This window comes from Streptomyces sp. cg35, assembly GCF_050410835.1.
Taxonomy (GTDB): Bacteria; Actinomycetota; Actinomycetes; order Streptomycetales; family Streptomycetaceae; genus Streptomyces.
The window spans coordinates 2,259,677-2,314,880 of the sequence record NZ_CP191268.1 but is presented as its reverse complement, the minus strand read 5'-3'; the positions used below and the strand labels follow the sequence as shown (position 1 = coordinate 2,314,880).

Annotated in this window: 56 protein-coding genes (2 of these 56 cut by a window edge); 36 read left to right on the top strand and 20 right to left on the bottom strand. The window is 70.9% G+C overall.

The features are described from left to right. On the bottom strand, positions 1-1,358 hold the 5' portion of the coding sequence (locus ACQUQD_RS10680; RefSeq protein WP_428951810.1) for an ATP-binding protein. It extends 976 nt beyond the left edge of the window; the window shows 1,358 of its 2,334 coding nt (coding positions 1-1,358); it begins with the start codon at positions 1,356-1,358; the stop codon falls past the left edge of the window. 246 nt (positions 1,359-1,604) lie between these two features. Here ACQUQD_RS10680 and ACQUQD_RS10675 point away from each other — a divergent pair, with 246 nt between their 5' ends. Both ACQUQD_RS10675 and ACQUQD_RS10670 read left to right on the top strand, forming a co-directional pair. Further along, on the top strand, positions 1,605-2,576 hold the full coding sequence (locus tag ACQUQD_RS10675) for an alpha/beta hydrolase (protein ID WP_428951809.1): 972 nt from the start codon (positions 1,605-1,607) through the stop codon (positions 2,574-2,576). Between the two features lie 28 nt (positions 2,577-2,604). After that, positions 2,605-3,324 (top strand): alpha/beta fold hydrolase, encoded by a 720-nt coding sequence (locus ACQUQD_RS10670; protein ID WP_428951808.1) that lies wholly within the window; start codon positions 2,605-2,607, stop codon positions 3,322-3,324. A gap of 73 nt (positions 3,325-3,397) precedes the next feature. Here the strand turns inward: ACQUQD_RS10670 and ACQUQD_RS10665 are convergent, their stop codons facing one another. Beyond that, complete coding sequence (locus ACQUQD_RS10665; RefSeq protein WP_428951807.1) at positions 3,398-4,171, bottom strand: VOC family protein; 774 nt, start codon at positions 4,169-4,171, stop codon at positions 3,398-3,400. A gap of 274 nt (positions 4,172-4,445) precedes the next feature. On the opposite strand from ACQUQD_RS10665, the gene ACQUQD_RS10660 reads away from it, so the two are divergent. Continuing rightward, the gene (locus ACQUQD_RS10660) at positions 4,446-5,303 is read left to right on the top strand and encodes a sulfurtransferase (RefSeq protein WP_428951806.1); all 858 of its coding nucleotides are present in this window, start codon (positions 4,446-4,448) and stop codon (positions 5,301-5,303) included. A gap of 69 nt (positions 5,304-5,372) precedes the next feature. On the opposite strand, the gene sepH is transcribed toward ACQUQD_RS10660, so the two are convergent. Continuing rightward, positions 5,373-6,452: a septation protein SepH gene (gene sepH, locus ACQUQD_RS10655; protein WP_428951805.1), complete on the bottom strand. Its 1,080-nt coding sequence runs from the start codon at positions 6,450-6,452 to the stop codon at positions 5,373-5,375. A 521-nt stretch (positions 6,453-6,973) separates the two neighbouring features. Here sepH and ACQUQD_RS10650 point away from each other — a divergent pair. Next, positions 6,974-8,224 (top strand): hypothetical protein, encoded by a 1,251-nt coding sequence (locus tag ACQUQD_RS10650; RefSeq protein ID WP_428951804.1) that lies wholly within the window; start codon positions 6,974-6,976, stop codon positions 8,222-8,224. 7 nt (positions 8,225-8,231) lie between these two features. On the opposite strand, the gene ACQUQD_RS10645 is transcribed toward ACQUQD_RS10650, so the two are convergent. Continuing rightward, positions 8,232-9,563, bottom strand: coding sequence for a D-arabinono-1,4-lactone oxidase (locus ACQUQD_RS10645; RefSeq protein ID WP_428951803.1), 1,332 nt, complete (start codon positions 9,561-9,563; stop codon positions 8,232-8,234). Continuing rightward, complete coding sequence (locus tag ACQUQD_RS10640; protein WP_428951802.1) at positions 9,511-10,767, bottom strand: MFS transporter; 1,257 nt, start codon at positions 10,765-10,767, stop codon at positions 9,511-9,513. Before ACQUQD_RS10640 ends, ACQUQD_RS10645 begins: the two co-directional genes overlap by 53 nt. Before the next feature lie 160 nt (positions 10,768-10,927). Here ACQUQD_RS10640 and ACQUQD_RS10635 point away from each other — a divergent pair, with 160 nt between their 5' ends. Then, on the top strand, positions 10,928-12,067 hold the full coding sequence (locus ACQUQD_RS10635) for a ferrochelatase (RefSeq protein ID WP_428951801.1): 1,140 nt from the start codon (positions 10,928-10,930) through the stop codon (positions 12,065-12,067). A 10-nt stretch (positions 12,068-12,077) separates the two neighbouring features. Further along, a complete protein-coding gene (locus ACQUQD_RS10630; protein ID WP_428951800.1) occupies positions 12,078-12,875 on the top strand; it encodes an inositol monophosphatase family protein in 798 nt (265 codons plus the stop codon). A 78-nt stretch (positions 12,876-12,953) separates the two neighbouring features. On the opposite strand, the gene ACQUQD_RS10625 is transcribed toward ACQUQD_RS10630, so the two are convergent. Then, on the bottom strand, positions 12,954-13,127 hold the full coding sequence (locus ACQUQD_RS10625; protein WP_428951799.1) for a hypothetical protein: 174 nt from the start codon (positions 13,125-13,127) through the stop codon (positions 12,954-12,956). A 324-nt stretch (positions 13,128-13,451) separates the two neighbouring features. Here ACQUQD_RS10625 and ACQUQD_RS10620 point away from each other — a divergent pair, with 324 nt between their 5' ends. From ACQUQD_RS10620 to ACQUQD_RS10605, 4 genes are all read left to right on the top strand, one after another. Next, on the top strand, positions 13,452-14,105 hold the full coding sequence (locus tag ACQUQD_RS10620; protein ID WP_018535991.1) for a response regulator transcription factor: 654 nt from the start codon (positions 13,452-13,454) through the stop codon (positions 14,103-14,105). 7 nt (positions 14,106-14,112) lie between these two features. After that, positions 14,113-15,354, top strand: coding sequence for a sensor histidine kinase (locus ACQUQD_RS10615; RefSeq protein ID WP_428951798.1), 1,242 nt, complete (start codon positions 14,113-14,115; stop codon positions 15,352-15,354). 427 nt (positions 15,355-15,781) lie between these two features. Continuing rightward, positions 15,782-16,078, top strand: coding sequence for a DUF4193 domain-containing protein (locus ACQUQD_RS10610; protein WP_018535993.1), 297 nt, complete (start codon positions 15,782-15,784; stop codon positions 16,076-16,078). Positions 16,079-16,091: 13 nt separating this feature from the next. Then, complete coding sequence (locus ACQUQD_RS10605; RefSeq protein WP_428951797.1) at positions 16,092-17,042, top strand: hypothetical protein; 951 nt, start codon at positions 16,092-16,094, stop codon at positions 17,040-17,042. 1 nt (position 17,043) lies between these two features. Here ACQUQD_RS10605 and ACQUQD_RS10600 read toward each other — a convergent pair whose 3' ends face one another. Continuing rightward, positions 17,044-17,490, bottom strand: a complete 447-nt coding sequence (locus ACQUQD_RS10600; RefSeq protein ID WP_428951796.1) for a DUF3093 domain-containing protein — start codon at positions 17,488-17,490, stop codon at positions 17,044-17,046. 58 nt (positions 17,491-17,548) lie between these two features. Here ACQUQD_RS10600 and ACQUQD_RS10595 point away from each other — a divergent pair, with 58 nt between their 5' ends. The 9 genes from ACQUQD_RS10595 (at position 17,549) to ACQUQD_RS10555 (ending at position 26,320) form a co-directional block, all read left to right on the top strand. Continuing rightward, positions 17,549-18,133, top strand: coding sequence for a PaaI family thioesterase (locus ACQUQD_RS10595; RefSeq protein ID WP_428951795.1), 585 nt, complete (start codon positions 17,549-17,551; stop codon positions 18,131-18,133). Next, entirely contained in the window at positions 18,130-18,663 is a 534-nt protein-coding gene (dut, locus tag ACQUQD_RS10590; protein ID WP_428951794.1) for a dUTP diphosphatase, read from the top strand. Before ACQUQD_RS10595 ends, dut begins: the two co-directional genes overlap by 4 nt. A 1-nt stretch (position 18,664) precedes the next feature. Beyond that, positions 18,665-19,432, top strand: a complete 768-nt coding sequence (locus ACQUQD_RS10585) for a DUF3710 domain-containing protein (protein WP_428951793.1) — start codon at positions 18,665-18,667, stop codon at positions 19,430-19,432. A 183-nt stretch (positions 19,433-19,615) separates the two neighbouring features. After that, positions 19,616-20,836 carry an alginate lyase family protein gene (locus tag ACQUQD_RS10580; protein WP_428951792.1) on the top strand — a complete coding sequence of 407 codons (1,221 nt, stop codon included), beginning with the start codon at positions 19,616-19,618 and terminating at the stop codon, positions 20,834-20,836. A 90-nt stretch (positions 20,837-20,926) separates the two neighbouring features. After that, a complete protein-coding gene (locus ACQUQD_RS10575; protein ID WP_428951791.1) occupies positions 20,927-21,652 on the top strand; it encodes an ABC transporter ATP-binding protein in 726 nt (241 codons plus the stop codon). Between the two features lie 153 nt (positions 21,653-21,805). Further along, positions 21,806-24,397 carry a DUF4118 domain-containing protein gene (locus ACQUQD_RS10570; RefSeq protein WP_428951790.1) on the top strand — a complete coding sequence of 864 codons (2,592 nt, stop codon included), beginning with the start codon at positions 21,806-21,808 and terminating at the stop codon, positions 24,395-24,397. Beyond that, positions 24,394-25,077: a response regulator gene (locus tag ACQUQD_RS10565; protein WP_428951789.1), complete on the top strand. Its 684-nt coding sequence runs from the start codon at positions 24,394-24,396 to the stop codon at positions 25,075-25,077. The genes ACQUQD_RS10570 and ACQUQD_RS10565 overlap by 4 nt, the downstream gene beginning before the upstream one ends. A 64-nt stretch (positions 25,078-25,141) precedes the next feature. Then, positions 25,142-25,552: an OB-fold nucleic acid binding domain-containing protein gene (locus tag ACQUQD_RS10560; protein ID WP_428951788.1), complete on the top strand. Its 411-nt coding sequence runs from the start codon at positions 25,142-25,144 to the stop codon at positions 25,550-25,552. 3 nt (positions 25,553-25,555) lie between these two features. Beyond that, positions 25,556-26,320, top strand: a complete 765-nt coding sequence (locus ACQUQD_RS10555; protein ID WP_428951787.1) for a DUF3159 domain-containing protein — start codon at positions 25,556-25,558, stop codon at positions 26,318-26,320. Between the two features lie 130 nt (positions 26,321-26,450). Here the strand turns inward: ACQUQD_RS10555 and ACQUQD_RS10550 are convergent, their stop codons facing one another. Together ACQUQD_RS10550 and ACQUQD_RS10545 are read right to left on the bottom strand one after the other, a co-directional pair. Next, the gene (locus tag ACQUQD_RS10550) at positions 26,451-27,122 is read right to left on the bottom strand and encodes a potassium channel family protein (RefSeq protein WP_164558793.1); all 672 of its coding nucleotides are present in this window, start codon (positions 27,120-27,122) and stop codon (positions 26,451-26,453) included. Continuing rightward, positions 27,122-27,790, bottom strand: a complete 669-nt coding sequence (locus ACQUQD_RS10545; protein WP_428951786.1) for a potassium channel family protein — start codon at positions 27,788-27,790, stop codon at positions 27,122-27,124. Before ACQUQD_RS10545 ends, ACQUQD_RS10550 begins: the two co-directional genes overlap by 1 nt. A 260-nt stretch (positions 27,791-28,050) precedes the next feature. Here ACQUQD_RS10545 and ACQUQD_RS10540 point away from each other — a divergent pair, with 260 nt between their 5' ends. The 9 genes from ACQUQD_RS10540 (at position 28,051) to ACQUQD_RS10500 (ending at position 37,246) form a co-directional block, all read left to right on the top strand. Continuing rightward, on the top strand, positions 28,051-28,776 hold the full coding sequence (locus ACQUQD_RS10540) for a lytic transglycosylase domain-containing protein (RefSeq protein ID WP_428951785.1): 726 nt from the start codon (positions 28,051-28,053) through the stop codon (positions 28,774-28,776). 58 nt (positions 28,777-28,834) lie between these two features. Further along, positions 28,835-30,880 carry an APC family permease gene (locus tag ACQUQD_RS10535; RefSeq protein ID WP_428951784.1) on the top strand — a complete coding sequence of 682 codons (2,046 nt, stop codon included), beginning with the start codon at positions 28,835-28,837 and terminating at the stop codon, positions 30,878-30,880. Positions 30,881-31,007: 127 nt separating this feature from the next. Beyond that, positions 31,008-32,336 (top strand): class I SAM-dependent RNA methyltransferase, encoded by a 1,329-nt coding sequence (locus tag ACQUQD_RS10530; RefSeq protein WP_428951783.1) that lies wholly within the window; start codon positions 31,008-31,010, stop codon positions 32,334-32,336. Between the two features lie 86 nt (positions 32,337-32,422). Beyond that, positions 32,423-32,656: a hypothetical protein gene (locus ACQUQD_RS10525; protein WP_428951782.1), complete on the top strand. Its 234-nt coding sequence runs from the start codon at positions 32,423-32,425 to the stop codon at positions 32,654-32,656. Positions 32,657-32,706: 50 nt separating this feature from the next. Continuing rightward, positions 32,707-33,483, top strand: coding sequence for a helix-turn-helix transcriptional regulator (locus tag ACQUQD_RS10520; RefSeq protein WP_428951781.1), 777 nt, complete (start codon positions 32,707-32,709; stop codon positions 33,481-33,483). A 235-nt stretch (positions 33,484-33,718) separates the two neighbouring features. Then, on the top strand, positions 33,719-34,033 hold the full coding sequence (locus tag ACQUQD_RS10515; protein ID WP_428951780.1) for a hypothetical protein: 315 nt from the start codon (positions 33,719-33,721) through the stop codon (positions 34,031-34,033). A gap of 85 nt (positions 34,034-34,118) precedes the next feature. Beyond that, complete coding sequence (locus ACQUQD_RS10510; RefSeq protein ID WP_428951779.1) at positions 34,119-35,219, top strand: GNAT family N-acetyltransferase; 1,101 nt, start codon at positions 34,119-34,121, stop codon at positions 35,217-35,219. A gap of 12 nt (positions 35,220-35,231) precedes the next feature. Continuing rightward, the gene (locus ACQUQD_RS10505; RefSeq protein WP_428951778.1) at positions 35,232-35,765 is read left to right on the top strand and encodes a truncated hemoglobin; all 534 of its coding nucleotides are present in this window, start codon (positions 35,232-35,234) and stop codon (positions 35,763-35,765) included. After that, a complete protein-coding gene (locus tag ACQUQD_RS10500) occupies positions 35,762-37,246 on the top strand; it encodes an FAD-dependent monooxygenase (protein WP_428951777.1) in 1,485 nt (494 codons plus the stop codon). The genes ACQUQD_RS10505 and ACQUQD_RS10500 overlap by 4 nt, the downstream gene beginning before the upstream one ends. Before the next feature lie 23 nt (positions 37,247-37,269). On the opposite strand, the gene ACQUQD_RS10495 is transcribed toward ACQUQD_RS10500, so the two are convergent. Further along, complete coding sequence (locus ACQUQD_RS10495) at positions 37,270-37,722, bottom strand: SAM-dependent methyltransferase (protein ID WP_428951776.1); 453 nt, start codon at positions 37,720-37,722, stop codon at positions 37,270-37,272. A 107-nt stretch (positions 37,723-37,829) separates the two neighbouring features. Here ACQUQD_RS10495 and ACQUQD_RS10490 point away from each other — a divergent pair, with 107 nt between their 5' ends. Together ACQUQD_RS10490 and ACQUQD_RS10485 are read left to right on the top strand one after the other, a co-directional pair. Then, positions 37,830-39,083: an MFS transporter gene (locus tag ACQUQD_RS10490; RefSeq protein WP_428951775.1), complete on the top strand. Its 1,254-nt coding sequence runs from the start codon at positions 37,830-37,832 to the stop codon at positions 39,081-39,083. Between the two features lie 220 nt (positions 39,084-39,303). After that, entirely contained in the window at positions 39,304-39,930 is a 627-nt protein-coding gene (locus ACQUQD_RS10485; RefSeq protein WP_428951774.1) for an NADH oxidase, read from the top strand. A gap of 43 nt (positions 39,931-39,973) precedes the next feature. Here ACQUQD_RS10485 and ACQUQD_RS10480 read toward each other — a convergent pair whose 3' ends face one another. The 8 genes from ACQUQD_RS10480 to ACQUQD_RS10445 form a co-directional block, all read right to left on the bottom strand. Next, positions 39,974-40,582, bottom strand: a complete 609-nt coding sequence (locus tag ACQUQD_RS10480) for a response regulator transcription factor (RefSeq protein WP_428951773.1) — start codon at positions 40,580-40,582, stop codon at positions 39,974-39,976. 104 nt (positions 40,583-40,686) lie between these two features. Further along, the gene (locus ACQUQD_RS10475; RefSeq protein WP_428951772.1) at positions 40,687-41,877 is read right to left on the bottom strand and encodes a sensor histidine kinase; all 1,191 of its coding nucleotides are present in this window, start codon (positions 41,875-41,877) and stop codon (positions 40,687-40,689) included. Between the two features lie 194 nt (positions 41,878-42,071). Beyond that, positions 42,072-44,369 (bottom strand): TOMM precursor leader peptide-binding protein, encoded by a 2,298-nt coding sequence (locus ACQUQD_RS10470; protein ID WP_428951771.1) that lies wholly within the window; start codon positions 44,367-44,369, stop codon positions 42,072-42,074. After that, positions 44,366-44,845: a hypothetical protein gene (locus ACQUQD_RS10465; RefSeq protein WP_428951770.1), complete on the bottom strand. Its 480-nt coding sequence runs from the start codon at positions 44,843-44,845 to the stop codon at positions 44,366-44,368. Before ACQUQD_RS10465 ends, ACQUQD_RS10470 begins: the two co-directional genes overlap by 4 nt. A gap of 106 nt (positions 44,846-44,951) precedes the next feature. Next, entirely contained in the window at positions 44,952-45,962 is a 1,011-nt protein-coding gene (gene rfbB, locus ACQUQD_RS10460) for a dTDP-glucose 4,6-dehydratase (RefSeq protein WP_428951769.1), read from the bottom strand. Beyond that, positions 45,959-46,114: a hypothetical protein gene (locus ACQUQD_RS10455; protein ID WP_428951768.1), complete on the bottom strand. Its 156-nt coding sequence runs from the start codon at positions 46,112-46,114 to the stop codon at positions 45,959-45,961. Before ACQUQD_RS10455 ends, rfbB begins: the two co-directional genes overlap by 4 nt. A gap of 35 nt (positions 46,115-46,149) precedes the next feature. Next, complete coding sequence (gene rfbA / locus ACQUQD_RS10450) at positions 46,150-47,046, bottom strand: glucose-1-phosphate thymidylyltransferase RfbA (RefSeq protein ID WP_428951767.1); 897 nt, start codon at positions 47,044-47,046, stop codon at positions 46,150-46,152. Position 47,047: 1 nt separating this feature from the next. Beyond that, positions 47,048-47,227 carry a hypothetical protein gene (locus tag ACQUQD_RS10445; protein ID WP_428951766.1) on the bottom strand — a complete coding sequence of 60 codons (180 nt, stop codon included), beginning with the start codon at positions 47,225-47,227 and terminating at the stop codon, positions 47,048-47,050. A 397-nt stretch (positions 47,228-47,624) separates the two neighbouring features. On the opposite strand from ACQUQD_RS10445, the gene ACQUQD_RS10440 reads away from it, so the two are divergent. Then, positions 47,625-49,010 (top strand): DHA2 family efflux MFS transporter permease subunit, encoded by a 1,386-nt coding sequence (locus tag ACQUQD_RS10440; RefSeq protein ID WP_428957513.1) that lies wholly within the window; start codon positions 47,625-47,627, stop codon positions 49,008-49,010. A 106-nt stretch (positions 49,011-49,116) separates the two neighbouring features. Continuing rightward, a complete protein-coding gene (locus ACQUQD_RS10435) occupies positions 49,117-50,286 on the top strand; it encodes a glycosyltransferase (protein ID WP_428951765.1) in 1,170 nt (389 codons plus the stop codon). An 87-nt stretch (positions 50,287-50,373) separates the two neighbouring features. On the opposite strand, the gene ACQUQD_RS10430 is transcribed toward ACQUQD_RS10435, so the two are convergent. Continuing rightward, positions 50,374-50,793: an ester cyclase gene (locus ACQUQD_RS10430; protein WP_428951764.1), complete on the bottom strand. Its 420-nt coding sequence runs from the start codon at positions 50,791-50,793 to the stop codon at positions 50,374-50,376. A gap of 200 nt (positions 50,794-50,993) precedes the next feature. On the opposite strand from ACQUQD_RS10430, the gene ACQUQD_RS10425 reads away from it, so the two are divergent. The 4 genes from ACQUQD_RS10425 to ACQUQD_RS10410 are packed head-to-tail and all read left to right on the top strand — an operon-like array spanning position 50,994 to position 55,005. Then, complete coding sequence (locus ACQUQD_RS10425) at positions 50,994-51,464, top strand: nuclear transport factor 2 family protein (protein WP_428951763.1); 471 nt, start codon at positions 50,994-50,996, stop codon at positions 51,462-51,464. A gap of 56 nt (positions 51,465-51,520) precedes the next feature. Next, positions 51,521-52,912 (top strand): NDP-hexose 2,3-dehydratase family protein, encoded by a 1,392-nt coding sequence (locus ACQUQD_RS10420; RefSeq protein WP_428951762.1) that lies wholly within the window; start codon positions 51,521-51,523, stop codon positions 52,910-52,912. Between the two features lie 55 nt (positions 52,913-52,967). Beyond that, on the top strand, positions 52,968-53,972 hold the full coding sequence (locus tag ACQUQD_RS10415; protein ID WP_428951761.1) for an NAD-dependent epimerase/dehydratase family protein: 1,005 nt from the start codon (positions 52,968-52,970) through the stop codon (positions 53,970-53,972). A 46-nt stretch (positions 53,973-54,018) separates the two neighbouring features. Then, positions 54,019-55,005, top strand: a complete 987-nt coding sequence (locus ACQUQD_RS10410; protein WP_428951760.1) for an aldo/keto reductase — start codon at positions 54,019-54,021, stop codon at positions 55,003-55,005. Between the two features lie 73 nt (positions 55,006-55,078). On the opposite strand, the gene ACQUQD_RS10405 is transcribed toward ACQUQD_RS10410, so the two are convergent. Continuing rightward, on the bottom strand, positions 55,079-55,204 hold the end of the coding sequence (locus ACQUQD_RS10405; RefSeq protein ID WP_428951759.1) for a hemerythrin domain-containing protein. It continues 576 nt past the right edge of the window; 126 of the gene's 702 nt are visible here — the last part of the coding sequence; the start codon falls outside the window, past its right edge — the gene reads right to left on this strand; it ends in the stop codon at positions 55,079-55,081.

The following is a 55,204-nucleotide window of genomic DNA, read 5'->3' as shown; positions in this document are numbered from 1 at the left end:
CGGCCCGCCACCACCGCCGTCTCCAGCAGCCAGCGCCGCATCGTCCGCCGGGCGAGGTCCGCGTCGCCGGGCGGCTCCTCCGCCGTCAGACGCTGGTCCGCGTACAGCCGCAGCAGGTCGTGCAGCCGGTAGCGGTCCCCGGCCGCGCCGAGCAGCCCCGCCTCGACCAGCTCCTCCAGCGTGTCCTCGGCGTCGAACAGGTCCTGCCCGGTGAGCCGCGCCGCGCACGGCGCGCTCGCGTCGGGGCCCGGAACCAGGGAGAGGCGCCGGAACATCCGGGCCGCGGTCGGCGTCAGCTGCCGGTAGGAGAGGTCGAAGGCGCCCGACACGCGGACGTCCCCTGCGGCCAGCGCGTCCAGCCGGCGCTCCGCGTGCGCCAGCCGGTCGGCGAGCCGGCGCACCGTCCACCCCGTCCGCGTGGCCAGCCAGTTGCCCGCCACCCGCAGGGCCAGCGACAGATGGCCGCACCGCAGGGCCACGTCCGCGAGGGCGTCGGGCTCGGCGGCGGCCCGCTCCTTGCCGATCAGCAGGGTGAGGAACTCCGCGGCCTCACCCGGGCTGAGCTCCCCGAGCGGCAGCCGGTGCACGGCGGCCAGGCCGGTCAGCATGCGGCGGCTCGTCACCACGACCAGACTCGCGCCCGAGCCGGGCAGCAGCGGACGCACCTGTGCCTCGTCGCGGGCGTTGTCCAGCACCAGCAGGCACCGCCGTTCGGCCAGCACCTGCCGGTAGAGCTCCGGATGAGCCTGGGGTCCGGCCTTGGCCAGGTCCCGGTCCGGCACCCCGAGAGCCTTGAGGACCGCGACCATCAGTTCGGACGGGGACGGCGGCGTACCGTCCGTCCCGCGCAGATCGATCATGAGCTGGCCGTGCGGGAAACGGTCGGCGAGCCGGCGGGAGGCGTGCAGCGCGAGGGTCGTCTTGCCGGTCCCCGGGGCCCCGGACACCGCCACCACGACGGGCGGCCCCAGCACGGAGTCCCGCTGTGACGCGTCCAGTACGGCGGCCCGGCCCGCGGCCTCGGCGGCGAGTTCGGCCAGGCGGCCGAGCTCCGGCTCCCGGCCGACGAAGTCGTCGATGCCGCGCGGGAAGGCGCGCACCCCCGCCGGGCTGTAACCGGGGGAGCGGCCGGCCCGGGCCGCCGCGAGCAGCCGCTCCCGGTCGGCCCCGTCCAGACCGAGGCCGTCCGCGAGCGCGGCCACCGTGCGCCGCTGCGGCGCCGCCCGACGCCCCCGCTCCAGGTCGCCGATGCCGCGGACGCTCGTACCGGACGCCTCGGCCAGCCCCTCGATGGTCAGCGACGTGGCCAGCCGCAACTCCCGCAGCAGCGCCCCGAACGTCTCCCGCGCCTCGCTCAATCCCGTCCCCTGCCCTGGATCCCCGGCCCCCGAATGATCATCCGGATTCTATGAGGCGCCGGGCACACCGGTGCATCCCGGCCCCAACGGCCCGCCGCCGCCCAATCCGGTCGAACACCCGGGATCCTGCGCTGTCGGAAAAGTACCGGTGCGCTCCTGGTCAACTGCCGCCCTGGACAGGCTCCTAGCGTGACGGGGAACGGTCCCCGACGCACCGGTGGACCGACGACACGCCAGGAGATCGCCATGCCCGACGCCATCGAGCCCGTCCAGCCGGTACTGGAACCCGCCGCAGCAGCCTTCGCCGAGGCCACGGCCGAGCCTCCCTACCTGTTCGACCTGCTTCCGGCGGAGGGCCGCAAGGCCGTCGACGAGGTGCAGTCCGGCCAGGTCGAGATGCCCGCCGTCGACGAGGAGTGGATCACCGTCTCCGGCGGCCCCACCGGCAGCGTCCGGGCCCGCATCGTCAAGCCCGCCGGCAGCACCGCAACCCTGCCCGTCGTCCTCTACATCCACGGTGCGGGCTGGGTCTTCGGCAACGCCCACACCCACGACCGGCTGGTCCGCGAACTCGCCGTCGGCGCACAGGCGGCCGTCGTCTTCCCCGAGTACGACCTGTCGCCGGAGGCCCGCTACCCGGTCGCGATCGAGCAGAACTTCGCGGTCGCCCAGTGGGTCGTGGAACAGGGCGCCACCAAGGGCCTCGACGGCACGCGCCTCGCCGTCGCCGGTGACTCCGTCGGCGGCAACATGACCGCGGCCCTGACCCTCATGGCCAAGGAGCGCGGCGGCATCCCGCTGCTGCACCAGGTGCTGTTCTACCCGGTCACGGACGCGGCCTTCGACACGGGCTCGTACCACCAGTTCGCCACCGGCTACTTCCTGCGCCGCGACGGCATGCAGTGGTTTTGGGACCAGTACACGACCGACGAGAGCGAGCGCGCGCAGATCACCGCCTCGCCGCTGCGGGCGACCACCGAGCAGCTCGCGGACCTGCCGCCCGCCCTCGTCATCACCGGCGAGGCCGACGTCCTGCGCGACGAGGGCGAGGCGTACGCGAACAAGCTGCGCGCGGCCGGTGTCCCCGTCACCGCCGTCCGCTTCCAGGGCATCATCCACGACTTCGTCATGCTCAACGCCCTGCGCGAGACGTACGCCGCCGAGGCCGCCATCGCGCTGGCCGTCAGCACCCTGCGCTCCGCCCTGCACACCGCCTGACGCCCGCCCGCACGCCACAAGGAGAGACATGACGAACCCGACCCCGACCGTGGTCCTGGTCCACGGTGCGTTCGCCGACGCGGCGAGCTGGTCCGGTGTCATCGCCGCACTGCAGAGCCACGGCATCCCCGTGATCGCCCCGCCCAACCCGCTGCGCGGCCTGGCCGACGACGCCGCGTACATCGCTTCGGTGGTCGCCCGGATCGACGGTCCCGTCGTCCTGGTCGGCCACTCCTACGGAGGCGCGCTGATCACAGTCGCCGGGACCGCCGAGAACGTCGTCGGCCTCGTCTACGTGGCGGCGTACGTCCTGGAGGAGGGCGAGAGCCTCGGTGAGCTCCAGGGCCGATTCCCCGGAACACCGCTGGTCAGCAACCTGGAGCAGGGAACGTACCCCGTCGTGGGCGGCGGTACGGCCGTCGAGGTCACCATCGCGCGGGACGCCTTCCCGACGGTCTTCGCGGCCGATGTCCCCGCCGAGGTGACGCAGGTGCTGGCGGTGGCCCAACGGCCGCTCGCCGCCGGGGCGTTCGAGGAGAAGGCGACCGCAGCGGCCTGGCGCACCACGCCGTCGTGGGCGCTCGTGGCCGCGGCCGACCAGGCGATCAACCCCGAGGTGGAGCGCTACGGAGCCAAGCGGGCCGGAGCGACCGTCGTCGAGATCGAGGGTGCCTCGCACGCGGTCGCGGTCTCCCGCCCGAAGGAAGTCGCCCAGCTCATCCGCGACGCGGTGCTCGCCACGTCCTGAGCACCGGACCACCGTGCGGGGCGACCGGGTGCACTCGGCCGCCCCGCACGGTGGTTGCCGCGTTCCGGGCCCGTCAGCGCTCCGACGCCACCAGCGCGAAGCGGGCCCCTTCGGGATCCGCCACCGTGGCCACCCGCCCGTGCGAGCCGTCCCGCGGGGGCTTGACGGTGTGCCCGCCCAGGTCGGCCACCCGCTCCACCGCCTCGTCGACGTCCCCGACCTCGAAGTACGTCATCCAGTGCGGGCCCCGGTCGCGCGGCAGCGCGTGTCCGACGCCCTGCATGGAGGCCACCGGACGCCCCTCCAGCTGCAGCGTCAGGCAGTCGAAGTCGGCCGAGACGACGGCCTCCTCGGCGTACCCGAAGACCGCCTGGTAGAACTTCGCGACGCTCGCGGTCTCCCGCGTCACCAGCTCGTTCCACGACACCGCACCCGGTACGGCGGTCACCGCCATGCCCAGATGCGCCGCCGCCTGCCAGATGCCGAACACCGCGCCCGACGGATCGGAGCAGATCGCCATCCGGCCCGCCTCGCCGGCGTCCAGCGGGCCGACGCCCACCGTGCCGCCGCAGTGCCGCACCGTCTCGGCCGTCGCGTCCACGTCGTCCGAGGCCAGGTAGGGGGTCCAGGCGACCGGCAGATGACGGTCGGCCGGCATCCGGCCGATGCCGGCCACCTCCCTCCCGTCCAGGAGCGCCCGCGCGTACGGGCCGAGCTGCTGCGGCCCCGGCCTGAACTCCCAGCCGAACAGCGCCCCGTAGAACTCCTGGGTCGCGGCCATGTCGTGCACCATCAGGCTCACCCAGCAAGGTGTGCCCGGTGCGCGCCGGGCTGCTGCCTCGGTCATCGTCACTCTCTCCTCGGAACGGAACCCTCGGGCCCGTAATCGGGAACCCACGTGTCGCATCACGCCCGTGCTGATGGTGGCACTCCGTGCCGCGCGGCGCTCCCTGACCGCGCCGAATCCGCCGGACTCCTCGCAGAGGATGTCCGAAACGGTGTTTCGCAGACGTTGCCGCGCCATGACCCGGCCGTGTCCGACCGGTTGACGCTCGGTAGTCGGTCGAGCACGCTATCCGAACGTGGGCGCTCGGGCCAGACCATGAGCAAGGATGGCCCTCATGAATGCCATCATCACCGCATCCGAACTTGCGAGCGAGTTGGCGGGGGAGAACCCGCCCGTGCTGCTCGACATCCGCTGGCAGCTCAGCGTCGCGAAGGCCGCGGGGGAGCCCGCGTTCGACGGCCGGGCCGCGTACGAGGCGGGGCACCTGCCCGGCGCGGTCTTCATCGACCTCGACGCGGAACTTGCAGGTCACGCCGGTCCGGATGGCGGCCGGCACCCGCTGCCCGACCTGGCGGACCTCGGCGCCACGCTCCGCGCGGCGGGCGTCTCGGGCGACCGGGACGTCGTCGTGTACGACGGCGGGCAGGGCTGGGCCGCGGCTCGCGCCTGGTGGCTGCTGCGCTGGACGGGTCACCCGTCCGTGCGGGTCCTCGACGGCGGCCTCGCCGCCTGGGACGGCCCCCTGGAGACCGCGATCCCCGCGCCGGAGCCCGGCACGTTCACCCCTGCACCGGGTGCCACCGGTCTCCTCGACGCGGACGCCGCCGCCACGCTCGCCCGCTCCGGCCTCCTGCTGGACGCCCGCGCCGCCGAGCGCTACCGGGGCGACGTGGAGCCCATCGACCGCGTCGGCGGCCACATCCCGGGCGCGGTGTCGGCGCCGACGACGGAGAACGTCACGGCGGACGGCCGCTTCCGCCCGGCCGCCGAACTCGCCGCCCGCTTCAAGTCCCTTGGCGCGACCGGCGATCCGGGCCAGGTCGGCGTCTACTGCGGCTCGGGCGTCTCCGGCGCCCACGAGGTCCTGGCGCTCGCGGTGGCGGGCATCGACGCCCAGCTGTACGTCGGCTCGTGGTCGCAGTGGTCCGCGGACGAGTCCCGTCCGGTGGCGACGGGCCCGGATCCGCAGTAACCGTTCCCGCGTACGCGGTGGGGCCCGCGCCGATCAGTCGGCGCGGGCCCCACTACGTACGGGCGGTGACTAGTCCTGCTTCTTGCGGCGCGTCCCGAAGACGATCTCGTCCCAGCTGGGCACCGCGGCCCGGCGCCCGGGGCGCACACCGTCGGCCTCGGCCTGGCGGTCGGTGGTGCCGGTGAGGCGGTCCCGGTGGCCCGCGACGCTGCGCGGCATCAGCACGTCCGCGTACGCGGCTCCGGCCCCGGCCGACGCGGCGGGCGCCGCCGGCTCCTCCACCTCGGCGGCGGCGGGCGGCTCCGGCTCCTCCTGCGGCGGCTCGGGAGCCGTCGTCGGACGGTCGGGCACCACGATGTCGCCGCGGTAGCTGGGCACGGCCTCCAGGAGGCTGGTCAGCGAGTCACGCTCCGAGGAGGAGGCGATCGCCGGCAGGTTCTCCTCGCCCGGCGCGGACGTGACCTCCGGCGGCGTCGGGCGCTCCAGCTGCCGGTCCAGGGCGCGGTCCAGGGGGCGGTCCCTGGGCAGGCGCGCGATGCGCGGCACGAAGGGGAACGTGGGCTCGGGCGCGCCGATGTCGTCGGACTCGCCGATCAGCGAGCGCGCCTCGTCGTCCACGGCCTGGACGAGCCTGCGGGGCGGGTCGTACGTCCAGCTCGCCGAGTGCGGTTCGCCCGCGACCCGGTAGACGAGGAGGACCTCCCAGGTGCCGTCGTCGCGGCGCCAGGAGTCCCACTGGACGGTTTCCTTGTCGGCGCCGCGCAGCAGGAGTCGCTCTCCCACCGCCTCGCCGAGCTGGGGACCGGTGTTCTCGCCGGGACGGCGCACGGGGGTCTTCCTGGCCCGCTCGGCCATGAAGGCCCGCTCCGCGAGTACGGGACCCTCGAAGCGGCGTACACGATCGACCGGAATGCCCGCGAGCTGGGCGACCTCCTCGGCGGAGGCGCCTGCCCGTATGCGCGCCTGAATGTCGCGCGGGCGGAGGTGGCTCTCCACCTCGATCTCGATCTGGCCGAGGCGCGGACGGTCGCCGCGCACGGCGGCCCGGAGGCGCTCATCGATCGGAAGCGTGTACTCCGTGCTGTCCGCAGCCTTCAGCACCAGCCGTGTGCCGTCGTTAGAGACGGCCACGACACGCAGTTCGGGCATGGGGACCTCCCGGGTGGTGCCTGCCGACGTCACGTGCGTCGCTGCTTCCGCTAGTCGAGTGTGGCCTGCCCGGGTGCAGCCTGCCACAACCTTGCCGAGTTGCCCGGCGTGTCGGGCATCGACCCGAGAGCGCCGTTATGGCACGGTTACCTGTTCGCAACGCTAAGTGACCGAAGTCGTCACCCTGTGCAACGAGCCCCCTCTCGGCGGTCCTGGAAGGCCCCGGACACCCTGGCGGGAGACCGGACCCAGGGCTCGCAACAGTACTCCATTCGGGCCACTCGCGTGGATCGGCTCGCCGCCGAACTTCTCACGGTGGACGGGAGTTGGGTACGGGGCACCCTCGATGCGTGCCCGATTCGCGATGGATGCACGTGGCGTGCTTCACGAAATCCACAGAAGCGGAACTAGGGACTTCGGTCGTACGTCCCTTTCTCATGTGACACAGGAGGTTCACGTAGCCTCGGGAACTTCACTGTGAAACAGGCTGGAATGTCGAGAAAGGCAGGCAAGGACCGGAGATGGGCGAGAGGCCGGATGGCTCCAAGGACGGGCAGGACGAGGCCAAGGGGAGGAAGCGGCTGGATCTGAGCGTGCCCCAGGTGGCGGGCAGTGCCGTCGCCGCCGTGGTGGCCGCGAAGCTCGCCTCCAGTTTCGGCGTCTACGGGACGATCCTGGGCGCCGGTGTGGTCAGCGCCCTCGCCACCTGCGGCGGCACCGTCTTCCAGCACTTCTTCAGGCGCACCGGCGAACAGATACGTGACGTCGCCGTGCAGACGAAGCCGAAGGGACGGCAGGTGCCGGTCACGGCGGAGGGGCGTCCCGTACCGCGCACGTTCCGCTCGGACATCTCCATGGACGCCACGAAGGCCATGGTCACCGGCGCCCGCCCGCCCGCCGCGCGGCCCGCCACGGGCGCGCTGCCCACGACCACGACCTGGGGGACGCCGCCGGCGGCGGACGCCGAGGCGACGACGGCGCTGCCCCAGGCCCCGGCCGGCGACGAGATGACCCAGCTGCTCGACACCGGCGCGGTCGCCGACCTACTGCCGGACGAGTCCGAGAAGACCCGGCTGCTCGGCACCGTCGACCCGGAGAAGACCCAGCTCATCGAGCCCGGCGCGATCGACGAGGCCACGCGCGTGCTGCGCCCCGCGACGGATCTGCCGCACCAGTCGCTCCCGGCCGGCGGGCCGGACGGCGGGTCCGGTGGGACGGCGGAGGCTGACGAGATCAACGGGATCGACGACGAGTTCACCCCCGGGACCGTGCACAGGTCCCGTGTCAAGAGCTGGAAACGGCCGCTGATCGCCGCCGCCGTCGTCTTCGGCGTGACCATGGGCGGCATCACGACGTACGAGATCGTGGCCGGCCACAGCTTCAGCGGGGACAGCGGCAGCACCACGTTCCGGGACGCCTTCAGCGGCCACCGGTCCTCCGGCGGCAGCGACCCCGAGCCCAGCACCTCGCAGCAGCCCTCCGGCGACAGCAGCACCGGTTCCGACAGCGGCACCCGGCAGGACGGCGACGACCCGTCCACCGGCGGGAGCGCGACGCCCGCCCCGACGCCCACCGGCAACGGCGACTCGGGCGCCGGGTCCGGCACCGGCTCGGACTCCGGGTCGGACAGCGACACGGACTCCGGTTCGGACTCGGGCGAGGGCAAGGCCACGCCGACCCCGACGCCCACGCCGACCCCGTCGCAGAGCACGGGCTCGGGCTCGGACCCGGGGTCGGAGACGGGCTCCGGTCAGCGGAGCCCGGCCGAGTAGTGCGTGGTCAGTCGCCGAGGACCCGCCGCAGATAGGCGTTGCCGAAGAGGCGGTCCGGGTCCAGGCGGTCGCGCAGCTCCGTGAACTCGCCGAAGCGCGGGTAGACCTGCGAGAAGTACGCGGCGTCGCGCGTGTGCACCTTGCCCCAGTGGGGGCGGCCCTCATGGGCGGTGAAGATCTGCTCGGCGGCCGTGAAGTACCGCTGGTACGGAGTGCCCTTGTACATGTGGACGGCGACGTAGGCGCTGTCGCGGCCGGAGGCCGTGGACAGCGCGATGTCGTCCGCCGGGGCGGTGCGGACCTCCACCGGGAAGCTGACGCGCAGGTTCGAGCGGTCCACCATCGATTTCAGCTCGCGCAGCGTCTCCACGAGGGCCGCGCGCGGAACGGCGTACTCCATCTCCACGAAGCGCACCCGGCGCGGAGATGTGAAGACCTTGTAGGGAATGTCGGTGTACGTCCGGGCGGACAGTGCCCTGCTGGAGATCTTGGCGATCGACGGGATCGTGGCGGGCACCGCGCGGCCGATCGAATTGACCACCTGGAACAGGCCGTTGGAGAGCACTTCGTCCTCGACGAAGCCGCTGATCCGGGAGACCGGGGCCTTGGGGCCTGCGCTGCGGTTGTTGCGCTTGGTGTTGCAGTTGCCGGTGTGCGGGAACCAGTAGAACTCGAAGTGCTCGTTCTCCGCGTACAGCTCGTCGAAGTCGCCCAGCACCTTGTCGAAGGTCATCGGCTCCTCCCGCGCGCTGAGCAGGAAGAGCGGCTCCACGGCGAAGGTGATGGCCGTGACGATGCCGAGCGCGCCCAGGCCGATGCGGGCCGCGGCGAAGACCTCCGGGTTCTCCTTCTCGGAGCAGGAGAGCAGCTCGCCGCTCGCCGTCACCAGTTCGAGCCCCTTGATCTGGGCGGCGATGGAGGCGGAGTCGCGGCCCGTGCCGTGGGTGCCGGTGCTGGTGGCGCCGGACACGGTCTGCTCCATGATGTCGCCCATGTTCGTGAGCGACAGGCCCTCGCGGGCCAGGACCATGTTGAGCCGCTTGAGCGGAGTACCGGCCTCGACCGTGACCGTCCCGTTCGCCCGGTCGATATTGCGGATACCGGTCAACAGTTGAGGGCGTATCAACACGCCGTCGGTGGCCGCGGCGGCGGTGAAGGAGTGACCGGTGCCGACGGCCTTCACCTTCAGGCCGTCCTCCGCCGCCTTGCGTACGGCGGCGGACAGTTCCTCCACGGAGGCGGGCGTCACCTCCCGTACGGGACGTGCGGTGACGTTCCCCGCCCAGTTACGCCACGCTGCGCCGCTCTTCGTGCCGCTGGCCGTCTGCGCCGTGCTCATCGGTGGTTCCTCCCCGCTGCATGACCGGCTGCTTCAGCCGGCGGTAGCCGAGGAACGCGACCAGGACCGCGACGGCACCGGCGACTCCCGGTACCCCGTACCCGGCCTTCGCACCGGCGGCGTCGATCACCCAGCCGGCCACGGAGGAGCCGAGCGCGACACCGACCGCGAGTCCGGTGCTCACCCAGGTCATGCCCTCGGTCAGTTTCGCGCGTGGTACGTGCTGCTCGACGAGAGCCATCGTCGTGATCATCGTCGGTGCGATGGACAGGCCCGCAACGAAGAGCGCCACGGCCAGAAACGGCAGGTTCCCGACCAGTTGGAGGGGGATCATACTCACGGCCATCGCGAGGACACCCACCAGCCACCTGCGCGCGGGCGCCCCCTTCACGTGCAGCAGCCCGAAGACGGCCCCCGCGACACAGGACCCGCCCGCGTACACGGCCAGCACCACACTCGCCAGTGACTTGTGCCCCTGCTCCTCGGCGAAGGCCACGGTCACCACGTCGACCGCACCGAAGATCGCGCCCGTCGCCACGAAGGTGGCCACCAGAACCTGCAGCCCGCGCGCGCGGAGCGCCGATCCGCCGCCGTGCTGCTCACGGGGGTGCGGGGCGGGCTCCGTCGCCCGCTGCGAAGTCAGCCAGAAGACGCCGGCCGCGAGGAAGCAGCCCGCGAGCAGCGGGCCCGCCTCCGGGAACCACGCCGTGGACAGGCCGATCGAGATGATCGGTCCGAAGATGAAGCACACCTCGTCGATCACGGACTCGAAGGAGTACGCCGTGTGCAGCTGCCGCGGAGTGTCCCGGTAGAGCACCGCCCACCGCGCCCGGATCATCGAGCCGACACTCGGGACGCAGCCGATGAACGCGGCGCACAGGAACAGCGTCCAGTCCGCCGCCTCGTACTTCGCGCACAGCAGCATCCCGCTGACCGCGACGAGCGAGACCAGCGTGGCCGGGCGCAGGACACGCCGCTGGCCGTACCGGTCGACGAGGCGGGAGATCTGCGGCCCGATCACCGCGGCGGACAGCGCCACCGTCGCCGACAGGGCGCCCGCGAGTCCGTAGCGCCCGGTCAGCTGCGAGACCATCGTGACGATGCCGATGCCCATCATCGACAGGGGCATCCGGCCCAGGAACCCGGCCACCGAGAAGCTCTTGGTGCCGGGCAGGGCGAATATGGCGCGGTAGGGGCTGGGCAACTCGACTCCGGTGAGGCGGACAGGCGTGCCGAGGGCGGCTCGGTGGGCGCCCGGGCGCAATAGGTAAGGCGTGACTACAGCTGATACAGCTTACGCGTGTCATGGTTCGGGTGGCATGGCGGTTTTCCGCCTGTCAGTGCCGGGTGGCAGGATCGAAGACATGCCAGACGCGCACGCTGCCAGCCCCGATGCCCGCCCCTACGACGCCCTGCTGCTGCTCTCGTTCGGCGGCCCGGAGGGCCCCGACGACGTCGTCCCGTTCCTGGAGAACGTGACGCGTGGCCGCGGCATCCCCAAGGAGCGGCTCAAGGAAGTGGGCCAGCACTACTTCCTCTTCGGCGGGGTCAGCCCCATCAACGACCAGAACCGCGCCCTGCTCGACGCCCTGCGCAAGGACTTCGCCGACCACGGCCTGGACCTGCCGGTCTACTGGGGCAACAGGAACTGGGCGCCGTACCTGACCGACACGCTGCGCGAGATGGTCACCGACGGCCACCGCCGCATCCTCGTCCTCGCCACCAGCGCGTACGCCTCGTACTCGGGCTGCCGCCAGTACCGCGAGAACCTCGCGGAGTCGCTGGCCGCCCTGGAGGCCGAGGGCCTGGAACTGCCGAGGATCGACAAGCTGCGGCACTACTTCAACCACCCCGGTTTCGTACGCCCCATGGTCGACGGCGTCCTCACCTCCCTCGCCGACCTCCCCGAGGACGTGCGGGACGGCGCCCACATCGCCTTCAGCACGCACTCCATCCCGACCGCCGCAGCCGACTCCTCCGGGCCCGTGGAGGGCCACGGCGACGGCGGCGCGTACGTGCGGCAGCACCTGGAGGTCGCGCAGCTGATCGCGGACGCCGTGCGCGAGGAGACCGGCGTCGAGCACCCCTGGCAGCTCGTCTACCAGTCGCGCTCCGGCGCCCCGCACATCCCGTGGCTGGAGCCCGACATCTGCGACCACCTGGAGGAGCGGCACGGCGCCGGGGCACCGGCCGTCGTCATGGCGCCCATCGGGTTCGTCTCGGACCACATGGAGGTCCTGTACGACCTCGACACCGAGGCCACCGCCAAGGCCGAGGAGCTGGGCCTCCCGGTGCGCCGCTCCGCCACCGTGGGCGCCGACCCGCGCTTCGCCGCCGCCGTACGGGAGTTGGTCCTGGAGCGGGCCGCGACCGAGAGCGGCAGGGACATCGCGCCGTGCGCCCTCGGCGCCCTCGGCGCGAGCCACGACCTGTGCCCGGTCGGCTGCTGCCCGGCCCGCGCCCCCAAGCCCGCCGCCGCGGGCGCCGACAGCCCGTACGCGTAAGGACGCCGACGTGACCGACCTGAAGACAGAACTCCTCGACGTCGCCCTGGAGGCGGCCGCCCGGGCCGGAGTGTTCCTGCGCGACGGCCGCCCCGCCGACCTCGGCGTGGCCGCCACCAAGACCAGCGCTGTCGACGTCGTCACCGAGATGGACATCGCGTCCGAGAAGCTGATCACGGACTTCCTGGCGGAGCGCCGGCCCGACGACGGCGTCCTGGGCGAGGAGGGCGCCTCCGCCGAGGGCACCAGCGGCGTCCAGTGGGTGATCGACCCCATCGACGGAACGGTCAACTACCTTTACGGACGCCCCGATTGGTCCGTCTCCATCGCGGCCCGCAAGGACGGCGAGACCGTCGTCGGCGTCGTCGCGGCCCCGATGCGCGGTGAGACCTACCGCGCCGTCCTGGGGGAGGGCGCCTTCGTGAACGACCGGCCCGTGCACGCGCGCGTGGCACCTCCCTTCGCGCAGGCCCTGGTCGGCACCGGCTTCGGCTACCTGGAGGCGCGCCGGGCCCACCAGGCCGACGTCGTAAGGGAGTTGGTGCCCCGGGTGCGCGACATCCGGCGCGGCGGCTCGGCGGCGATCGACCTGTGCGACGTGGCCCTCGGCCGCCTGGACGCGTACTACGAACGCGGCCTGAACCCTTGGGACTTCGCGGCCGGCGACCTCATCGCGCGCGAAGCCGGCGCCCTCACCGGGGGCCGCCCCGGCGAGCCCGTGTCGCCGGACCTGACGATCGCCGCCCCGCCCGGACTCTTCGAGCCGCTCCAGAACTGGCTGGAAGAGCTCGGCGCCTGGCACGACTGAGGGCCCTGAGCCCGGACACGAAAAGGCCCCGGCGTCCGTCTGGATCGGACCAGGCGCCGGGGCCCTTCGCTGTGTCGGTCAGACGCTCGAGGCGTGAACTTCCACGCCGTGCTCGGCGGCGAGACGGTGGAGATCGTCCAACTCGCCCTGCTCGACCTCGGCAAGGAAGTCGTCGCCGGTCTCGCGCGCCCGCGTCAGGTCGGACTCGGCCGCCTTGATGCGCTGCAGCAGTCCTGCGGTGAATGCGTCCATGGTTGCGCCCCCTCGTCCTGGGTCGTGAGTCGTGGCACGGGGGTGTGCCCGGTGGAAGGGGCGATCACGACTCGGGCCGCCGTGCGGTAAGCGGTTCGTGGCATGCCACATACAAAGCGTGATCGCGGGTGTAAGGCCGTCCTCCCCCCGCTCCCTCCCGCGGAAACCTCAACCCCCGGAGAAAATCCGGCATTCCCCCGATGCCTCGCCGTCTTACAGCCGGTTTATGGCCGAAAGGGGCAGGATGGAGGCTCACACCCCGAGAACGGACCACCCGCGCGCGCCCGAATCCGCCCGCGGGTGACCAGAGGAAGGACAAGCGACGTGCGCGTACTCGTCGTCGAGGACGAGCAACTGCTCGCCGATGCGGTGGCCACCGGACTGCGCCGGGAGGCCATGGCCGTCGACGTCGTGTACGACGGTGCGGCCGCCCTCGAGCGCATCGGCGTCAACGACTACGACGTGGTCGTGCTCGACCGCGACCTCCCGCTCGTGCACGGCGACGACGTCGCCCGCAAGATCGTCGAGCTGGGCATGCCCACCCGCATCCTCATGCTGACCGCCTCCGGCGACGTCAGTGACCGTGTGGAGGGCTTGGAGCTGGGCGCCGACGACTACCTCCCCAAGCCCTTCGCGTTCAGCGAGCTGACCGCCCGCGTCCGAGCTCTCGGACGCCGTACGAGCGTGCCCCTGCCGCCCGTCCTGGAGCGCGCCGGCATCAAGCTCGACCCGAACCGGCGGGAGGTGTTCCGCGACGGCAAGGAGATCCAGCTCGCGCCCAAGGAGTTCGCCGTCCTGGAGGTGCTGCTGCGCAGCGAGGGCGCCGTCGTCTCGGCCGAGCAGCTCCTGGAGAAGGCCTGGGACGAGAACACGGACCCGTTCACGAACGTCGTGCGCGTCACCGTCATGACCCTCCGCCGCAAGCTCGGTGAGCCCGCGGTCATCGTCACGGTGCCCGGCTCCGGCTACCGGATCTGATCCCACGATGGCCGCCGCACCAGCGCCGCCCACGGCGCCACCGAAGCCGACCTGGAAGCCGGGGACGAAGGTCGAGCCGCCCTTCCCCTGGCTCCGCCCCACCATCCGCATACGGCTCACGCTGCTCTACGGCGGCATGTTCCTCATCGCGGGCATCCTGCTGCTGTCGATCATCTATCTGCTCGCCGCGCAGGCCCTCAACGTCGGCAGCGAACTGCCCTTCAAGATCGTCGAAGGCACCGTCTCCAGCAACGTCTGCAACATCCCGGACGGTTCGAGGATCCCGGCCAGCGAGCTGAACAGCGCGCTGAGCGACTGCGTCAACCAGCAGCGCCAGCACGCCCTGGACGTCCTGCTGAGCCGCTCCCTCATGGCGCTGCTCGGCCTCGCGATCATCGCCTTCGCCTTCGGGTACGCGATGGCGGGCCGCGTCCTGTCCCCGCTCGGCCGCATCACGCGCACCGCGCGCCGCGTGGCCGGCACGGACCTGTCGCGCCGCATCGAGCTGGACGGCCCGGACGACGAGCTCAAGGAGCTCTCCGACACCTTCGACGAGATGCTCGACCGCCTGGAGCGGGCGTTCACGGCGCAGCAGCGCTTCGTGGGCAACGCGTCGCACGAGCTGCGCACCCCGCTCGCCATCAACCGCACGCTCCTGGAGGTCCACCTCTCCGACCCGGGTGCGCCCGTGGAGCTGCAGCAGCTCGGCAAGACGCTGCTCGCCACGAACGAGCGCAGCGAGCAGCTGGTGGAGGGACTGCTGCTGCTCGCCCGCAGCGACAATCAGATCGTCGAGCGCAAGCCCGTGGACCTGGCGGAGGTCGCCTCCCAGGCGATCGACCAGGCCAGGTCCGAGGCCGACGACAAGGGTGTGGAGATCCGCGGCGAGCGCAAGGAGGCGGTCGTCCAGGGCAACGGCGTCCTCCTGGAGCGCATCGCGCTGAACCTCGTGCAGAACGCCATCCGGTACAACGTGCCGGAGGGCGGCTGGGTCCAGGTCGACACCGAGGCGCAGCACGGCCAGGCCGTCCTGGTGGTCGCCAACACCGGCCCGGTGGTCCCCGCGTACGAGATCGACAACATTTTTGAGCCGTTCCGGCGGCTGCGGACCGAGCGCACCGGCAGCGACAAGGGCGTGGGCCTCGGCCTGTCGATCGCCCGGTCGGTGGCGCGCGCCCACGGCGGCCGGATCGTCGCCGAGCCCCGTGAGGGGGGTGGGCTCGTGATGCGCGTCACCCTGCCGATCTAGGTCGGTTCAAGGTGCACGGCGCGTACGGATCTGACATGCTTCCGCCGACGCGCTGGGGAAGTTCGCTTTTAGCGGAATTTTCGGGACCTGCGCCCGTGAAGACCGTGTGTGATCGATCACAGGAGCGAATTTCCGGCCATCTACTCTCCGTGATCGCAAAAGCCGTCTGAAAGCCGGGAAAATCCGTGTTTTCGGGCAGCTTGATCACGGGAAGTACACGGGGTGGCGCCCGTGCAGTGCGTCAATCGGACCGTGTACGGTCCCGTTCGCCACCCAAGCCGATCACTCAAGAGGGGTCCGGTTGGGTGTCGATTGAGTAACAGACCTTGATGTGAGGCAAAATCTCCGCCTCAGGTCGGGCACAAGTCCGGCCTCTCATGCGTTACGTGCGCTGAGACACCGCAGACACCCAGAGGGGGAGAGCGACATGGCAACGGATTACGACACCCCACGCAAGACCGATGACGACCTCAACGAAGACAGCATTGAGGAACTGAAGTCACGGCGGAACGACAAGTCCGCGTCGAACGTCGACGTGGACGAGTTCGAGGCGGCCGAGGGCCTGGAGCTTCCGGGCGCAGACCTCTCGAACGAGGAACTGGCCGTCCGCGTCCTGCCCAAGCAGCAGGACGAGTTCACCTGCATGAGCTGCTTCCTGGTGCACCACCGCAGCCAGCTCGCGCGGGAGAAGAACGGCCAGCCGATCTGCCGCGACTGCGACTGAGGTGGGGTCGGGCATGACTGGCTCGACCCCGCCCTGGAAGCGCCGTACCTGGAGCAAGCGCCAGGATGCGGTACAAGGCCCGTCAGAGGCCGTGCGTGACGACGACGAGCGAGGCTCTTCCGCCCGTGAAGACGCCTCGCTCGAAGCGGCACACAAGCGCGACGAGACGGGTGGCCCGACGGCGGCCGGCGTCGTGGATCTGCACGACGCCGACGCGGCGGACACCGAGGCGCAGCCGACCAGGCGCCGCGTGGACGCCGTCAAGGACGGTGTCCGCAAGAGCGGCAGCGTCGCGAGAACGGGGATGATCAAGAGCGGCAGCGCCGCAAGAGCCGGCATCGGCTACCTCGCCGACCGGATCATCGAGAACGCACCACGGGTGCCCGTACGGGACCTCGCGACCCTGCGCAGACAGTTCCCCGGCCTCGGGCCCGAACAGCTCGCGGACAAGCTGGTCGCCGGTGCGGCGGCCGCCTCGTCGACCGTCGGCGCCGGAGTCGGCGCGGCCGCGATGCTGCCGGTACCGCCCGCGATGCCGACCGAGCTGGCCGCGGAGGTCACCGGTGTGGCGGCGATCGAGCTGAAGCTGGTCGCCGAGCTGCACGAGGTCTACGGAGTACGGCCTCCGGGGAACCTGAAGGACCGCACCGCCATCTACCTCACCTCGTGGTCCGAGGAGCGCGGGATCGACGTGTCGAAGCCGTCGACGATCAACATCGCGCTCGGTGGCCAGATGAAGCGCGAGCTGCGGCAGCAGATCATGAAGCGGACCGTGCGCAATCTTCCGACCCTGATGCCGTTCCTGGTCGGCGCCGCGGTCGGGGCGGCCATGAACCGCCGGGACACGAAGAAGCTGGCCGAGCGGGTGCGCAAGGATCTGCGGCGCCTCCAGGTGCCGTGGGACGCGCTGCCGGAACTGCCGCCGCTGGTCCCGCCGAAGGACGCCCTGGAGATCGAGGGCTGAGTCAGGCCCCCAGAGCCTTTGCCAAAGTTTCAGGTTCGCGCGTCGACAGGTACACGTACGGCGTCGGATCCGTCGGGTCCGTGATCTCCGCGCGGACCGCCGTGGGCACATAGCTGCGCAGCAGCATGAAGGCGCGCGGGTCTGCCTTGTACGTGCGCCAGGCGCGCGCCTCCTCGGCGTCCAGGACCTCCACGGCGCCCAGGGCCGAGAGCGGGATCCTCGCGTCGCCCGCGACCAGGGAGTCGGCCACGACGCGGATCCGGATCGAGCCGTACTGGCTGGTGATCACGGCCCCGACCAGCAGACCGCCGACGAATCCGCCGAGCAGCGGGAGCGTGCCGAAGGGCAGCAGGGTGAGGCCGCAGGCGACCCCCACCAAGAAGGTGACGAGCCACCACGAACGGGGTGCGGTGAGGCGTTCTTCGTACGGCGTCGTCGAGAGCTCCATGCAGCCAAGCTTGGCACGATGCGCGAGGGCACAGGACGCGCGGGTAAGGTCTGCGCCTGTGAGTGGTACTTCAGCAGCTCTGACGCCCCCGTCCGACGCCATAGCGCCGGTGCGGCACCCCGACGCTCCCGCCCCCGGCGAGCTCCTCGGCGCGCACTACGGACACTGTTTCGGCTGCGGCGGCGAGCAGCCGCACGGGCTGCACCTGGAGGCGCGGGCCGGTGAGGGCGTCAGCGTCACGGCCGAGTTCACCGTGCGCCCCGCCCACCAGGGCGCGCCGGGGCTCGCGCACGGCGGCATCCTCGCCACCGCGCTCGACGAGACGCTCGGCTCCCTGAACTGGCTGATCCAGGCCATCGCCGTGACCGGACGGCTCGAGACGGACTTCGTGCGGCCCGTCCCCGTGGACACCGTGCTGCATCTGTCCGCCGAGGTCACCGCCGTCGCCGGGCGCAAGATCTACTCGACCGCCACCGGCCGGATCGGCGGCCCCGACGGGCCCGTCGCCGTCCGGGCCGACGCCCTCTTCATCGAGGTCAAGGTCGACCACTTCATCGACAACGGCCGCCCGCAGGAGATCCAGGCGGCCATGAGCGACCCGGACCAGATCCGGCGTGCCCGTGCCTTCGAGGTGAACCCGTGACCCAGCTTGCCGCCGAGAACCGGCTCGACGTGCTCATCCGGCGCGTCGACCCCGACGTACCGCTGCCCGCGTACGAGCACCCGGGTGACGCGGGCGCCGATCTGCGGACCACCGAGGCCTGCGAACTCGCCCCCGGCGAGCGGGTCGTGCTGCCCACAGGGGTGTCCATCGCCCTGCCCGAGGGGTACGCGGCCTTCGTGCACCCGCGATCCGGTCTCGCAGCGCGCTGCGGTGTCGCCCTGGTGAATGCCCCAGGGACGGTGGATGCCGGGTACCGTGGAGAGATCAAGGTGATCGTGGTGAATCTCGACCCGCGCGAGAGCGTGCGGTTCGAGCGCTTCGACCGGATTGCCCAACTGGTCGTCCAGCAGGTCGAGAAGGTGCGCTTCCACGAGGTGGCTCAGCTTCCCGACTCGGCTCGGGCCGAGGGGGGCTTCGGGTCCACCGGAGGTCACGCCTCCGTGGGCGCGGACGGTCAAAAGGGTGGGAATCGATACGCTTCGGTCGTATCCGACCGGGAAGGACAGTGACGTGTTCGGACGTCGCAAGAAGAACGGCGCCGCCGAGGATGCGGCGGGCGAGGCCGAGCAGGTCGTCGACGGTGTCGACAGTGCCGACGCGGACGCCGCGGGGGAGCCGGAGCGCGTCCGGCTCGAGCCCGAGCCGCGTCCCGACGGCCCCTGGGACTCCTCCGAGGTCCGCGAGCCGGCCGAGGGCCGGGTCGACCTGGGCGGAATCTTCGTCCCCGGTGTGGAGGGCATGGAGCTGCGGGTGGAGGTCGCGGGCGACGCGATCGTCGCGGCGACCGTCGTCCTCCAGGACAGCGCGGTCCAGCTGCAGGCCTTCGCCGCCCCCAAGAAGGAGGGCATCTGGGGCGAGGTCCGCGAGGAGATCGCCACGGGCATCACCCAGCAGGGTGGTGTGATCGACGAGGTCGAGGGTCCGCTCGGCTGGGAGCTGCGGGCCCAGGTGCCGGTGCAGCTGCCGGACGGCACGGGCGGCTTCCAGGTCGTGCGCTTCATCGGCGTGGACGGCCCCCGCTGGTTCCTGCGCGGGGTGATCTCGGGCCAGGGCGCGGTGCAGCCGCAGGCGGCCGGTCTGCTCGAGCAGATCTTCCGGGACACGGTCGTGGTCCGCGGCGAGGGTCCGATGGCCCCGCGCGACCCGATCGTCCTCAAGCTCCCGGACGACGCGCAGATGGTCGCGGAGGGCGCCGCCCAGGACTCCGCGGAGGGCTCGCGCTTCTCCGGCGGCATGGGGCAGCTGGCCCGTGGTCCGGAGATCACCGAGGTCCGCTGACACCGTTCTTTCGCGGATGGCCGGGGGCCGCGCATCCCACAGGGTGCGCGGCCCCCGGCTTTGTCGTGCCTGGCCCCAACTGCCGTTCTTTCTTCAGTACTTGACGGAAGGCTGGTCCGTACCTAGGGTCACCGGCCAACGCCGTTGTTCATGTCGGCGCCCCAAGTTCACATACGAGAACGGATGGCCCCCACCATGCAGGCTCGTCACAGGAGATCCCGTACCGCCCTGCTTGCCACCCTCGCCACCACCGTCACGGCCCTCGTCGCCGGCGTCGTCACCTGGCCCGGCGCGGACCGCGCCGTCGCCGCGCCCGCCACGTTCGCCCACCCCGGAGTGACCGTCTCCAAAGGGCAGTTGGACTTCGCCCGCGCCAAGGTCGACGCCGGAGCACAGCCCTGGAAGAGCGCCTTCGACCAGATGATGGCGAGCAAGTACGCCGATCTGAACCGCACGCCCAAGCCCCGCGCCACCGTCGAGTGCGGCTCGTACTCGAACCCGAACTACGGCTGCACGGACGAGCGCGAGGACGCGATAGCCGCCTACACCGACGCGCTCGCCTGGTACTTCACCCGCGACGAGCGGTACGCGAAGAAGTCGATCGCCCTCATGGACGCCTGGTCGGGCACCATCAAGGAGCACACCAACAGCAACGCGCCCCTGCAGACCGGCTGGGCCGGCTCCTCGTGGCCCCGGGCCGCCGAGATCATCACGTCCACCTACACCGGCGGCTGGGCGAACGAGTCCCGCTTCAGGACCATGCTGCGCGACGTGTACCTCCCGAAGGTCATCAACGGCTCCAACTCCAACGGGAACTGGGAGCTGTCGATGATGGAGGCGGCCGTCGGCATCTCCGTCTTCCTGGAGGACAAGGCTTCGTACGACAAGGCGATGGCGAAGTTCCGGACGCGTACGGCCGCCTACGTCTACCTGTCCTCGGACGGCGCCCTGCCCAAGACGGTGCCCAGCCAGAATCTGGACACCAAGGAGAAGATCGTCAACTATTGGCAAGGCCAGTCAACCTTCACGACAGGGTTGACGCAGGAGACCTGCCGCGACTTCACGCACACCGGGTACGGCATCTCCGCCATCTCGCACATCGCCGAGACCAGCCGCATCCAGGGCCAGGACCTGTACGGCACGGACGTCGGCGAGCGGCTGCGGCAGGCCCTCGGCTTCCAGGCCAAGTACGAGCTCGGTGAGGCACCGCCGAGCTCGCTGTGCGGCGGCAGCATCAAGCGCGGGCTCGGCCCGATCACCGAGGTCGGCTACAACGCCCTGCACACCCGCCTCGGCACCGCCATGACCAACACCCAGAAGCTGACCGAGCAGCAGCGGCCGGCCGGCTCCAACAACCTGTTCGTCGCCTGGGAGACCCTCACCCACGCCGAGAACCCGAGCTGACCGGCGACCGGTCTCGACCATTGCCCGGCCGGGCGCCACGTGACCATACTGACGCCCGGCCAGGAACGTATGTACGGGGGAGCGGCACGCATGACCGAGAGCACCGAGACGGGGACCTCCGTCCTGGACCAGGACGGCCGCGGGCCGATGGTCGTCGTGCGGGACCTGCACCGCTCGTACGGACGCGGCGCCGCCGCCGTGCACGCCCTGCGCGGGGTCTCCTTCGAGGTGCCGCGCGGTGAACTCGTCGCCCTCAAGGGACGCTCCGGATCCGGCAAGACGACCCTGCTCAACCTGGTGGGCGGCCTCGACGAACCGGACCGCGGACGGATCACCGTCGACGGCCTCGACCTCGCGGACCTCGGGGAGAACGGGCTCCTGGAGCTGCGCCGGGACCGCATCGGCTTCATCTTCCAGTCCTTCGGGCTCATCCCGATCCTCACCGCCGCCGAGAACGTGGGCGTGCCGATGCGGCTGCGCAAGGCGCAGGTGCGCGAACGCGAGGAGCGCGTCGAACTGCTGCTCGCCCTCGTCGGTCTGGAAGGACATGCCAAGCAACGGCCCGGCGAGCTCTCCGGCGGCCAGCAGCAGCGCGTCGCCATCGCCCGGGCGCTCGCCAACAGGCCGGCCCTGCTCATCGCCGACGAGCCGACCGGGCAGCTCGACGCCGAGACCGGTCTCGCCGTGATGGAACTGCTGCGCGCCGTCGTGCGCAGCGAGCAGGTCACCGCGCTCGTGGCCACCCACGACCCGGCGCTGCTCGGCCTCGCCGACCGGGTCCTGGAACTGAGTGACGGCGAGATCGTCGAGCGCTGAGTCCAGTACCGCGCGGACCGCGACGCATCAGGGTTCTGTCAAAGACGCCCACCCCTCAGGACTCTGTCCCATTTGCGAGAATTGCTGACCGTAAGGTCGACGCTGCGTGGAGCAGTGAGCTGCGCTGAGCAGCGACAGGAAGACAATGGGGCCATGGGACGCGGCAAGCTTCGGATCTATCTCGGTTCCGCACCGGGCGTCGGCAAGACGTACGCGATGCTGTCCGAGGCGCACCGCCGCGTCGAGCGCGGCACCGACTGCGTGGTCGCGTTCGTCGAGCACCACAAGCGGCCCCGTACCGAGGTCATGCTGCACGGCCTGGAACAGGTCCCGCGCAAGGAGATCGAGTACCGCGGATCCGTCTTCCACGAGATGGACGTCGACGCGGTCCTCACCCGTGCGCCGGCCGTCGCCCTCGTCGACGAACTGGCGCACACGAACGTGCCGGGGTCGCGCAACGCCAAGCGCTGGCAGGACGTCGAGGAGCTCCTCGCGGCCGGGATCGACGTCGTCTCGACCGTCAACATCCAGCACCTGGAGTCGCTGGGCGACGTCGTCGAGTCGATCACCGGGGTCCGGCAGCGCGAGACGGTGCCGGACGAGGTGGTGCGGCGCGCCGACCAGATCGAGCTCGTCGACATGTCACCGCAGGCGCTGCGCCGTCGCATGGCGCACGGCAACATCTACAAGCCGGACAAGGTCGACGCGGCCCTGTCCAACTACTTCCGCCCCGGAAACCTCACGGCGCTGCGCGAGCTCGCCCTGCTCTGGGTCGCCGACCGGGCCGACGAGTACCTCCAGGAGTACCGGGGCGAGCACAACATCCGCTCCACCTGGCAGGCCCGTGAGCGCATCGTCGTCGGACTGACCGGCGGACCCGAGGGCCGTACGCTGATCCGACGCGCGGCGCGGCTCGCGGAGAAGGGCGCCGGCGGCGAGGTGCTCGCCGTCTACATCGCCCGCAGCGACGGCCTCACCGCCGCCTCGCCCAAGGAGCTCGCCGTCCAGCGCACCCTGGCCGAGGACCTCGGGGGAACGTTCCACCATGTGATCGGCGACGACATCCCCTCGGCGCTCCTGGAGTTCGCCCGCGGTGTCAACGCCACCCAGATCGTCCTCGGCTCCTCGCGCCGCAAGGCCTGGCAGTACGTCTTCGGGCCCGGCGTCGGCGCGACCGTCGCCCGCGAGTCCGGACCCGACCTCGACGTCCACATCGTCACGCACGAGGAGGCCGCCAAGGGGCGCGGACTGCCCGTCGCCCGCGGCGCCCGCCTCGGCCGGTCCCGGATCCTGTGGGGCTGGTTCGTCGGCGTCGGCGGACCGGCGCTGCTCACGCTCCTGCTCACGCACGTCGACTCCGACCTCGGCCTCGCCAACGACATGCTGCTGTTCCTGGCGCTGACCGTGGCGGCGGCACTGGTCGGCGGACTCCTCCCGGCGCTCGCCTCGGCGGCGTTCGGCTCCCTCCTCCTGAACTACTACTTCACCCCGCCCCGGCACCTGTTCACGATCGCCGACCCGAAGAACATCGTCGCCATCGTGATCTTCGTGGGCGTCGCCGTGTCGGTGGCCTCGGTCGTCGACCTCGCCGCCCGCCGCACGCACCAGGCCGCGCGGCTGCGCGCCGAGTCCGAGATCCTGTCCTTCCTCGCGGGCAGCGTGCTGCGCGGCGACACCAGCCTGGAAGCGCTCCTCGAACGCGTACGGGAGACGTTCGCGATGGAGTCCGTGGCGCTCCTGGAGCGGGAGAGCGACACCGCCCCGTGGACGTGCGCCGGCAGCGTCGGGCCGCGGCCCGACGGCCGGCCCGAGGACGCCGACGTCGACATGCCCGTGGGCGACCACATGGCGCTCGCCCTGTCCGGGCGCGTCCTGCCCGCCGAGGACCGGCGGGTCCTGGCCGCCTTCGCCGCGCAGGCCGCCGTCGTCCTCGACCGCCAGCGCCTGCAGTCGGAGGCCGAACAGGCCCGCGCCCTCGCCGAGGGCAACCGGATCCGCACCGCCCTGCTCGCCGCCGTCAGCCACGACCTGCGCACCCCGCTGGCCGGAATCAAGGCCTCCGTCTCCTCCCTGCGCTCCGAGGACGTCGACTGGTCGCCCGAGGACCAGGCGGAACTGCTCGCCGGCATCGAGGCGGGCGCCGACCGGCTCGACCACCTCGTCGGGAACCTGCTCGACATGTCCCGCCTCCAGACCGGCACCGTCACGCCGCTCATCCGGGAGACCGACCTCGACGAGGTGGTGCCGATGGCGCTCGTCGGCGTACCCGACCCGGATCTCAGCGTCGACCTGGACATCCCGGAGTCGCTGCCGATGGTGACCGTCGACAAGGGACTGCTTGAGCGGGCCGTCGCGAACATCGTCGAGAACGCCGTCAAGTACAGCCCGCCCGACGAACCCGTCCTCGTCGCCGCCAGCACGCTCGGCGAACGCGTCGAACTGCGCGTCGTGGACCGCGGTCCCGGCGTGCCCGACGAAGCCAAAGAGCGCATCTTCGCCCCGTTCCAGCGCTACGGTGACGCTCCCCGGGGCGCGGGTGTGGGGCTCGGGCTCGCCGTGGCCCGGGGCTTCGTCGAGGCCATGAACGGCACGCTCGACGCGGAGGACACCCCAGGGGGCGGACTCACGATGGTCCTCACCCTGCGCGCGGCGCCCCCCGCGCCCGATCCACCGGATCAACCGTTGATCCGTACGACATCAGCATCAGCCGAGACCGCAGTGACGCAGAGAGGCAGGCACGCATGACCAGGGTGCTCGTGGTCGACGACGAGCCGCAGATCGTTCGCGCCCTCGTCATCAACCTGAAAGCGCGCAAGTACGAGGTGGACGCCGCGTCCGACGGCGCCGGCGCGCTGCAGCTCGCCGCCGCCCGCCACCCCGACGTGGTCGTCCTCGACCTGGGCCTGCCCGACATGGACGGCGTCGAGGTGATCAAGGGGCTGCGCGGCTGGACCCGCGTCCCGATCCTGGTGCTGTCCGCCCGGCACTCGTCCGACGAGAAGGTCGAGGCGCTCGACGCGGGCGCCGACGACTACGTGACGAAGCCGTTCGGCATGGACGAGCTGCTGGCCCGGCTGCGGGCGGCCGTGCGGCGGGCCGAGCCCACCGGGGGCGGCGACGACGAGGGGATCGTCGAGACCGACGACTTCACCGTCGACATGGCCGCGAAGAAGGTCCACCGGGACGGGCGCGACGTGCGGCTCACGCCCACCGAGTGGCACCTGCTGGAGGTGCTCGTGCGCAACACGGGACGCCTGGTCAGCCAGAAGCAGCTGCTGCAGGAGGTGTGGGGGCCCTCGTACGGCACGGAGACCAACTACCTGCGGGTGTACATGGCACAACTGCGCCGCAAGCTGGAGACCGACCCGTCGCATCCGCGGCACTTCGTCACGGAGCCCGGGATGGGATACCGGTTCGAGAGATAAGGCGCCGCAAGCGGGGTACACCAGCGAGTACGACCGTGTCACCGGCCCCGGGTACGCTTCAAGCATGAGTGCTGTTCCTCGTTCCGACAGGGCGTCCGAGAAGCCGGCGGGCCGATTCCGGCGCATGCTCGACCGACTGTCCACGTCCCAGGAGGACCTGGAGTCGGAGGAGCTGCGCGAGGATTCGGAGACCACGGGCTGCACGCGCATCGGCGACTGCCATGACCGACAGATCGTCACGGTTACTGGTACGTTGCGCACGGTAACCCTGCGGCCACGCGCCGGAGTTCCGGCGCTGGAGGCGGAGTTGTTCGACGGCTCCGCCGCCCTGGACGTGGTGTGGCTCGGCCGGCGATCGATCGTGGGGATCGAGCCCGGCCGCAAGTTGATCGCATCGGGGCGGATCTCCATGAGCCGGGGCCGTAGGGTGCTCTTCAACCCGAAGTACGAACTCAGACCGCTCGGACGGGAGTAGCCGGTGACGTCCCTCGACAAGCCGACCGACCGCGAACCCGCAGGCCAGACCGCCGCCGACAAGGCGGTGACCGAGGCCGCGCTCTTCGAGGCCTTCGGTGGTGTGCGGGGCATGGTGGAGACCGTCGTGCCCGGTCTCCTCTTCGTGACCATCTTCACGATCAACAAGGACCTGCACATGTCGGCCATCGCGGCCCTCGCGGTGTCCCTGGTCCTGGTCGTGGTGCGCCTGGTCATGAAGGACACCGTCAAGCACGCCTTCAGCGGCGTCTTCGGCGTCGCGTTCGGTGTCGTGTTCGCGATGATGACCGGCAACGCCAAGGACTTCTATCTGCCGGGCATGCTCTACACGTTGGGGCTCGCACTCGCCTACATCGTCACCACGCTCTGCGGTGTTCCCTTGATCGGTCTCATCCTCGGGCCGGTGTTCAAGGAGAACCTGTCGTGGCGGACGCGCAACCCCGGCCGCAAGAAGGCGTACGCGAAGGCGAGTTGGGCCTGGGGGCTCATCCTGCTCGCCAAGTGCGCCGTTCTCTTCCCGCTGTACTGGTGGGCCGACACGACGCAGTTCGGCTGGGTGCTCATCGCGCTGAAGATCCCGCCGTTCCTGCTGGCGGTGTGGCTGACGTGGGTGTTCCTGGCGAAGGCGCCCGCGCCCATTGATGTGTTCGCGGAGATGGAAGCCGCCGAGAAGGCGGAGAAGGAGGCGAAGGCCGAGCGTGAGGCCTCGTCGTCCGTGGGTGGTGCGCGGCACCGCCGTGAGGACTGAGCTCTCTCGGCGTGTTCGGGATGTGCGTGGTTGCTCGCGCAGTTCCCCGCGCTCCTGAAAAGCCATCCTGAAAAGCAATAAGGCGGCCCCGGCGAGCAAAAGCTCGCCGGGGCCGCCTTATTGCTTCTTCCTACGCGTCCTCGCGGCGGACCGACAGCAGATCCTCCAGCTGCTCCTCGCGTGCCTGGGCCGCGACGAACAGGAGCTCGTCGCCCGCCTCCAGGGAGTCCTCCTGGCTGGGGGCCAGGACGCGGGTGCCGCGGATGATCGTGACCAGGGACGTGTCCTGCGGCCACTGGACGTCGCCCACGCGCGTGCCGGCCAGGGCCGACTCCGGCGGGAGCGTCAGCTCGACCAGGTTCGCGTCGCCGTGGCTGAAGCGGAGCAGGCGCACCAGGTCGCCCACGCTCACCGCCTCCTCGACCAGGGCCGACATCAGGCGCGGGGTCGAGACGGCCACGTCGACGCCCCACGACTCGTTGAACAGCCATTCGTTCTTCGGGTTGTTGACCCGGGCGACGACCCGCGGGACCCCGTACTCGGTCTTCGCGAGGAGGGAGACGACGAGATTGACCTTGTCGTCCCCGGTGGCCGCGATGACCACGTTGCAGCGCTGCAACGCCGCCTCGTCCAGCGACGTGATCTCACAGGCGTCGGCGAGCAGCCACTCCGCCTGCGGGACCCGCTCGACCGAGATGGCCGTCGGCGCCTTGTCGACGAGGAGGACCTCGTGACCGTTCTCCAGGAGCTCGCCCGCGATCGAACGGCCGACCGCTCCGGCTCCGGCAATGGCGACCCTCATCAGTGACCGCCCTCCTCGGGGCCTTCGGCGAACGCCGCCTCGACCTTCTCGACCTCGTCCGTACGCATCATCACGTGGACGAGGTCGCCCTCCTGCAGCACCGTCTGCGACGTCGGCAGGATCGCCTCGCCGAGCCGGGTGAGAAATGCCACCCGCACACCCGTCTCGTCCTGGAGGCGGCTGATCTTCTGCCCCACCCAGGACTCCGACGCGTGCACCTCCGCGAGCTGGACGCCCCCGGTGGGATCGCGCCACAGCGGCTCCGCGCCGGACGGCAGCAGACGCCGCAGCATCTGGTCGGCGGTCCAGCGGACCGTGGCGACCGTCGGGATGCCCAGGCGCTGGTAGACCTCGGCGCGCCGGGGGTCGTAGATGCGCGCCGCGACGTTCTCGATCCCGAACATCTCGCGGGCCACGCGGGCGGCGATGATGTTCGAGTTGTCACCGCTGGAGACGGCGGCGAAGGCGCCCGCCTCCTCGATGCCGGCCTCGCGCAGGGTGTCCTGGTCGAAACCGACACCGGTGACGCGACGGCCGCCGAACCCGGAGCCCAGACGGCGGAAGGCCGTGGGGTCCTGATCGACCACGGCGACCGTGTGGCCCTGCTGTTCCAGGGTCTGGGCAAGTTGGGACCCTACTCGGCCACAGCCCATGATCACGATATGCACGGCCCTACCCCGCACTCCTCATAGGCCTTCTGACCTGCGTAAACGTCCTGCTCATGTCTCTCTCTCGCGGCTCGGTCCAGCCGGTGCGGCTCGATCTCGGGCACGGTGCGGGCTTTTTGCGGCTCGCGCTCTGGACCACCGTATCGGCAATGGGCGCGAAGTCGTCCTTCGCGTCGGCGCCTAGATCGCCACGGCTTCCGGACGGCTTCCTAGACTGGCGGCCAGGGACCGCACGGACGGTGCGGGCGAAGGAGGCGGCCATGGCCGGGCGGCGTACACGCTGGGGGTGGCTCGCGCTCGCCCTGGCCGCGGTGGTGGTGTGGGGCCTGCTGTCACGCGGTGGCCGTACGGCGTCGGAGAGCGGCGGCGACCGGCCGTCCCCGGCGCCGACATCGGTACCGACGCCCTCACCGACACCCTCCGGGCGGCCATCACCCTCCCCTTCCGTCCCTGCCGCCTCTCCGGCCTCTCCTTCACCGTCCTCGTCCCGCACGGCGAGCGGTGGCTACGACCCCGCCGACTACGCCCCACAGGTCCGGGCCCGCGCCCGCCAGGCCGGTGTCGACGCTCGGCTGGTGATGGCGATCCTCTACAACGAGGCGTACAAACCGCACGACCCCTCCCTCGAACGGGCCTGGCAGCGGTACAAGCCGGACGCCGCCTTCGGTATCGCCAACATGCACCGGGCCGCGTTCGACCAGACCCGGCGCGGCCGCGACTTCGCCGACCGCGACTGGGAGGAGCTGCCCGACGACCGGGACCTGGCGATCGAGGCGGCCGCCTGGCATCTGCACGACCTGTCCGCACAGCTGCCGGCGCACTGGACGGGCCCGTACACCCGCGACGACCTTCTCGCGCTCGGCTACAACACCGGGGCGGGCAACATGCTGGCGTTCGCCCGCGGCGCGACCCCCGGCAGCCAGGCCCGTTCCTACCTCGACCGGCTGCACGAGAACTGGGCGAAGGCCGGCCGGGCGGTGGGCTGAGCGGAGAATCGGGGTGGTGGGTGGGCGGCCCCCCGTTCGAACGCTTACGATCCTCTGCGTGTCCAAACTGACCGACGTGCCCAAACGGATCTTGATCGGGCGCGCACTGCGCAGTGATCGGCTCGGAGAAACGCTCCTGCCGAAGCGCATCGCACTCCCCGTTTTCGCTTCCGACCCGCTGTCCTCCGTGGCGTACGCGCCGGGCGAGGTCCTGCTGGTCCTCTCCATCGCGGGCGTGTCGGCGTACCACTTCAGCCCCTGGATCGCGGTCGCGGTCGTCGTGCTGATGTTCACGGTCGTCGCCTCGTACCGGCAGAACGTGCACGCCTACCCGAGCGGCGGCGGCGACTACGAGGTGGCCAACACCAACCTCGGCCCGAAGGCCGGGCTCACCGTCGCCAGCGCCCTGCTCGTCGACTACGTCCTGACCGTCGCCGTCTCCATCGCCTCCGGCATCGAGAACCTCGGCTCCGCGATCCCGTTCGTGGTCGAGCACAAGGTGCTCTGCGCGTGCGCCGTCATCGTCCTGCTGACGCTGATGAACCTGCGCGGCGTCAAGGAGTCCGGCAAGCTCTTCGCCATCCCGACCTACGTCTTCGTCGCCGGCGTCTTCATCATGATCGCCTGGGGCGCCTTCCGCGGCCTGATCCTCGGCGACACCATGAAGGCCCCGACGTCCGACTTCCACATCAAGGCCGAGCACCAGGGCCTCGCGGGTTTCGCGCTCGTCTTCCTGCTGCTGCGCGCCTTCTCCTCCGGCTGTGCGGCGCTCACCGGCGTCGAGGCGATCTCGAACGGCGTACCGGCCTTCCGCAAGCCCAAGTCGAAGAACGCGGCGTCCACGCTCGCGCTCATGGGCGCGCTCGCCGTGACCATGTTCTGCGGCATCATCGGCCTCGCCATGGCGACCAACGTGCGCATGGCCGAGCACCCGGCGAGCGACCTCATCCACAACGGCGTCGCCGTCGGCTCCGGCTACGTCCAGAACCCGGTGATCTCCCAGGTCGCCGAGGCCGTCTTCGGCAAGGGCAGCTTCCTGTTCGTCATCCTGGCGGCGGCGACGGCGCTGGTCCTCTTCCTGGCGGCCAACACCGCGTACAACGGCTTCCCGCTGCTCGGCTCGATCCTCGCCCAGGACCGCTACCTGCCGCGCCAGCTGCACACCCGTGGCGACCGCCTCGCGTTCTCCAACGGCATCGTGCTCCTCGCGGGCGCGGCCATGCTCCTCGTCGTCATCTACGGAGCCGACTCCACCCGCCTGATCCAGCTGTACATCGTCGGCGTGTTCGTGTCCTTCACGCTCAGCCAGACCGGCATGGTCCGGCACTGGAACCGCCACCTGCGCACGGAGAAGAACGCCGACAAGCGGCGCCACATGGTCCGCTCCCGCGCGATCAACGCCTTCGGCGCCTTCTTCACCGGCCTGGTCCTCGTCGTGGTCCTCGTCACGAAGTTCACGCACGGCGCCTGGGTCGCACTGCTCGGCATGTGCATCTTCTACGCGACGATGACCGCGATCCGTAAGCACTACGACCGGGTCGCCGAGGAGATCGCCGCGCCGGACACGCCGTCCGACGACAGCGTGCGCCCGTCCCGCGTCCACTCGATCGTCCTCGTCTCGAAGATCCACCGTCCGACGCTGCGCGCGCTGGCCTACGCCAAGCTGATGCGCACGGACACGCTGGAAGCGCTGAGCGTCAATGTCGATCCGGCCGAGACGAAGGCCCTGCGCGAGGAGTGGGAGCGGCGCGGCATCGACGTACCGCTCAAGGTCCTCGACTCGCCCTACCGCGAGATCACCCGGCCGATCATCGAGTACGTGAAGGGCCTGCGCCGCGAGTCCCCGCGCGACGCCGTCAGCGTGATCATCCCCGAGTACGTGGTCGGCCACTGGTACGAGCACCTGCTGCACAACCAGAGCGCGCTCCGGCTGAAGGGGCGGCTGCTGTTCACTCCGGGGATCATGGTGACGTCCGTGCCGTACCAGCTGGAGTCCTCCGAGGCCGCCAAGAAGCGGGCCCGCAGGCGCTCCGAGTGGAGCGCGCCGGGCGCGGTGCGCCGCGGCCCGGTCGAGAAGCGTCCGAAGGAGCCGAGCGCCAAGTAGGAGTCCTCACGAGGCAGGCTCGTGGTGAGCGGCCGGGTGACAGCCACGTAGACTGGTGGGCTGTTGTCCGGCCGCTTTCACGTGGCCGTACCCGCCTTACTTCCCCTGACGTACTGGAGCCCCCGCCATGCAGGCAGAACCGAAGCAGTCCCTGGTGGGGGAGGAGTACGAGGTCGAGGTCGGGCCCGTCGCGCACGGTGGCCACTGCATCGCCCGCACGGCCGAGGGCCAGGTCCTGTTCGTCCGGCACACGCTGCCCGGCGAGCGGGTCGTGGCGCGGGTGACCGAGGGCGAGGAGGGCGCGCGCTTCCTGCGCGCCGACGCCGTACAGGTGCTGGAGGCGTCCAAGGACCGCGTCGAGGCGCCCTGCCCGTACTCCGGCCCCGGCCGCTGCGGCGGCTGCGACTGGCAGCACGCGAAGCCGGGCGCGCAGCGCCGCCTGAAGGGCGAGGTCATCGCCGAGCAGCTGCAGCGCCTCGCGGGCCTCACGCCCGAGGAGGCCGGCTGGGACGGCACGGTGATGCCGGCCGAGGGCGACAAGCTCCCGGCGGGCCAGGTGCCGCAGTGGCGCACGCGGGTCCAGTACGCGGTCGACGCGGACGGCAACGCGGGCCTGCGCCGCCACCGCTCCCACGAGGTCGAGCCGGTCGAGCACTGCATGATCGCGGCCGAGGGCGTCTCCGAGCTCGGCATCGAGGAGCGCGACTGGAGCGGCATGGAGTCGGTCGAGGCGATCGCGGCGACCGGCTCGCAGGACCGTCAGGTGATCCTGACGCCGCGAGCGGGAGCGCGTCTGCCCATCGTCGAACTCGACAAGCCGGTGTCGGTCATGCGCGTCGGCGAGAAGGACGGCGGCGTCCATCGCGTCCACGGCCGCCCGTTCGTGCGCGAGCGCGCCGACGACCGCACCTACCGCGTCGGCAGCGGCGGCTTCTGGCAGGTCCACCCGCAGGCGGCGGACACCCTGATGCGCGCCGTGATGCAGGGCCTCCTGCCGCGCAAGGGCGACACCGCCCTCGACCTGTACTGCGGCGTCGGCCTGTTCGCGGGCGCGCTCGCGGACCGCATCGGCGAGAAGGGCGCGGTGCTCGGCATCGAGTCCGGCAAGCGCGCGGTGGAGGACGCCCGCCACAACCTGGCCTCCTTCGACCGGGTCCGCATCGAGCAGGGCAAGGTCGAGGCCGTGCTGCCGCGCACCGGCATCACCGACGTCGACCTCATCGTCCTGGACCCGCCGCGGGCGGGCGCCGGCAAGAAGACGGTGGCCCATCTCACGACGCTGGGCGCGCGGCGGATCGCGTACGTGGCCTGCGATCCGGCGGCGCTGGCCCGGGACCTGGGGTACTTCAAGGAGGGCGGGTACCGGGTGCGGACGCTTCGGGCGTTCGATCTGTTCCCGATGACGCATCACGTGGAGTGCGTCGCGATTCTGGAGCCGGTCGCCAAGGGTTCCTGACGCTCCGTCGGCGCTCAGGCCCGGGTCCCGGGGACGGCGGCGAGCAGTTCCTCGGTGTACGGGTCGGGCTCGCCACCGAGCCGTGGATGCGGCTGACCGCGCGCGCCGTGCAGGGAGTCGGCGCCGCGATCGCCTCGCCCGGCGGCATGTCGCTGCTGATCACCGACTTCGAGGAGGGGCCGCGGCGCAACCGGGCCCTCGCCGTCTGCTCCACGCTGGCCGGCCTCGGCATGGCCACCGGCATGATCCTCGGCGGGGCTGCTCCTCGTGGTAGCCGGACTCGATCTCAGGTCAAGCAACTCTCCATGCGATTTCCCTAGCGTTGGGCCGGGCGTGCGCCCTGTTCCATTCAGCTGTTCGGGAGATGCGTATGGAGCATGTTGTGGAGCGGGCCGTAGAAATTATTCGGGAACGCTACGCGGAGCCACTCAGTCTTGAGGACATCGCCCGCGCGGTCCTGGTCAGCAAATTCCATTTGCTGCGGGTATTCAGTCAAGTTACCGGGGTCACCCCGGGGCGCTTTCTCGGTGCGGTGCGCATGAGTGAAGCGAAACGCCTGCTGCGGAATTCCGATCTCAGTGTGGCCACCATTTCTTCCACGGTCGGATACAGCAGTACGGGGAGCTTCACCAGCCGCTTCACCGAATCCGTGGGAATCCCGCCCACGCAATACCGCCAGGTGAGCCGGGGCGAGGGCCAGTACGCCGTGCGTTCCTCGGCCGCCGGTCAGGGCGATCTGACCCGATGTCGGTTGAGCGGTGTGGCCAAGGCGGTGGGGGAGCCCGTCTCCTCGATCTACATCGGTTCCTTCGGCAGCCCCATCCTCCAGGGGCGTCCGACCAGTTGGACCACCACGGAGCGGCTCGGCCCCTTCGTGCTGCACCAGGTGCCCGTCGGGATCTGTTACGTGCACGCGACCATGCTGGCGGCGACGGAACGGCCGGGGCGGCCGCTGGAAACCGTCCTGCTCACGGCCACGCTCGGGCCCCTGCGCATCGACGCGTACGCCGGCTTCGAGGCGGAACTGGTGCTCTGCCCGCGGGACTGGTCGCACCCGCCCATCCTCTTCGCCGATCCCGGTCTCGAGATGCTTGCCGAGGCGGCTCCTCGACCCGCGTTCAAGCGGGTATCAAGCGGATTCAAGTAGATTTCCAGTGACTTCAAGAGAATTTCAAGAATCGGCTCGCCATGCTTCTTGGAAGGTCAGCAATTAAGGAGAAGACAGGTCGTGACTCAGGCTGCAAGGCTCCTTGATGAGCGCGGCGAGGGCCGCGTCTCGGCGGTCCGGCGGACCGCCTTCTGCGAACCTCCCGAAGGGGTGCTGTATGCGCGACGCACACGTAATCCGAGCGGAGTCGGCCGGCGAATTCGGCGTATGGGACATGGCTCCTGTCTGGGACCGGATCTCCGAGGACCTGTCGGTCTGGGACCGGTCCTGCGAGGACCTCTCGGTCTGGGACCGGTCCTGCGACGACCTCTCGGTCTGGGACATGGCCCCGGTCTGGGACGCGGCTCCGGTCTGGGACAAGGCTCCGGTCTGGGACATGGCCCCGGTCTGGGACGCGGCTCCGGTCTGGGACGCGGCTCCGGTCTGGGACGCGGCCCCGGTCTGGGACGCGGCTCCGGTCTGGGACAAGGCGCCCGTCTGGGACGTGGCTCCGGTCTGGGACCGGGTTCAGGAACTGCAGGCGGCCTGACCGTCGACCCCCAGCCCCTTCGGCCCGGTAGTCCTGTGTGGTGCCGGGCCGGACGGGCTTCCCGCATGGTCGGAAAGGAGTTGCCGTGACACCGCATAGCTCCGGACCGGCGCTGAGCACCGCCGGGCTGCACGTGCGCACCGAGGTCCCCGAGAGCTGGGACGACTGGATCGGCAGGGCGCCGGTCACCCTGCGCCGGCGCTGGATCGCGCTCGCCGAGAACCGGATCCCCGGCGGCGCCCGGACCTTCGGGCTGCCCGGCCCGGACGGGGATCAAGTGGCCCTGGTCGGCGGCGTGATGGAGTCCCCCACGGGACATGTGCGCTTCGACCCGCAGCGGGTGCTGTCGGGCGGCTCGGTCGACGACGGGGTGGTCGCCGACGGCCCGCACCCGTGGCAGGGGATACCCGCCGAGGACCTGTTCCCGGCCTGCGTCCTGATGGGCCCCAACTACGAGTCCGCGCCGGTCGGTCCGGGCGCCCGCGACCCTGAGGTACTGGGGGAGTACCTGGACGCCGTGCTCGACTGGTGCCGGCAGGAGGGCATGCGCAGCGTCTCGGCGCTGTTCCTGCGCCCCGACCACCCCGAGTTCACCGAGGTCCTGCGCGCCAGGGGATTCGACGTGGTCCCGATGGTGGACCGCTGCGACATGGACATCACCTGGACCGACCTCGACGGCTACGTCGCCGGGCTGCGGCGCAACCGGCGCTTCGCCGTGCGACGGGAGCTGCGGGAGATCGCCGAACGGGGCATCGAGATCGGCGAACGTCCGATCGGCGACCACGAACCCGAACTCGTCCGCCTGCGCGCGCAGTTGGTGTCGAAGTACGGCGGTGAGGTCGACGACGAGCGCGAGGCCGCCTCGTTCCGCCACCTGCGGGACCACTTCGGCCCGGAGAACGTCTGGATCGTCGAGGCCCGCAAGGACGGCGCACTGCTCTCCTTCACGATGCTGGTGCGCGACGGCGACCAGTGGACCGCGCTGATGAGCGGCACCGACTACGAGCACCCCGACGCCACGTTCACCTACTTCGCCACGATGTTCTACCGCCCCGCCGAACTCGCCCCCGAGCAGGGGATCACCACGATCGCCTACGGGCTCGGAACCGTACAGGCGAAACGGGTGCGCGGGTGCACCGTCAGCACACTGTCCGCCGCGGGCCTGCTGCTCGACCGAACCGACTGAAGGAGTCCGCCCATGTCGCCCCAATCAGCCGCGCCGGCCCCCCGGCACGACGGGAAGGTGCTCCTCGTCGCCGAGCAGGGCCTGCAGTCCGGCGAGGCCATGACCGCCGAACAGGTCGACCGGAAGGTCTCCGACTTCTGGACCGGCATCGGCGGCGCCGAGTTCTTCCGGGCACTCACCACCCGGTTCTACGAGCTCGTCTCCGAGGACGAACTGCTGACCCCGCTCTTCGCCGTCCACGACTGGGCCCGCCACGCCGCGCGGCTCTACGACCACTTCCAGCGGATCTACGGCGAGAACGATCTGACCGTGGCCTGGGACCCCAAGATGCACCAGGCCCACGCGCACTTCCTGATCTCCCGCGACCAGCGGCTGCGCTGGCTCGACCTGATGAAGGAAGCGGGCACCCAACTCGACGCCCCCGAGCCGCACTTCACCGACTTCCTCACCATCATGAAGATAGCCAGCGGCGAGATGATGGCGGTCTCCCGGGGATCCGCACTGGCCCGCGGCGAGCGATTCCACTGGGACGGGACCCCGGCATGAGCGGCACTCCTGTCCGCACCGTGGCCGTCGTGGGCGGCGGCCCCGCAGGCGCCTTCTGCGCGCTGGAACTGGCCCGGCTGCTGCCCGACACGGCCATCGACCTCTACGACCGCGAGGACCGCGGGCCGGGCGCGGGCATCGTGCTGACCGACGAGTTCGCCGGGCGCATCAGGGCCGTCCACCCCGAGGCGCTGCGGCTGCCCCGGACCGCGTACGCCACGTGGGACGAGACGGTCACGATGATCGACGGCGAGCGCATCCCGTCGGGCGCCTTCGGCATGTCGGGGATCTCCCGGCAGGTCTTCCACGCGCACATCCGCTCGCTGGCCGAGCGGAGCGGGAACGTGACGCTGATCCGGCGCACCGTCACCGAACTGCCGCCCCGGGCGGACCTGGTCGTCCTCGCGGACGGTGCGGGCAGCGAGCTGCGCCGGGCACGGGCCGACCGGTTCGGCACCACCGTGTCCGCGGGCCGCACCCGGTACCTGTGGATGAGCACCCCCACGGCTCTCGAACCGTGCTTCCTGCTCAAGGACCTCGGCCCGGGACCGCTGGTGGTGCACGGCTATCCGCACGCGGCCGACGAGAGCACCTTCATCGTCGAAGCCGATCCGGACACCCTGTCCGCCCTCGGCCTGCTCGACCTGCCGGCGGCCGAGGCGGAGCTGCGGCTCGCCGAACTGTTCCGCAGCGAGCTGGGCGGCGCTCCGCTGAGGGCCCGGACGGCGGGCTGGCAACCGTTCCGTACGGTCGTCAACCGCCGCTGGTACGACGGCCGGACGGTGCTGGCCGGGGACGCCGCGCACACGGTCCACTTCTCGACCGGCTCGGGCACCGCCCTGGCCATCGACGACGCGCTGTGTCTCGCCCGGTCCATCGCCGGACACGACGATCCGCTCCGGGCGGCGGCCGAGTACGAGAGCGTCCGGCGACCGGTCGCCGAGCAGACACAGGCGGAGGCGGCGGAGAGCACCGCGTGGTTCGAGCAACTGTGCCGCGGTGAGCGGCTGGAGGGACACCAGACGGTGTTCGCGCTGCGCAGCCGCCGGGCCGCGAACACGTTCAGCCGGCTGCGGGAGCGGGATCCGGAGTTCGTCGCGCGCACCGTGGCGCGGCTGGCCGGCCGCCCCACCGACGCGGAGCCCGTTGACGTACCGCTGACGGTCGGTCAAGTACGCCTGGAACACCGGCTGGTGGAGCTGGAGCGGCGGGACGGCCGGTGCGTGCTGCGCGGCGCGGACGGCTCCCGGGCGGTGGGCCTGGTCGTGGACCGGGCCCCCGACCAGCCGCTGCCGGGCATCGACTTCCTCGCGGTGCAGGCCGGGCCCGAGGGCGGCCGCGTCACCAGGAGCGCCCCCGCCGCGCGGATCCGCAGCGAGGTGAAGCTCCCCGTCGCGCTGCTGGTCGACGAGGAGTTGCCCCGCGACGAGGCCAACACCCTGATCGCCGCGGCCCGTACCGACCTGGTGGCCGTGCCGTGAGCCGCAGGCCGTGTCCGGCGGGCTCAGAAGTAGTTGCGCATCAGCTCGCCGGACCAGGCCGGACCCCGCACCTCACCGCGCGGGGCGAACTCCGGCAGGTACGGCTTCACATCGAGCACCGGGGAGCCGTCGACCGCGTCCAGGCCGTGCACGGTGAGCGTCAGCCCCTCGACGGCCGCGAGGGCGCACACGGTCACCCCGAGGTGGTTGGGGCGGTTGGGCGCGCGCTGCGCGAGGATGCCGGAGAGCGGCCAGTCGGTGTTGCCCCGGGGGTACTGGGTGCCGGTGCAGGTCCGGGTCGCCAGATGGAACGCGAAGATCACTTCGACGTGCGAGTACGCGTCGAGGCCGAGGGTCGCCGACTCCTCGAACACCTCCGGGTCCAGTTCGATCCGCGAGACCTCCGCTCCCCATCCGTCCTCGTGGATCTGCTCGCGCCCGCCGCGCACGACCCCGATGGGACTGATCGGCTGCATTCCATCCCCGCTTCCTGTCCGGTAAGTCCCGGTTGTCCGGAACATGCGAAGCATGTCCGCCCGCCGGCCGCGCAGTCAACCGCAACCCACCGAGCGAGGTGCCAGCCATGGCCCGCCTGATCTCCCGCCTGCTTCCCGACCCCGGCCCCGGCCGGGTGCTGGTCCTGTGCACCGCCGTGGCCAGTCTCGGAAACGGACTCTATGTCACCGGCGGCGCCGTCTACTTCGTGCATGTCGTGGGCCTTTCACCGGGACAGGTCGGCATCGGCATGTCGCTCGCCGGCATCCTCGCGCTGGCGCTGGGCGTGCCGGCCGGGCACCTCGCCGACCGGTTCGGGCCGCGGGGGATCACCGCGGTGTTCGCGCTCGGGAAGGCGGTGGCGCTGGCCGCGGCGGCCTTCGTGCACTCCTTCCCGGCCTATCTGGTGATGGCCATGGCCCTCGGGCTGGCCGAGCAGAGCGGCAATGTCTCCCGCGGCGCGCTGGTGGCGGGAGTGATGGGCCGGGAGGGCCGGGTCCGCATCTCGGCATACATGCGCAGCGTCTTCAACGGCGGGTTCTCGCTCGCCTCGCTGGCGGCCGGCCTGGTCATCGCCGCCGACTCGAAGCCCGCCTTCCTCGCCCTCTTCTGGGGCAACGCCGTGGCCATGGTGCTGGTGGCCGCGCTCTACATGCGGCTGCCCAAGGTCCCGGGCGTCCCGCCCGCACCCCGTGGCGAGAAGCCGCGCGGAGTGGTGCGTGACCTGCCCTACCTGCTGGTGGCCCAGGTTTCCGGGATCGCCCGGATCGGCCCGACCGCCCTCGCGGTGGGGCTGCCGCTCTGGCTGGTGGTGCACACCGACGCCCCCCGGGCACTGGCGGCCTGGATCATGCTGGTCAACACCCTGATGGTGGTGTTCCTCCAGGTGCGGATGGCGCGCGACGCGGACACCGTGCACGGGGCGGCGCGACTGCAGCGGTACACCGCGGTGGTCCTCGCCGTCGCCTGTGCCGTCACCGCACTGACCGGGGCGATGCCCGGCTGGGCGGCCGCCGTCGTGCTCCTGGCCGTCACGGTGCTCTTCACCTTCGGCGAGATCTGGGGCGAGGCCGCCCGCTGGGGCTTGCGATACGAGTTGGCACCCGCAAACGCGCAGGGGCAGTACCTGGGGGCCTTCGCGACCGGTGACGCCTTCGCCCTGATCGCCGGGCCGACTCTGGTCACCACGGTGCCCGACCGGTTCGGCGGACCGGGCTGGCTGCTGATCGCCGTCCTGTTCGTCGGTGTCCTGGCCGCCAGCGGCCCCGCCGTCCGCTGGGCGGAGCGGACCCGGGTGCCGGAGCCCGAGCCGGCGGCTGTCCCGCTGACCACGAAGCCCTGAGCCGTCGGTCCCGTCCCCTCCCGCCCGCCGCACTCCGGCGGGCGAGGCCGCGGGCGCCTCGGCGGGTGCGGTGAAGGACCCGTGATTTCCTCATGTCTTCGGTGTGATCCGTTCGCTGCTGGGAACGCTCCGGACGGTTCCATACTGGTGGGCACGAGCAGGTCGGGGGCGGAGCCGCGCGTCGGGTCGGCTCCCGATAGCCCGAGGAGGTCGGTTGACCGTGATTCCACCCACGGTGGACACCCCCCTGCGCATGCACCATCTGTGGTCCCTGCGGGAGGACACGGTGGTCGGGTGGGACGAGGAAGGCCGGACGCTGGTGCTCAGCGGTCCGCAGGGCACGGAGCGGGTCGAGGATCCCACCCCGGTGGTGGCCGAGGCGCTGCGCCGGATGGAACTCGGTCCCGTACTGCTCGCCAACCTGGTGCAGCCGAACGCCGGAGCGGTCTCCGGGGACACCTACACGGTGGTCCTGTCGGTGCTCCGCGGAATCTCCCACGTGGTGATCAGGACGCTGTCCCTTGAGGACCTCAAAGGGCCGGTGCTGTCGGTGGTGCCGGTGGCCCCGACCGCGAGCTTCTCGCTCGTCCGGCCGTTGGGGCAGCGCAGGCTGCGGCTGCGGCCCACCGTGACGATCACCGTGCGAGGAGGCGTGTTCCTCGTGCAGTGCCGCGCCCTGGACCACCGGGTGGAGATCCACCGTCCCGAGGCGATGTGGGTGGTGTCGCTGCTCGCCTGGCCCATGACGCCGGACGCGATGGTCGAAATCCTGCCCCTGCCCGCCGAGTTGACCCTGGCGATACTCAGCTATCTGACGGGGGCCGGGATGACGGTGGCCGTGGGCTGACCCCGCCACCGCCCCGGGCGGTGCCGGGAGCCGGCGGGGCCGCTCACAGCAGCCAGCCCGACTCGCGGGCGATGCGGATCGCGTCGACCCGGTTACGCGCGTTGAGCTTCGTCACGACGGTGGTGAGGTAGTTGCGCACCGTGCCCACCGAGAGACGGAGATGCTCGGCGATCTCCTGCGGTTCCGTGCCCTGCGCGGCCAGTTGCAGCACCTCGGTCTCGCGGGTGGTCAGCGGGCTCTCCCTGCCGCCCCAGGCGGCCAGGGCCAGTTGAGGGTCGATCACCCGCTGGCCGGCCACGACCCGGCGCACGGCCTGGGCGAGATCGCTGGGCGGGGCGTCCTTGAGGAGGAAACCGGCGACGTGCGCGGACATCGCCCGGCGCAGCGTGCCGGGGCGGCCGAGGCTGGTGAGGATCAGGGCCCGGCACTCGGGGATGCGCTCGTGCAGGAGTTCGGCCGCGCTGAGTCCGTCCAGGCCGGGCAGATCGATGTCGATGATGGCCACGTCCGGCCGGTGTTCGCGCGCCGCGCTCAGGATCTGGTCACCTCGTTCGAGCTCGGCGACCACTTTCAGGTCGTCCTCCAGATTGAGCAGGGCCACCAGTGCGCCGCGAACCATATGCATGTCCTCGGCCAGGAGGATCCGTATCATCGTCGCTTTCCCCGTTCCCCCACATACGTGAAAGTTCCTGGATCTTACCCAAGCGCATCCGTTGACTGTGCTACGTCAAAAGACAAAGATCAGGCCAAAGTTGTTCACGCGACGTTGTTGGCCCGACCGAACGACTGCCCGCCGTTCTTGATCTCACGCGTGCACGGGGCGGCGGACCGAACCTCCCTGGTCGGAGCCTCGGCGGTGAGCCGGAAGACGCCCGCGTCGGAGCCGTCGGGGAGGCGCCGCACGACCAGCCGGCCTGCGATGTCTTCCAGCCGCCGCTCGAGATTGCCCAGACCGCTGCCACTGTGCGGCGACGGGACGTGAGGACCCAGCACCAGACCGTCGTTGACGATCGTGAGGCGGACGAGGTCGCCCTCGATCCGAGCGGAGATCCGGCAGTACGAGGCCTTGGAGTGCCGCAGCAGGTTGGTGACGCCCTCCCGCAGCACCGTGGCCAGCACGGTGGACGTCGCCACTCCCAGACGCTCGATGGCGTCGTGGGTGTCGACCGTGACCGAGACGTCGGCGGCGGCCAACACCGATTCGGCGGAGGCGAGTTCGGAACCGAGGGACATCTCCCGGTACCCGCGGGCGACCCGGCGCACATCGGCCAGGGCCTGGCGGGAGATGACGAGTACTTCGTCCACTTCCTCACGGGCCCGGAGGGGGTTGGCCGGGATGAGGCGGTGGATCAGCTCGTTCTTCAGGGTGATCGCGGAGAGGCTGTACCCGAGCAGGTCGTGCAGGTCCCTGGAGAACCTCAACTGCTCGTTGCTGACGGCCAGTCGGGCCAGGTCGGCGCGGGCCCGGTGCAGCTGGTCGACCAGACTGGTCAAGCGGCTCAGGCCGTACACGACGAGACCGGTGAGCGCGGTGGTCTGGCACATGTACACGATGTCGATGACGCCCATGCCGTTCAGGACGCCGGGGACGAGCAGGCTGAGCGTCGTCAGTCCGTACAGCGTCCAGCCGACCCGGGCCGGCAGGAGGAGCAGCACGGAGCCGGCGAAGAAGCCCGCCATGGCGCCCCAGGACACCCCGAACCAGATCAACGGCAGGTAGGACAGGACGCCTTGGGCGGCCAGGGTGAGCATCTTGGTGCGCACCCGGGCACCGGAGGAGCCGGGTGCCGAGTGCGCGAGCTGCAGCAGGAAGACCAGCGCCAGACAGATCAGCGCGAGGGTCAGATCCCACAGGCCGAGCCGCTGGGAAAGGATGTTGAGGAAGGTGATGCCCAGATAGCAGACCAACGCGGCCACCAGAACGCCCCGGGCGGTTCTCGTGGCCACGCTGCTGTGGTCCTGCGATTGGCCGGAATGGGATGGAGACCTGTTCGGATCGGTACCGTTCATCACTCGTCCGAGCCCCCCTGATGTCTCGATTCCGGATCGAATCGAACCGGCGCCATTCTAGACAGAGGACGGTCGGAGGCTGGCGCAAAGTGTCTATTGAACAGTCGTGCAACTGTCCGAAAACAGTCACGTCACACGAAGAGCGGGATCGGGTTCAACTTCTCGTACGGTGTGGGTCCTGAGAGGCGTCCGAGCGTGACCGGTACGTCGAAGAGCCGGCCCGGGGCGTAGCGGGCCCAGAAGTGCCGGAGTCCCGGCACCAGAACCTTCACCACGGGCATGCCGACGTCCGGCCGGGTCTGGTCGAGCACGAGGAGTTCCAGGCCCTTGGCGCCGACCAGTTCGGTGATGGCTTGGACGTCGTCGAGCAGGTCGCTGCGCCCAACGTACGTCCAGTGAGCGGGAGTTCGCGGGGCGGTGGCCGGATCGGGCGTGAGATATGACTGGTTGGCGAGGGTCGCCTGCTGCCACCAGCGGACCGGGAGCGGATCCGTGATGCCGTAGCCGCCGCCGGGGCGGCCCGCGCCCACGGCCGGCAGCAGCTGCCCCATCTCGGTGAGCGCGCGGCGCAGCGCGATCGCGGGGTCGAAGTGCGCGCCGAAGCCGAAGACGATGTCCTCGGTGGGGCCCTCCGTACGCCGGGACAGTGCCACGACCGCGGGGATGCCGAGGTCCGAGGTGAGGTCCAGTGCCCACAACTCGCGTCCCAGCTTGCGGTATCCGTCCCGCAGGCGCTCGATGTACGGCTCGTCGAACGAGTCCAGGTCGATCCCCGGCTGCCGGGTGCGGTTGTACCACCACAGGGCGACGGCGTCCCGCTCCACCAGTTCCAGGAACCCCTGCAGCAGGGCGTCCTCGGGGCTGCCGCCCGCGGCGTTGCCGTTGGAGTCGGCGTACGGCGCCTGCGAGGAGGCGGCGCTGGACGGGAAGTAGAGCATCGACGTGGGCAGCAGCCGGTGGCGCTGCTCGGTCAGCGACCACACGGGTGTCCACTCCACCGGCCGGTTCTCGTCGAAGGGCTCGGGGACGTGGTGGAAGGGCGAGCCGGAGCGGTTCCAGCGGTCCCGCTCACGGAACTGTCGATCCGCGTACAGCTGACAGGAGTTGGGGTGGACGGCCTGGTCGCCGAGGGCGCGCAGGGTGTCCATCACCACCGGTTCGTCGCCGTGCCGTGTGCCGCTGTAGCGCTCCACCGACTCGCACAGCGCGCTGGCCCGGGCCTCGCTGTCGGTCAGACCCTTGCCGCCGCTGAGCGAGCGCAGCCCGGCCAGGCCCCGCTCGCGCATCGCGAGATTGCGCCCCGACACATAGGTGGTCGCGAACTCCGGTGCGCCGGGGCTCGGTTCGAGCACGGGAACGATCCCGGTGATCGGACTCACCAAGTGCTCGTAGCGCGCGAGCAGTTGGTCGGTGGTGAGGGCCCGGTGGCCGCCGCCGCCGTGCCCGGACTTGGGCCGCGACACCGGGACGAACGGCGCGAGCACCCGCCGGGCCGTCAGTCCGGGGTCGCCGCAGGAGGAGCACTGGGGGACACGGGACACGGCATGGACGCGGGTCCGCAGGGTGAGGGTGTCGACCGTGCGGACGGAGCCCTGGTCGGCGTAGCGCAGGCCCGCCAGCCACTTGGCGGCCTCCAGCACCGCGCTGTGCGCGGCCATGACGCGGCCCGCCGACAGGGAGGCGATCGGCCGGCCGAGCGGGCGGTCGAGGCCCAGCGCCTGCTGGAGCGACCCCTCGTACCCGCGGTGCTGCTCCAGCCGGGCGGCCAGACACGACCAGCAGGGTCCCTCGTCCGGCCGGAAGAACGGGCCGATCCAGGGTTCGTAGCCGCACAGCCGGGTGAGCAGCCACGGCCGGCCCGCGGCACGGTGCTCGGCGTCGACCCGCTCCAGCTCGGGGGAGAGGTAGTCGTCGCACAGGACCAGGGTGAGGTCGGCGTCCGCGTCGGACACGTTGATGCCGGACTCGGCACCGGCCGCGAGCACCGGTGCGGCGTCGACGCCGGAGAGCGGCAGGATCCGGAGCCGGGAGCCGGCCAGCCCCGCGGCCGCCCGGGCGCCGTCCAGGCCGGCCAGGTCCCAGTACGCCTCGGCGACCGGGTCGGTGATCGTCGCCGCCGGGGCGGGGCTGCCGAAGCGGAGCAGCCCGGCCTCGCTGAGCATGCGCAGGCCGCCCTCCGCCTCCTCGCTGCTCAGCGCGGGCGCGGCACAGTGCAGGACGTCCGCGATCGACCGGCTGCCGTCGAGCAGCGGGACGAGCACCTCGGCGAGAGCGCCGTGCAGGGTGGTCACGCCCCGGCGGGAGACCAGGTAGGTCGCCTCGCCGGGGACGGTCGCGGGACGCAGGTGGTGCCTGAAGCCCACGAGGGTTGAGCCGTCCTGTAGGGCGGCCGGTCCGGGTCTTCTGGTGTGCGGCAACCCGGAAGTCATATCCAGAGCCCCCCGACCGCGTCACCCTCGGCGGTGAGGGGAGTCGCGGTCCCCGTGCCGGAGGCACCGGCGGGGGCGGTCTGGGCGCAGAAGGTGAACTGGGTGGTGTCGTTCGGGACCGGTTCGGCGCAGAAGGTGAACCGGGCGTTGCTCGGGGCGGTTTCGGCGCAGAAGGTGAACTGGGCGGTGTCGGCCGGGACGGGCTCGGCGCAGAAGGTGAACTGAGCGGTGTCGGCCGGGACCGGTTCGGCGCAGAAGGTGAACTGGGTGGTGTTGTTCGGGACGGGCTCGGCGCAGAAGGTGAACCGGGCGGTGTGGTCGGCGGGTGCCGCCTCCATGCCGTAGGTGTAGGTCAACATCACGGTGGAGCCGGCGGAGTGGTCGAGGGTTTCGACCACGAGGAGCGGGTAGGCGGGATCTGCATGGGTGACGCGCGCCGGGTAGGAGGCAACGGGGGTGGCGCTGGCGTGGCTCATCGGAGAGATCCTCACTGACGTGGGTGGTGGTGCTCCAATGGCCGGAATTCTTCGTGGGCGCGGGTCTTACGGACAGTGTTCGCTTCATCGGTGACGGGTGAAGTTCTCACCCAAGCGGAGGCCCCAGCTCCGCCAGTCGCCGCTTGAGCGGTTCCCACCAGCTTCGGTTGTCGCGGTACCACTGGACGGTTTCGGCCAGCCCCTCCTCGAAGCTCCTGCGAGGTGAATAGCCCAGCTCCTCACGGATCTTCGTGCAGTCGACGGAGTAGCGGCGGTCGTGTCCCTTGCGGTCCTCGACATGTTCGACGCTGTTCTCCCAGGAGGCGCCGCACGCCGTGAGCAGCAGCCCGGTGAGCTCCTTGTTGGACAGCTCGGTGCCGCCCCCGATGTTGTAGATCTCGCCCGCGCGGCCCCTGGTGCGGACCAGTTCGATGCCCTGGACGTGGTCGTCGATGTGCAGCCAGTCCCGGACGTTGCCGCCGTCGCCGTACAGCGGGACCTTCCCGCCGTCGAGGAGGTTCGTCACGAAGAGCGGGATGACCTTCTCGGGGAAGTGGTGGTGCCCGTAGTTGTTCGAGCAACGGGTGACCCGGACGTCCAGGCCGTGGGTGCGGTGGTACGACAGCGCGATCAGGTCGCTGGACGCCTTCGCCGACGAGTAGGGCGAGTTGGGCCGCAGCGGGTGGCTCTCGGGCCAGGAGCCCTCGTCGATCGAGCCGTACACCTCGTCGGTGGAGATGTGCACGAAGACCTCGACGCCGGCCCGGTGCGCCGCGTCGACGAGCGTGTGCGTGCCGACCACGTTGGTGCGCACGAACTCGGCGCCCCCGTCGATCGAGCGGTCGACATGCGACTCGGCGGCGAAGTGCACGACCTGGTCGTGCTCGGCCATCAGCTTCCCGACCAGCTCGGGGGAGCAGATGTCGCCCTGCACGAAGGAGAAGTCCGGGTGCGCCCGGACCTCGTCGAGGTTGGCGGGACTGCCCGCGTACGTCAGCTTGTCCAGGACGGTGATCGCGACGTCGCCGGGGCCCTCGGGGCCGAGCAGCGTGCGGACATAGTGGGAGCCGATGAATCCGGCGCCGCCGGTCACCAGGATGCGGGTCTTGGTCGTCATGACGGTTCCGGTGCCTCACGGTGGTCGGACGGGGTGCGGGCTGGGGTGCACCGGCTGACGGGCAGCGGATGCCCGGCGAACCGGTTCACGGCCACGATCTGCTCGTGGTGGACCGTGGCGCCGGCCGGTGGGGCCGGTCGTGTCGGGAGCATGGACGGACTCCTTGGTCGGGCACGGGGGACTCGTGTCAGGCGGCGCGGACGGCCGGCTGCGGGATGCGGCGGGACGCCACCTCGGTGACATAGGCGCCGTAGTCCGTACCCCGCATCTCCTCGCCGAGGCGCAGGCACTGCTCGGGGGTGATGAAGCCGCGGTTGAGCGCCAGTTCCTCGACGCAGGCGATGTACTCGCCCTGCCGCTGCTCGACCAGTTGGACGTACTGCGCCGCCTGCAGCAGCGAGTCGTGGGTGCCCATGTCCAGCCAGGCGAAGCCGCGGCCGAGATGGGTGAGCCGGGCCCGGCCCTGCGCCAGATAGGCCAGGTTGACGTCGGTGATCTCCAGCTCGCCCCGCGCCGAGGGGGAGAGGTTCTTGGCGATCCCGACCACGTCGCTGTCGTAGAAGTACAGCCCGGTCACCGCCAGGTTGGAGCGCGGGTGACGCGGCTTCTCCTCCAGTGACAGCAGCCGGCCCTCCTCGTCGATCTCCCCGATCCCGTAGCGCTGCGGATCGCGCACCGGATAGCCGAACAGCGCTGCGCCGTCGAGCCGGCGCACCGCGTCGTCGAGGAGCAGCGAGAAGCGCGGCCCGTGGAAGATGTTGTCGCCGAGCACCAGCGCGACCTGGTCGCCGTCGATGAAGTCGGCGCCGATGAGCAGCGCTTCGGCGATGCCGCGCGGCTGGTCCTGCTCGGCGTAGGAGATGTTCAGGCCGAGCCGGGAGCCGTCCCCGAGGAGCGTGCGGAAGCTGTCCGAGTGGTCCCTGGACGAGATCAGCAGGATGTCCCGGACGCCCGCCAGCATCAGCACGGAGAGCGGGTAATAGATCATCGGCTTGTCGTAGACCGGCAGGATCTGTTTGGACAAGGCTCCGGTGAGCGGGCGCAGGCGTGTGCCGCTGCCGCCGGCGAGGATGATGCCCTTCATCTCAGATCACCTTCCACTGTTGTTCGGTGCCGCGTGCGGAGCGCACCGGCGTGATGTCCTCGGGGAGCGGCAGACCGGGCGCCGGGTCGGTCACCGGGACCGCGGCGAACACGGCCGAGCCCACTGAGCCGGTGGCGCCGAGCACGGTCACCAGGGGCCGGCCGGTCGGTTCCGTTGTCATGCGGTGCCTCCCAGGGCGGATGGATGCGGTGCGGCCGGGCGCGGGGCGCCGGTGGCGGTGCGGGCCCGGGGCCTGCCCGAGTCCCGTCCGCCCGATGCTGCTGCCGTCCGATCGGGTGCGGGCGGAGAAGCGCTGGAGGCAGCCGTGGCCCCGGGGCGGTGGGTCACGACTCGACCGGCGCCCGAGTACGGCTGCCTAGCCTCGGCGTGATGCCCGCGCCGCCAGCATCGGGTCGGCGCTTCGTCACCGGCCGCGCGACGGAAACCGGTGTCCCCCCATGGTGAAGTCGGAAGGAAATCCCTGAATGAGTACTGACAAGGTCGCCGCCGGCGGCAACACGACCGGGGCGGGGAAATCCCCTGGCGTGGCCACACTGATCACGGGTCTGACCGCCTTCATGGCGGGGCTCGACAATCTGGTGGTCCTCATCGCGCTGCCCACCATCAGGGACGAGCTCGGTGGCAGCCTGAAGGACCTGGAATGGACGGTGAACGCCTACACGCTGTCGTTCGCCGTGCTGATGATGTTCGGTGCCGCCCTGGGCGACAGGTTCGGGCGCCGCCGGATGTTCATCACCGGTCTGCTGCTGTTCACCGCCGCGTCGGCCGCGGCCGCCCTGGCACCGGGCATCGGCGAGCTGATCGCCGCCCGCGTGGTCCAGGGTGTCGGCGCCGCCATCATCATGCCGCTCTCCCTCACCCTGCTCACCCATGCCGTTCCCGCAGCGAAGCGGGGCGCGGCCCTCGGCATCTACAGCGCGGTCAGCGGACTGTCCATCGCCGGCGGCCCGCTGGTGGGCGGAATCGTCACGCAGCACATCTCCTGGCACTGGATCTTCTGGATCAACGTGCCGGTGGGCCTGCTGCTCGCCCCGGCCGCCTGGCGCGGTCTGGACGAGAGCCGCGGCCCCAACAACCGCCTGGACATTCCGGGTACGGCCCTGATCAGCCTCGGCATCCTCGGCCTGGTCTACGGTCTGATCCGGGCGGGCGACGACGGCTGGGGCTCCCCGCAGGTCCTGGGCCCGTTGGCGGCCGGTGCCCTGCTGGTCGTCGCGTTCGTCCAGTGGGAGCTGCGCAGCAAGGCGCCGATGCTGCCCATGCGCATGTTCCGCAACCGGGCCTTCAGCGCCGTCAACGGCGGCGCCCTGCTGATGGCCTTCGGCATGTACGGCGTGGTCTTCCTCATCACGCAGTTCATGCAGAACATCCAGCACATGACGCCGACGGAGGCGGGCGTGCGGATGCTGGCGTGGACGGCGATGCCGATCGTGGTGGCACCCGTCGCCGGCATGATGTCGGACCGGATCGGCGGACGTCCCGTGGCGGTCTTCGGACTCGCGATGCTCGCCGCCGGATTCGCCTACTGGGCGCTGGTGCTGAGCCCCGACTCGTCCTACGCCGAGCAACTGCCCGGCTTCCTCCTGGGCGGCGTGGGCGTCGCCTGCTTCTTCGCCCCGCTGTTCACCCTGACGATGAGCTCCGTCGACGTCGCCGAGCAGGGCATCGCCTCCGGCGCGAATTCGGCCGCCCGTGAGCTGGGCGCGCCCCTCGGCGTGACCGTCCTCACCACCGTCTTCACCCACAACGGCGGCTACGCGTCGGGCCAGAACTTCGTCGACGGCTTCGTACCCGCCCTGTGGGTCGGCGCGGCGGCCATGGCGATCGCCGCGGTCGTGATGCTCTTCTCCACCCGGCCCGCCGGTGTGCAGGAGCAGCTCGGCGCCGAACCGGCCCGGGACGCCGTCGAGGCCGAACCGGCCCCCTCGGCGGCCACCCGCTGACAGCTCGTACGCCGACCCGCGGCCCGACACGACGACATCGCGTCGGGCCGCGGGTCGGCAGCACGTCACCTCTCCTCACACCACCGGCAGAAAGGCCGTGCGAGACATGAAGGTTCTCTTCGCAAGCCTCGGAAACTACGGACACGTATTCCCCCTGGTTCCGCTCGCTCAGGCGGCACATGAGGCCGGGCACGAGGTCTGGTTCGCCACCAACGAGCAGTTCCACCCGATCGTCGAGAAGGCGGGGCTGCGGCCGGTCACCAGTGGGCTCACCGTCCCCGAGGCGTTCATAGAGGCGGCCGGCGGCCAGGCGTTCCTGGAGGCCAACGGCGGTGACGTACAGGCCAGTGACGTCCCGCCCGAGGTGCTGGCGGCCCTGGCGGTGAAGGCGTTCGGCTCGGTGCTGCCGCGCAGTGTGTTCGCGGACCTCACCCCGGTCATCGACTCCTTCCGGCCGGACCTGGTCGTCTACGAGAGCCTCAACCCCGGCGCCGCCTTCGCGGCCGCGGCGGCGGGTGTGCCCGCCGTGTCCCAGAGCATCGGTCGGGTCTCGTCCGACCCGCTGATCCCGCAGGAGCTGTTCGCCACGGCGAGCGACCTGGGGGTGGCCGACAAGATCGGCCAGGACGCGACCCTGGGCAACCCGTACATCGACATCTGCCCTCCTGTCGTGCAGAACCAGGAGTTCCTGGCCTCGGGCGTCCAGGTGATCCCGCAGCGTCCCCTCTCCTACAGCGAGCCGGGCGAGCTGCCCGCGAGTGTCACCCAGGGGGAGGGCCCTCTGGTCTATCTCAGCTTCGGCACCGTGGTCGGCTCCGCGGAGCTGCTGCGCACCGTGATCGACGGCCTGCTGCCGTTGGACGTACGGGTCCTCGTCGCGACGAGCGCTCTGGTGGACCCGGCCGAGCTGGGTGAGCTGCCGGACCGGGTCGTCGCGCTGCCCTGGGTGCCGCAGGCCGAGGCACTGCGGTACGCCACCGCCATCGTCCACCACGGCGGTCACGGCACCACGCTGGCCTCGCTGGCCGCGGGCCTGCCCCAGCTGATCCTGCCGCGGGAGAGCGACGGCCTCGGCAACGCGCCCGCGGTGCAGGCGACCGGAGCGGGCCGCCTGCTGCTCGGCGAGGACGTGACCGCCGAGGCGGTGGAGGCCGAGGTGCGCAGCCTGTTGACCGACGGTGCGCACCAGGAGGCGGCCCGCAAGGTGGCCCGCGAGATCGCGGCCCTGCCCGGGCAGGCCGACACGGTCGCGAGGTTCCCCGAGTTCGTCGGCTGACCGTCCCGCTACGCACTGTGCCCCACGCTCATCTGTGAGCGTGGGGCACAGTGCGTAGCGGGCGCGGTGGACGGTGGCCCGGCTCGTTCAGGACTGCGCGAGCGCCGCCGGGTCGACCCCCAGCTGCCGGAAGAGGTCGTCCATGTTCAGCTGGTCCCAGTGCTCGGCGAGCAGCCCGTCCTCCACCCTCCAGATGTCGATGGACTGGAAGCCCACCGAGCGGCCGGTCGCCGGTATGCCGAGGAACGTGCCCTGGTGGGTCGCGGTGTACTCCAGGCGGGCGGCCACCCGGTCCCCTTCCGCGATGACGTCGTGCAGCACGGCCTTCAGGTCGGGGAAGGCGGTGAACACCTGCACCCAGAAAGCCTGGTTGGCCTCGATGCCGTCGGCCACCACAGGGTTGTGGTCGATGTGCCCGGACGCCGTGTGCTCCGGCATGGTGCTGATGTCATGGCTGTTGATCATGTCCACGAAGCTCTGGACCAGAGCGTGGTGATTCCTCGACATGCCGGCCTCTCTTGGCGTGGTGGGAGAAGAACGATGAAGTCGAAGCATCGCCATCCGCGGTCGAATCCCCCTGGAGCAGGGGCCCGGGCGCGCGGTCACGGCGGGCAGCGGTGCGCTCCAGCGGAGCGCGAGGGACAGGCGAGGGAGGCGGCCTAGCGTCGGTTTTCGAACCGAACCAGCCACTGTCTCAAGGAGCCTCCATGGCCACCGAGGTGCACGCGTTCACCCTGCCCGGCGCGGACCTTCCGCAGCCCGACGCCGAGCTGCGCAAGCGGCGTGAGGCGGTCGTCATCGAGCACACCGTCGCCGAGGGTGCCTGGGACATCGACGGGGTGCTCGCGACGTTCCCGCGGGGCGGCGTGTACAAGGTCATACCGTTCGAGGAGGGCCCGCTGATCGGCGAAGAGGCCATCAAGAAGGGCTACTTCGCCGAGCTGGAGAAGGCCTTCCCGGTCGCCGACCACGGTCTGACCCACGTCCACCACACGCCGACCGCGGTGATCGTGGAGGCGCAGTTCCGGGCCAAGCAGGAGGCGGACTGGCGGGGCATCCCCCACCGCGGCAAGACCGTCGACGCCCCCGTGGCGATCTTCTTCCACTTCGACGGCGACGTGCTGCTCGACAAGACGCTCCACTTCGACATGGCCACCTTCGCCCGTCAGCTCGCCTGACCCCCACGAAGCCGGCTCGTCCGTCATGGCCCGCAAAGTTGAAAGGAAGTAGCAGGATGCAGCCCGAGGTGAACGGTGGTACCGAGGACTTCCTGGCGTCGGCGATGGTGTCGAAGTCCCCGCTGACCCCCGACCCGGACGCCTTCCTCAAGGAACGGGAGCAGTCCGCCTCGTACGAGGTCGAACGGGTGCCACTGGCCTCGCTCCCGAATTGGCACCTCGGTGACCGGCTCAGCCGCGCGGACGGCAAGTTCTTCACGGTGGAAGGGCTCTCCATACGGACGGATTTCGGACCCGTGCCGCAGTGGACCCAGCCGATCATCGTCCAGCCGGAGATCGGCATCCTGGGGATCCTCGCCAAGCGGTTCGACGGCGTGCTCCACTTCCTCATGCAGGCGAAGATGGAGCCGGGGAACACCACCTTCGTCCAGTACGCGGCGACCGTCCAGGCGACCCAGAGCAACTACCAGCGCGTCCACGGCGGCAGAGCCACCCCGTACCTGGACTACTTCCTGGAGGGCACGCGGCGACGTGTCCTGTTCGACCAACTCCTGTCCGAGCACGGCTTCTGGTACCTGTACAAGAGGAACCGGAACATGATCGTCGAGGTGCCCGAGGACGAGGAAGTACCTGTCGAGGACGATTTCACCTGGCTCACTCTGGGCCAGGTGCGCCAGCAGCTCACGCAGGGCAACGGCGTCAACATGAATGCCCGCACCGTGCTTTCCGGAATAGCCTACGGCGCCGCCGACGGCGACCCGCTGCCCTACGCCGAGCAGCCCGACGCCTTCCACGCCGAGCTCCTGACGTCGCATCGGTCGCCGTCGTCGGCGGCCGACCTTCCCGGTGCGCTGACGTGGCTCTTCGACCAGAAAGCGAAGTTCAGCCTGGACGCCAGGCGGATCAGCCTGCGGGACATGGACGAATGGATCTGCGACGACGACAGCATCCGCCATCGCGACGGCCGCATCTTCGACATCATCGGCATGTCGGTCCAGGCGACGAGCCGGGAGGTCGGCACGTGGTGGCAGCCCATGCTCGAACCCCGCCCCGGAAACGTCGTGGCCCTGATCTGCCAACGGCGGGCCGGAGTACTGCAGTTCCTGGTCCAGGCCATGGTCCAGCCGGGCCTGACGGACCGTCTCGAACTCGCACCCACCGTGCAGTTCTCCCCGGGCTACCACCGCGGCCCTCAGGACTTCCCGCCGCTGACGGAGTACCTCGACGCACCCGCGTCCTGGATCCGGCTGGACGCCGTCCAGTCGGAGGACGGCGGCCGCTTCTCCCAGGCGGACACGCGCCACCTGGTCGTCGAACTCCCCGAGGACCACGAGATCGAGGCGCCGGAGAACTACCGCTGGATGACCCTCGGTCTGCTCAACCGCCTGACCCAGATCGGATACCACGTCAACGTCGAGGCCCGGAGCCTGGCCGCATGTCTGCTCTGACGACCGGCGGCCCGCTCCCCGAACCGAACCCCGCCCGGATGCTGGAGGCAGCGCTGTGACCGTGAACTCCCCGCTCATCGTGGTGCTGGGCGCCGCGGGCTTCGTCGGATCCGCCGTGTTCCGCGAGCTGGCACAGCACCCGGTCCGGATACGGGCCGTCTCCCGCAGGAAGTGCCCTGTCCCCGAGGACGCCCGTGCCGACATCGAGGTGCTCTCCGCGGATCTGACCGAGCCCGGCCAGATGGCCGCCGCCGTCGCCGGCGCCGATGTCGTCATCCACTCCCTGGCGTACATCGCAGGGGCGTCCACCTGGCGCATCGCGGAGGGCGACACGGGCGCCGAACGCGTCCACGTGGGCCTGATGCAGGACCTGCTGCGCGCCCTTGGCGACCGCGCCGATTCCCAGGCGCCCCCGATCGTCCTGTTCACCGGATCGGTCACGGCGGCCGGCCCTTCGGACAAGGAGGTCCTGGACGGCACCGAACCCGACCGGCCCAAGGGATATTACGAACGGCTGAAACTCGAGGCGGAGCGACTGCTGTTGGAGGCCGACGCGGCGGGAACGGTGCGTGGCGCCTGCCTGCGCCTGACCACGGTGTACGGCTACAGCGCCGGGTCCACCGCCCGGGACAAGGGCATCGTCTCCACGATGACGCGCCGCGCGGTGGCCGGCGAGCCCCTGACCATGTGGCACGACGGAACGGTCCGCCGCGACCTGCTCCACGCCGATGATGCCGCCCGCGCCTTCTGGGCCGCCATCCCCCGCATGGACGTGCTCGCGGGAAAGCGCTGGCTGCTGGGCACCGGCCAAGGGGCCCCGCTCGGGCCCCTGTTCACCAGGGTCTCCGCGCTGGTCGCCGAACAGACGGGCAAGGAACCGGTGCCGGTGGTCTCCGTGGAACCGCCGGAGTACGCCGAGGCCATCGACTTCCGGAGCGCGACCATCGACTCCTCCGCGTTCCGGGCGGCCACCGGCTGGAAGCCGCAGGTGTCCCTCGAGGAGGGCCTGCGCCTGACGACGGAGTTCTGCTCCAGCGGCCGAGAGGCAGAACTGTCCTGAGTCTGTTGGTGCGTAAGCGTTCATCCCTGAAGGAGGAGAAGGTCGCGTGATCTACACACAGCTGGGCCGTACCGGTCTGCGGGTCAGCAGGCTGGCCCTCGGCACCGTCAACTTCGGTGGCCGGGTGGAGGAGCCGGAGGCGCACCGCCTCATGGACCATTCCCTGGAGCGGGGCATCAATCTGGTCGACACCGCCAACATCTACGGCTGGCGCGTCCACAAGGGCCACACCGAGGAAGTCATCGGCCGGTGGCTCGGCAAGAACCCCGCCCGCCGCGACCAGGTCGTCCTGACGACCAAGGTCGGCGACCCGATGGGCGAGGGCCCGAACGACCACGGCCTGTCGGCCCGCAACATCGTCGCGGCCTGCGAGGCATCGCTCAAGCGGCTGGGCACGGACTGGATCGACGTGTACCAGATGCATCACCTCGACCGGTCCGTGGGCTGGGACGAGGTCTGGCAGGCCATGGACCTCCTGGTCGCCCAGGGCAAGGTGCGCTACGTCGGCTCGTCCAACTTCGCCGGCTGGGACATCGCGTCCGCGCAGGCTGTCGCGCAGCGCAGGAACAGCCTGGGCCTGGTCACCGAGCAGTGCGTCTACAACCTGGTCACCCGGTACACGGAGCTCGAGGTGATTCCCGCCGCCCAGGCGTACGGACTCGGTCTCTTCGTCTGGTCACCGCTGCACGGCGGCCTGCTCAGCGGCGTGCTCCGCAAGATGCGGACCAACTCCGCCGTCAAGTCCGCGCAGGGCCGCGCGGCGCAGGCCCTGGACGCGCAGTACGAGACCATCGAGGCCTACGAGAAGCTCTGTGCCGAGCACGGCCTGGACCCGGCGGTGGTCGGCATGGCCTGGACGCTGTCCCGCCCCGGTGTGACGGGTGTGGTGATCGGGCCCCGGACGGAGCAGCACATCGAGGGCGCGCTCGAAGCTCTGGAGTGCGAGCTGCCGAAGTCCCTGCTGACCGAGCTCGACGTACTCTTCCCGCCGGTCGGTCGAGGCGGCCCCGCCCCCGACTGCTGGCTGACCTGACCTCAAGCGCCGAACGGTTGCCGCGGCCCCGCCGAGCCGATGCCCGGCGGGGCCGCGGAGCGCTCCTGGGACGTCAGGCGGCGGTGGCGCGGACCCGGCGCATGGTGCGCGCGTACAGCGGGGGCCCCAGCAGGCGCCATACCAGGCGGACGGGTGCGGGCACGTTGCCGAGCATGACCGCGCGTTCGCGCTCGTCGGC

What these genes read in the sequence shown, in the direction of transcription:
- ACQUQD_RS10675 (WP_428951809.1), top strand. Translation starts at nt 1,605, where the DNA reads ATGCCCGACGCCATCGAGCCCGTCCAGCCGGTACTGGAACCCGCCGCA.
- ACQUQD_RS10670 (WP_428951808.1), top strand. Translation starts at nt 2,605, where the DNA reads ATGACGAACCCGACCCCGACCGTGGTCCTGGTCCACGGTGCGTTCGCC.
- ACQUQD_RS10665 (WP_428951807.1), bottom strand. Translation starts at nt 4,171, where the DNA reads ATGACCGAGGCAGCAGCCCGGCGCGCACCGGGCACACCTTGCTGGGTG.
- ACQUQD_RS10660 (WP_428951806.1), top strand. Translation starts at nt 4,446, where the DNA reads ATGAATGCCATCATCACCGCATCCGAACTTGCGAGCGAGTTGGCGGGG.
- sepH (WP_428951805.1), bottom strand. Translation starts at nt 6,452, where the DNA reads ATGCCCGAACTGCGTGTCGTGGCCGTCTCTAACGACGGCACACGGCTG.
- ACQUQD_RS10650 (WP_428951804.1), top strand. Translation starts at nt 6,974, where the DNA reads ATGGGCGAGAGGCCGGATGGCTCCAAGGACGGGCAGGACGAGGCCAAG.
- ACQUQD_RS10645 (WP_428951803.1), bottom strand. Translation starts at nt 9,563, where the DNA reads ATGAGCACGGCGCAGACGGCCAGCGGCACGAAGAGCGGCGCAGCGTGG.
- ACQUQD_RS10635 (WP_428951801.1), top strand. Translation starts at nt 10,928, where the DNA reads ATGCCAGACGCGCACGCTGCCAGCCCCGATGCCCGCCCCTACGACGCC.
- ACQUQD_RS10625 (WP_428951799.1), bottom strand. Translation starts at nt 13,127, where the DNA reads ATGGACGCATTCACCGCAGGACTGCTGCAGCGCATCAAGGCGGCCGAG.
- ACQUQD_RS10615 (WP_428951798.1), top strand. Translation starts at nt 14,113, where the DNA reads ATGGCCGCCGCACCAGCGCCGCCCACGGCGCCACCGAAGCCGACCTGG.
- ACQUQD_RS10610 (WP_018535993.1), top strand. Translation starts at nt 15,782, where the DNA reads ATGGCAACGGATTACGACACCCCACGCAAGACCGATGACGACCTCAAC.
- ACQUQD_RS10605 (WP_428951797.1), top strand. Translation starts at nt 16,092, where the DNA reads ATGACTGGCTCGACCCCGCCCTGGAAGCGCCGTACCTGGAGCAAGCGC.
- ACQUQD_RS10600 (WP_428951796.1), bottom strand. Translation starts at nt 17,490, where the DNA reads ATGGAGCTCTCGACGACGCCGTACGAAGAACGCCTCACCGCACCCCGT.
- ACQUQD_RS10580 (WP_428951792.1), top strand. Translation starts at nt 19,616, where the DNA reads ATGGCCCCCACCATGCAGGCTCGTCACAGGAGATCCCGTACCGCCCTG.
- ACQUQD_RS10575 (WP_428951791.1), top strand. Translation starts at nt 20,927, where the DNA reads ATGACCGAGAGCACCGAGACGGGGACCTCCGTCCTGGACCAGGACGGC.
- ACQUQD_RS10570 (WP_428951790.1), top strand. Translation starts at nt 21,806, where the DNA reads ATGGGACGCGGCAAGCTTCGGATCTATCTCGGTTCCGCACCGGGCGTC.
- ACQUQD_RS10565 (WP_428951789.1), top strand. Translation starts at nt 24,394, where the DNA reads ATGACCAGGGTGCTCGTGGTCGACGACGAGCCGCAGATCGTTCGCGCC.
- ACQUQD_RS10560 (WP_428951788.1), top strand. Translation starts at nt 25,142, where the DNA reads ATGAGTGCTGTTCCTCGTTCCGACAGGGCGTCCGAGAAGCCGGCGGGC.
- ACQUQD_RS10550 (WP_164558793.1), bottom strand. Translation starts at nt 27,122, where the DNA reads ATGAGGGTCGCCATTGCCGGAGCCGGAGCGGTCGGCCGTTCGATCGCG.
- ACQUQD_RS10540 (WP_428951785.1), top strand. Translation starts at nt 28,051, where the DNA reads ATGGCCGGGCGGCGTACACGCTGGGGGTGGCTCGCGCTCGCCCTGGCC.
- ACQUQD_RS10530 (WP_428951783.1), top strand. Translation starts at nt 31,008, where the DNA reads ATGCAGGCAGAACCGAAGCAGTCCCTGGTGGGGGAGGAGTACGAGGTC.
- ACQUQD_RS10525 (WP_428951782.1), top strand. Translation starts at nt 32,423, where the DNA reads ATGCGGCTGACCGCGCGCGCCGTGCAGGGAGTCGGCGCCGCGATCGCC.
- ACQUQD_RS10520 (WP_428951781.1), top strand. Translation starts at nt 32,707, where the DNA reads ATGGAGCATGTTGTGGAGCGGGCCGTAGAAATTATTCGGGAACGCTAC.
- ACQUQD_RS10515 (WP_428951780.1), top strand. Translation starts at nt 33,719, where the DNA reads ATGGCTCCTGTCTGGGACCGGATCTCCGAGGACCTGTCGGTCTGGGAC.
- ACQUQD_RS10505 (WP_428951778.1), top strand. Translation starts at nt 35,232, where the DNA reads ATGTCGCCCCAATCAGCCGCGCCGGCCCCCCGGCACGACGGGAAGGTG.
- ACQUQD_RS10500 (WP_428951777.1), top strand. Translation starts at nt 35,762, where the DNA reads ATGAGCGGCACTCCTGTCCGCACCGTGGCCGTCGTGGGCGGCGGCCCC.
- ACQUQD_RS10495 (WP_428951776.1), bottom strand. Translation starts at nt 37,722, where the DNA reads ATGCAGCCGATCAGTCCCATCGGGGTCGTGCGCGGCGGGCGCGAGCAG.
- ACQUQD_RS10490 (WP_428951775.1), top strand. Translation starts at nt 37,830, where the DNA reads ATGGCCCGCCTGATCTCCCGCCTGCTTCCCGACCCCGGCCCCGGCCGG.
- ACQUQD_RS10480 (WP_428951773.1), bottom strand. Translation starts at nt 40,582, where the DNA reads ATGATACGGATCCTCCTGGCCGAGGACATGCATATGGTTCGCGGCGCA.
- ACQUQD_RS10470 (WP_428951771.1), bottom strand. Translation starts at nt 44,369, where the DNA reads ATGACTTCCGGGTTGCCGCACACCAGAAGACCCGGACCGGCCGCCCTA.
- ACQUQD_RS10465 (WP_428951770.1), bottom strand. Translation starts at nt 44,845, where the DNA reads ATGAGCCACGCCAGCGCCACCCCCGTTGCCTCCTACCCGGCGCGCGTC.
- rfbB (WP_428951769.1), bottom strand. Translation starts at nt 45,962, where the DNA reads ATGACGACCAAGACCCGCATCCTGGTGACCGGCGGCGCCGGATTCATC.
- ACQUQD_RS10455 (WP_428951768.1), bottom strand. Translation starts at nt 46,114, where the DNA reads ATGCTCCCGACACGACCGGCCCCACCGGCCGGCGCCACGGTCCACCAC.
- rfbA (WP_428951767.1), bottom strand. Translation starts at nt 47,046, where the DNA reads ATGAAGGGCATCATCCTCGCCGGCGGCAGCGGCACACGCCTGCGCCCG.
- ACQUQD_RS10445 (WP_428951766.1), bottom strand. Translation starts at nt 47,227, where the DNA reads ATGACAACGGAACCGACCGGCCGGCCCCTGGTGACCGTGCTCGGCGCC.
- ACQUQD_RS10440 (WP_428957513.1), top strand. Translation starts at nt 47,625, where the DNA reads ATGGCGGGGCTCGACAATCTGGTGGTCCTCATCGCGCTGCCCACCATC.
- ACQUQD_RS10435 (WP_428951765.1), top strand. Translation starts at nt 49,117, where the DNA reads ATGAAGGTTCTCTTCGCAAGCCTCGGAAACTACGGACACGTATTCCCC.
- ACQUQD_RS10430 (WP_428951764.1), bottom strand. Translation starts at nt 50,793, where the DNA reads ATGTCGAGGAATCACCACGCTCTGGTCCAGAGCTTCGTGGACATGATC.
- ACQUQD_RS10425 (WP_428951763.1), top strand. Translation starts at nt 50,994, where the DNA reads ATGGCCACCGAGGTGCACGCGTTCACCCTGCCCGGCGCGGACCTTCCG.
- ACQUQD_RS10420 (WP_428951762.1), top strand. Translation starts at nt 51,521, where the DNA reads ATGCAGCCCGAGGTGAACGGTGGTACCGAGGACTTCCTGGCGTCGGCG.